General features: G+C 72.6%; 56 protein-coding genes and 1 tRNA gene. 34 read left to right on the forward strand and 23 right to left on the reverse strand.

Annotation, left to right across the window (positions count from 1 at the left end):
• Positions 1-123 precede the first annotated feature (123 nt).
• The 5 genes from OTB16_RS30455 (at position 124) to OTB16_RS30475 (ending at position 5446) form a co-directional block, all read left to right on the forward strand.
• On the forward strand, positions 124-732 hold the full coding sequence (locus tag OTB16_RS30455) for a LysE family translocator (RefSeq protein WP_267724368.1): 609 nt from the start codon (positions 124-126) through the stop codon (positions 730-732).
• A gap of 52 nt (positions 733-784) precedes the next feature.
• A complete protein-coding gene (locus OTB16_RS30460) occupies positions 785-1594 on the forward strand; it encodes a thioesterase family protein (RefSeq protein ID WP_267724370.1) in 810 nt (269 codons plus the stop codon).
• A gap of 1326 nt (positions 1595-2920) precedes the next feature.
• Positions 2921-3301 (forward strand): hypothetical protein, encoded by a 381-nt coding sequence (locus OTB16_RS30465; RefSeq protein ID WP_267724372.1) that lies wholly within the window; start codon positions 2921-2923, stop codon positions 3299-3301.
• Positions 3302-3493: 192 nt separating this feature from the next.
• On the forward strand, positions 3494-4513 hold the full coding sequence (locus OTB16_RS30470; RefSeq protein ID WP_267724584.1) for a C40 family peptidase: 1020 nt from the start codon (positions 3494-3496) through the stop codon (positions 4511-4513).
• 192 nt (positions 4514-4705) lie between these two features.
• Positions 4706-5446: a phosphatase PAP2 family protein gene (locus OTB16_RS30475; protein ID WP_267724375.1), complete on the forward strand. Its 741-nt coding sequence runs from the start codon at positions 4706-4708 to the stop codon at positions 5444-5446.
• 174 nt (positions 5447-5620) lie between these two features.
• Here OTB16_RS30475 and OTB16_RS30480 read toward each other — a convergent pair whose 3' ends face one another.
• Positions 5621-5860 (reverse strand): hypothetical protein, encoded by a 240-nt coding sequence (locus OTB16_RS30480; protein ID WP_267724376.1) that lies wholly within the window; start codon positions 5858-5860, stop codon positions 5621-5623.
• A gap of 70 nt (positions 5861-5930) precedes the next feature.
• Positions 5931-6185 carry a hypothetical protein gene (locus OTB16_RS30485; RefSeq protein ID WP_267724378.1) on the reverse strand — a complete coding sequence of 85 codons (255 nt, stop codon included), beginning with the start codon at positions 6183-6185 and terminating at the stop codon, positions 5931-5933.
• 133 nt (positions 6186-6318) lie between these two features.
• Here OTB16_RS30485 and OTB16_RS30490 point away from each other — a divergent pair, with 133 nt between their 5' ends.
• Together OTB16_RS30490 and OTB16_RS30495 are read left to right on the forward strand one after the other, a co-directional pair.
• The gene (locus OTB16_RS30490; protein ID WP_267724379.1) at positions 6319-7155 is read left to right on the forward strand and encodes an SCO4651 family lipoprotein; all 837 of its coding nucleotides are present in this window, start codon (positions 6319-6321) and stop codon (positions 7153-7155) included.
• 257 nt (positions 7156-7412) lie between these two features.
• On the forward strand, positions 7413-7598 hold the full coding sequence (locus tag OTB16_RS30495; RefSeq protein WP_267724381.1) for a hypothetical protein: 186 nt from the start codon (positions 7413-7415) through the stop codon (positions 7596-7598).
• Positions 7599-8023: 425 nt separating this feature from the next.
• On the opposite strand, the gene OTB16_RS30500 is transcribed toward OTB16_RS30495, so the two are convergent.
• The gene (locus OTB16_RS30500) at positions 8024-8401 is read right to left on the reverse strand and encodes a metal-sensitive transcriptional regulator (RefSeq protein ID WP_267724383.1); all 378 of its coding nucleotides are present in this window, start codon (positions 8399-8401) and stop codon (positions 8024-8026) included.
• A gap of 197 nt (positions 8402-8598) precedes the next feature.
• Between OTB16_RS30500 and OTB16_RS30505 the strand changes: the two genes are divergently transcribed.
• Both OTB16_RS30505 and OTB16_RS30510 read left to right on the forward strand, forming a co-directional pair.
• Positions 8599-9219 (forward strand): DUF47 domain-containing protein, encoded by a 621-nt coding sequence (locus tag OTB16_RS30505; RefSeq protein ID WP_267724386.1) that lies wholly within the window; start codon positions 8599-8601, stop codon positions 9217-9219.
• A 5-nt stretch (positions 9220-9224) separates the two neighbouring features.
• A complete protein-coding gene (locus OTB16_RS30510; protein WP_267724387.1) occupies positions 9225-10226 on the forward strand; it encodes an inorganic phosphate transporter in 1002 nt (333 codons plus the stop codon).
• 161 nt (positions 10227-10387) lie between these two features.
• On the opposite strand, the gene pstB is transcribed toward OTB16_RS30510, so the two are convergent.
• From pstB to mshD, 7 genes are all read right to left on the reverse strand, one after another.
• Positions 10388-11164 (reverse strand): phosphate ABC transporter ATP-binding protein PstB, encoded by a 777-nt coding sequence (gene pstB / locus OTB16_RS30515; RefSeq protein ID WP_267724389.1) that lies wholly within the window; start codon positions 11162-11164, stop codon positions 10388-10390.
• Between the two features lie 30 nt (positions 11165-11194).
• On the reverse strand, positions 11195-12277 hold the full coding sequence (gene pstA, locus OTB16_RS30520) for a phosphate ABC transporter permease PstA (protein ID WP_267724391.1): 1083 nt from the start codon (positions 12275-12277) through the stop codon (positions 11195-11197).
• Positions 12277-13266, reverse strand: a complete 990-nt coding sequence (gene pstC / locus OTB16_RS30525) for a phosphate ABC transporter permease subunit PstC (protein WP_267724393.1) — start codon at positions 13264-13266, stop codon at positions 12277-12279. Before pstC ends, pstA begins: the two co-directional genes overlap by 1 nt.
• 130 nt (positions 13267-13396) lie before the next feature.
• Positions 13397-14536, reverse strand: a complete 1140-nt coding sequence (gene pstS / locus OTB16_RS30530) for a phosphate ABC transporter substrate-binding protein PstS (RefSeq protein ID WP_267724395.1) — start codon at positions 14534-14536, stop codon at positions 13397-13399.
• A 247-nt stretch (positions 14537-14783) separates the two neighbouring features.
• Positions 14784-15746 carry a CHAD domain-containing protein gene (locus tag OTB16_RS30535; RefSeq protein ID WP_420717832.1) on the reverse strand — a complete coding sequence of 321 codons (963 nt, stop codon included), beginning with the start codon at positions 15744-15746 and terminating at the stop codon, positions 14784-14786.
• A complete protein-coding gene (locus OTB16_RS30540; RefSeq protein ID WP_267724399.1) occupies positions 15727-17994 on the reverse strand; it encodes an RNA degradosome polyphosphate kinase in 2268 nt (755 codons plus the stop codon). The genes OTB16_RS30535 and OTB16_RS30540 overlap by 20 nt, the downstream gene beginning before the upstream one ends.
• Before the next feature lie 372 nt (positions 17995-18366).
• Positions 18367-19296 carry a mycothiol synthase gene (gene mshD, locus OTB16_RS30545; RefSeq protein WP_267724401.1) on the reverse strand — a complete coding sequence of 310 codons (930 nt, stop codon included), beginning with the start codon at positions 19294-19296 and terminating at the stop codon, positions 18367-18369.
• 169 nt (positions 19297-19465) lie between these two features.
• Here mshD and OTB16_RS30550 point away from each other — a divergent pair, with 169 nt between their 5' ends.
• Positions 19466-21283, forward strand: coding sequence for a bifunctional metallophosphatase/5'-nucleotidase (locus OTB16_RS30550; protein ID WP_267724403.1), 1818 nt, complete (start codon positions 19466-19468; stop codon positions 21281-21283).
• Between the two features lie 120 nt (positions 21284-21403).
• Here OTB16_RS30550 and OTB16_RS30555 read toward each other — a convergent pair whose 3' ends face one another.
• Entirely contained in the window at positions 21404-22189 is a 786-nt protein-coding gene (locus OTB16_RS30555; RefSeq protein ID WP_267724405.1) for an alpha/beta fold hydrolase, read from the reverse strand.
• Between the two features lie 116 nt (positions 22190-22305).
• Here OTB16_RS30555 and OTB16_RS30560 point away from each other — a divergent pair, with 116 nt between their 5' ends.
• Positions 22306-22929, forward strand: a complete 624-nt coding sequence (locus OTB16_RS30560; RefSeq protein WP_267724407.1) for a TetR/AcrR family transcriptional regulator — start codon at positions 22306-22308, stop codon at positions 22927-22929.
• Between the two features lie 49 nt (positions 22930-22978).
• Positions 22979-23854 carry a phosphatidylinositol-specific phospholipase C gene (locus tag OTB16_RS30565; protein ID WP_267724409.1) on the forward strand — a complete coding sequence of 292 codons (876 nt, stop codon included), beginning with the start codon at positions 22979-22981 and terminating at the stop codon, positions 23852-23854.
• Here the strand turns inward: OTB16_RS30565 and OTB16_RS30570 are convergent.
• The 5 genes from OTB16_RS30570 to OTB16_RS30590 form a co-directional block, all read right to left on the reverse strand.
• Positions 23834-25267: a sensor histidine kinase gene (locus tag OTB16_RS30570; protein ID WP_267724411.1), complete on the reverse strand. Its 1434-nt coding sequence runs from the start codon at positions 25265-25267 to the stop codon at positions 23834-23836. The two genes, OTB16_RS30565 and OTB16_RS30570, sit on opposite strands and share 21 nt — an antisense overlap.
• Positions 25264-25998: a response regulator transcription factor gene (locus OTB16_RS30575; RefSeq protein ID WP_267724413.1), complete on the reverse strand. Its 735-nt coding sequence runs from the start codon at positions 25996-25998 to the stop codon at positions 25264-25266. The genes OTB16_RS30570 and OTB16_RS30575 overlap by 4 nt, the downstream gene beginning before the upstream one ends.
• 127 nt (positions 25999-26125) lie before the next feature.
• Positions 26126-27370 carry a S1C family serine protease gene (locus tag OTB16_RS30580; RefSeq protein WP_267724415.1) on the reverse strand — a complete coding sequence of 415 codons (1245 nt, stop codon included), beginning with the start codon at positions 27368-27370 and terminating at the stop codon, positions 26126-26128.
• A 401-nt stretch (positions 27371-27771) separates the two neighbouring features.
• Positions 27772-28794 (reverse strand): LacI family DNA-binding transcriptional regulator, encoded by a 1023-nt coding sequence (locus tag OTB16_RS30585; RefSeq protein WP_267724417.1) that lies wholly within the window; start codon positions 28792-28794, stop codon positions 27772-27774.
• 24 nt (positions 28795-28818) lie between these two features.
• On the reverse strand, positions 28819-29703 hold the full coding sequence (locus OTB16_RS30590) for a response regulator transcription factor (protein ID WP_267724418.1): 885 nt from the start codon (positions 29701-29703) through the stop codon (positions 28819-28821).
• Positions 29704-30168: 465 nt separating this feature from the next.
• Between OTB16_RS30590 and OTB16_RS30595 the strand changes: the two genes are divergently transcribed.
• From OTB16_RS30595 to ygfZ, 13 genes are all read left to right on the forward strand, one after another.
• Positions 30169-30423 (forward strand): MoaD/ThiS family protein, encoded by a 255-nt coding sequence (locus OTB16_RS30595; protein WP_267724420.1) that lies wholly within the window; start codon positions 30169-30171, stop codon positions 30421-30423.
• Between the two features lie 955 nt (positions 30424-31378).
• The gene (locus tag OTB16_RS30600) at positions 31379-32650 is read left to right on the forward strand and encodes a hypothetical protein (RefSeq protein WP_267724586.1); all 1272 of its coding nucleotides are present in this window, start codon (positions 31379-31381) and stop codon (positions 32648-32650) included.
• A 69-nt stretch (positions 32651-32719) separates the two neighbouring features.
• Positions 32720-33436, forward strand: a complete 717-nt coding sequence (locus OTB16_RS30605) for an LmeA family phospholipid-binding protein (protein ID WP_267724422.1) — start codon at positions 32720-32722, stop codon at positions 33434-33436.
• A gap of 161 nt (positions 33437-33597) precedes the next feature.
• Positions 33598-33681, forward strand: coding sequence for a putative leader peptide (locus tag OTB16_RS39715; RefSeq protein WP_384414659.1), 84 nt, complete (start codon positions 33598-33600; stop codon positions 33679-33681).
• 173 nt (positions 33682-33854) lie between these two features.
• The gene (locus tag OTB16_RS30610) at positions 33855-34700 is read left to right on the forward strand and encodes a sulfurtransferase (RefSeq protein WP_267724424.1); all 846 of its coding nucleotides are present in this window, start codon (positions 33855-33857) and stop codon (positions 34698-34700) included.
• Between the two features lie 97 nt (positions 34701-34797).
• Positions 34798-35088, forward strand: coding sequence for a DUF1416 domain-containing protein (locus OTB16_RS30615; RefSeq protein WP_267724425.1), 291 nt, complete (start codon positions 34798-34800; stop codon positions 35086-35088).
• 178 nt (positions 35089-35266) lie between these two features.
• A complete protein-coding gene (locus OTB16_RS30620; RefSeq protein ID WP_267724427.1) occupies positions 35267-35527 on the forward strand; it encodes a DUF3099 domain-containing protein in 261 nt (86 codons plus the stop codon).
• Positions 35528-35642: 115 nt separating this feature from the next.
• A complete protein-coding gene (locus tag OTB16_RS30625; RefSeq protein WP_267724429.1) occupies positions 35643-36530 on the forward strand; it encodes a hypothetical protein in 888 nt (295 codons plus the stop codon).
• The gene (locus tag OTB16_RS30630; protein ID WP_267724431.1) at positions 36527-37414 is read left to right on the forward strand and encodes a hypothetical protein; all 888 of its coding nucleotides are present in this window, start codon (positions 36527-36529) and stop codon (positions 37412-37414) included. The genes OTB16_RS30625 and OTB16_RS30630 overlap by 4 nt, the downstream gene beginning before the upstream one ends.
• Positions 37411-38337 (forward strand): hypothetical protein, encoded by a 927-nt coding sequence (locus OTB16_RS30635; RefSeq protein ID WP_267724433.1) that lies wholly within the window; start codon positions 37411-37413, stop codon positions 38335-38337. Before OTB16_RS30630 ends, OTB16_RS30635 begins: the two co-directional genes overlap by 4 nt.
• Positions 38338-38608: 271 nt before the next feature.
• Positions 38609-39181 carry a heme-binding beta-barrel domain-containing protein gene (locus tag OTB16_RS30640; RefSeq protein ID WP_215139645.1) on the forward strand — a complete coding sequence of 191 codons (573 nt, stop codon included), beginning with the start codon at positions 38609-38611 and terminating at the stop codon, positions 39179-39181.
• 76 nt (positions 39182-39257) lie between these two features.
• Positions 39258-39731, forward strand: a complete 474-nt coding sequence (locus OTB16_RS30645) for a Fur family transcriptional regulator (protein ID WP_267724437.1) — start codon at positions 39258-39260, stop codon at positions 39729-39731.
• 21 nt (positions 39732-39752) lie between these two features.
• A complete protein-coding gene (gene ygfZ / locus OTB16_RS30650; protein WP_267724439.1) occupies positions 39753-40721 on the forward strand; it encodes a CAF17-like 4Fe-4S cluster assembly/insertion protein YgfZ in 969 nt (322 codons plus the stop codon).
• Positions 40722-40757: 36 nt separating this feature from the next.
• On the opposite strand, the gene dtd is transcribed toward ygfZ, so the two are convergent.
• On the reverse strand, positions 40758-41183 hold the full coding sequence (dtd, locus tag OTB16_RS30655; RefSeq protein WP_267724441.1) for a D-aminoacyl-tRNA deacylase: 426 nt from the start codon (positions 41181-41183) through the stop codon (positions 40758-40760).
• Between the two features lie 136 nt (positions 41184-41319).
• On the opposite strand from dtd, the gene OTB16_RS30660 reads away from it, so the two are divergent.
• The 6 genes from OTB16_RS30660 to OTB16_RS30685 all read left to right on the forward strand — a co-directional run bounded on the left by OTB16_RS30660 (position 41320) and on the right by OTB16_RS30685 (position 45757).
• Complete coding sequence (locus OTB16_RS30660) at positions 41320-41910, forward strand: RsiG family protein (RefSeq protein ID WP_267724443.1); 591 nt, start codon at positions 41320-41322, stop codon at positions 41908-41910.
• A gap of 145 nt (positions 41911-42055) precedes the next feature.
• The gene (locus OTB16_RS30665) at positions 42056-43300 is read left to right on the forward strand and encodes a GNAT family N-acetyltransferase (RefSeq protein WP_267724445.1); all 1245 of its coding nucleotides are present in this window, start codon (positions 42056-42058) and stop codon (positions 43298-43300) included.
• Between the two features lie 57 nt (positions 43301-43357).
• Positions 43358-44143 (forward strand): putative protein N(5)-glutamine methyltransferase, encoded by a 786-nt coding sequence (locus OTB16_RS30670; RefSeq protein ID WP_267724447.1) that lies wholly within the window; start codon positions 43358-43360, stop codon positions 44141-44143.
• Between the two features lie 52 nt (positions 44144-44195).
• A complete protein-coding gene (locus tag OTB16_RS30675; RefSeq protein ID WP_267724449.1) occupies positions 44196-44597 on the forward strand; it encodes a helix-turn-helix domain-containing protein in 402 nt (133 codons plus the stop codon).
• Between the two features lie 64 nt (positions 44598-44661).
• Positions 44662-45282, forward strand: coding sequence for a hypothetical protein (locus OTB16_RS30680; protein ID WP_267724452.1), 621 nt, complete (start codon positions 44662-44664; stop codon positions 45280-45282).
• A 133-nt stretch (positions 45283-45415) separates the two neighbouring features.
• On the forward strand, positions 45416-45757 hold the full coding sequence (locus OTB16_RS30685; protein WP_267724588.1) for a DUF2516 family protein: 342 nt from the start codon (positions 45416-45418) through the stop codon (positions 45755-45757).
• Positions 45758-45923: 166 nt separating this feature from the next.
• On the opposite strand, the gene OTB16_RS30690 is transcribed toward OTB16_RS30685, so the two are convergent.
• The 3 genes from OTB16_RS30690 to OTB16_RS30700 all read right to left on the reverse strand — a co-directional run bounded on the left by OTB16_RS30690 (position 45924) and on the right by OTB16_RS30700 (position 49925).
• Complete coding sequence (locus tag OTB16_RS30690; RefSeq protein ID WP_267724454.1) at positions 45924-47243, reverse strand: PP2C family protein-serine/threonine phosphatase; 1320 nt, start codon at positions 47241-47243, stop codon at positions 45924-45926.
• Positions 47244-47693: 450 nt separating this feature from the next.
• Positions 47694-48713 carry a C40 family peptidase gene (locus OTB16_RS30695; protein ID WP_267724456.1) on the reverse strand — a complete coding sequence of 340 codons (1020 nt, stop codon included), beginning with the start codon at positions 48711-48713 and terminating at the stop codon, positions 47694-47696.
• Between the two features lie 369 nt (positions 48714-49082).
• Positions 49083-49925, reverse strand: a complete 843-nt coding sequence (locus OTB16_RS30700) for a class I SAM-dependent methyltransferase (RefSeq protein WP_420717833.1) — start codon at positions 49923-49925, stop codon at positions 49083-49085.
• 264 nt (positions 49926-50189) lie between these two features.
• Between OTB16_RS30700 and mshA the strand changes: the two genes are divergently transcribed.
• Positions 50190-51572, forward strand: coding sequence for a D-inositol-3-phosphate glycosyltransferase (gene mshA / locus OTB16_RS30705; RefSeq protein ID WP_420717834.1), 1383 nt, complete (start codon positions 50190-50192; stop codon positions 51570-51572).
• The gene (locus tag OTB16_RS30710; RefSeq protein ID WP_267724458.1) at positions 51565-52053 is read left to right on the forward strand and encodes a type III secretion system chaperone family protein; all 489 of its coding nucleotides are present in this window, start codon (positions 51565-51567) and stop codon (positions 52051-52053) included. The genes mshA and OTB16_RS30710 overlap by 8 nt, the downstream gene beginning before the upstream one ends.
• A gap of 36 nt (positions 52054-52089) precedes the next feature.
• Here OTB16_RS30710 and OTB16_RS30715 read toward each other — a convergent pair whose 3' ends face one another.
• Positions 52090-53478: an MDR family MFS transporter gene (locus tag OTB16_RS30715; RefSeq protein ID WP_267724461.1), complete on the reverse strand. Its 1389-nt coding sequence runs from the start codon at positions 53476-53478 to the stop codon at positions 52090-52092.
• A 151-nt stretch (positions 53479-53629) separates the two neighbouring features.
• Between OTB16_RS30715 and OTB16_RS30720 the strand changes: the two genes are divergently transcribed.
• Positions 53630-54391, forward strand: a complete 762-nt coding sequence (locus OTB16_RS30720) for a phosphoglyceromutase (RefSeq protein WP_267724463.1) — start codon at positions 53630-53632, stop codon at positions 54389-54391.
• Between the two features lie 78 nt (positions 54392-54469).
• On the opposite strand, the gene OTB16_RS30725 is transcribed toward OTB16_RS30720, so the two are convergent.
• Together OTB16_RS30725 and OTB16_RS30730 are read right to left on the reverse strand one after the other, a co-directional pair.
• Positions 54470-55033 (reverse strand): dihydrofolate reductase family protein, encoded by a 564-nt coding sequence (locus OTB16_RS30725; RefSeq protein ID WP_267724465.1) that lies wholly within the window; start codon positions 55031-55033, stop codon positions 54470-54472.
• Between the two features lie 83 nt (positions 55034-55116).
• Positions 55117-55191, reverse strand: a tRNA-Trp gene (locus OTB16_RS30730).
• Positions 55192-55220: the final 29 nt, after the last annotated feature.

Raw genomic sequence — 55220 nt, forward strand, 5'->3', positions numbered from 1 at the left:
GATTGGTGGGGGCGGGTTGGTGGGGGCGGCCGGGTCGATCGGGTTGGTGAGGTCATCGCGCAAGTATCCGGGGAGGGGGCGGGCGGGGTTGATCGTCGGAGGGGGGACGGTGAGCATCCCTCCATGACTGAAGTGATCGCAGTAGCCGTCATCACCCTGCTCGCGGTGATCAGTCCCGGGGCGGATTTCGCCATGGTGGTCCGCAACAGCTGTCTCTACGGGCGGCCCACGGGCCTGTTCGCGGCCGCCGGGGTGGCGGCCGGGGTGCTGGTGCACGTCTCGTACACGATGCTCGGTGTCGGTCTGCTGATCGCCTCCTCCACCGCGCTGTTCACCGCGATCAAGCTGGCGGGCGCGGCCTATCTGGTGTGGATCGGGATCCGGACCTTCCGGGCGCCTGCCGAGCTGACCGTCGATCTGGAGTCGGAGCCGGGGCTGACGCGGGCCGGGGCGCTGTGGTCGGGGTTCCTGACCAACGTGCTCAACCCGAAGACCACGCTGTTCGTGGTGTCGACGTTCACGCAGGTCGTCGGCCCGGATACCCCTGTGTGGCAGCAGGCGGGCTACGGGCTGTTCATGTCGGCGGCGCACCTGGGCTGGTTCGGGGCGGTGGCGCTGTTCTTCTCGGACTCCCGGCTGCGCGACCGGATGCTGAGGGCGCAGAAGGCGCTGAACCGGGCGATCGGGTCGGTGCTGGTGGGGCTGGGGGTGGGCCTGGGGTTCGCCCGCTGAGCCGGGGTGCGGGGGCTGGTGCCCGGAGTTACCTGTCGGTAGCGTGCGCGGCATGAGTGCTGATCGCATGAGTGCCGCCGAGGGGTTCTACGAGCGGGTCGACGCGGGCCGCTTCCTGGCCGCGGAGTACACGCGCGGTCCGTGGGACCCGGGCGCGCAGCACGCCGGGCCGCCCGCCGCGCTGCTGGGGCGCGCCGTCGAGGAGCGGCCGGGTGCCCGCGAGGACATGCGGATCGCCAGGATCACGTACGAGATCCTGCGGCCGGTGCCGATCGGTGCGCTGGAGGTGACCACGAGCGTGCTGCGGGCGGGCCGGAGCACGGAGGTGGTGGAGGCGGCGCTCGTCCCGGAGGGCGCGGCGCGGCCGGTGATGCTGGCGCGGGCGCTGCGGATCAGGGTGGCGCCGGAGTCGGTGCCGGCGGTGGTCCCGGGGCCGGAGCTGCCGCCGCCGGGGGAGGCGGCGGTGACACCGTTCTTCCCCGTGCCGTGGGAGACGGGCTACCACTCGGCGATGGAGACCCGGTTCACCGAGGGCGCGTTCGTCGCACGCGGCCCGGGGACCTGCTGGATGCGGATGCGGGTGCCGCTCGTCGCGGGGGAGGACGCCAGGCCGCTGGACCGGGTGCTGGTCGCCGCGGACTCGGGCAACGGCATCAGCGCGGAGCTGGACTTCGCGCGGTACGTCTTCGTCAACGGGGACCTGACGGTCCACCTGCACCGGCACCCGGTGGGCGAGTGGGCGTGCGTGGAGGCCCGTACGAGTGTGGACGCGGCCGGGATCGGGCTCGCGGACGCGCGGCTGCACGACGAGAAGGGCCCGATCGGGCGCAGCGCGCAGAGCCTGTTCGTCGCGCCGAGGTAGCCCTCAACACCCTTGCCGGGTACGGGAGATCGTACGCATGGCAGGCTCGGGCAGATGGAGCCGCTGACGGGCCGATCCCGGGTGGATCGGGGCGTACGTACGGGCGCCCCGGCCGGCGGGGTGACCAGGTCCTGGGCGGTGCCGCCGGTGCCGCCGGTGCCGCCGGGGCTCCCGGGCGGCGGGACGACCGTGCCGGCGGGGACCGGGTCCGGCGGGTCCGGGTGGCGGGGGGCTTCGGCCGGCGCGGCGACCAGAGCCTGGCCGGAGGACGCGCCGCCGCCCGGGGCCGCGGGGCGGTCGCCCCACGGGCCGCGGGACACGGGTGGCGGACGACCGGGCGCGCCCGCCGGGGTTGCGGCGGGGGCCGTGTCGCGGGAGCCGGGCGCCCGGCGCGAATCGGGCGCCGGGACAACGGCCGAGGCGTCGGCGTACGGGGAAGTGCCGCGGGAGCGCGGAACGCCCGTCCGGGCGTCGGCGGCACACGAGTCTGGCAGGGCGTTGGCGGCACATGAGGTGGCCGCCCGAGCGCGGGGTGTTCGTCCGGGCTTCGGAGCCGGGGCGGGGAACGCCCGACACGGCGCCGGAGCTGGAGCGTGAGGCGGGCGGTGGCGGGGTGTCGGCGGCGCGAGGGGTGGCCGCCGGAGTGCCGGAGCGGGAGCGCGGGACTGCCGACACGGCGCCGAGCTGGAGCGTGAGGCGGGCGGTGGCGGGGTGTCGGCGGCGCGCGAGGCGGCCGCCGGGGCGTCGGAGCGGGAGCGTGAGGGCGGCGGGGTGGCGGTCGCGGGGGGTGCGGCCGGGGGAGTGGAGGCGTACGGGGGGCGGGCCGCCGCGCCGCCACGGGCCGGGCCGGCCCCCGGGCGGTGGGCGCGGCGGGCGGTTGGGGCGGCGGGCGGTTGGGGCGGTGCTGCTCGTCGGGGTGGGAGCCGGAGGGGTCTGGGCTGTAGGGCGGGCGGACGAGTGGGCGCACGGCGCCCGGGCGTCCGATACCGGTGCCCCGGGGTCCGGTGCCCCCGGGGCCGGCGCGACCGGCACAGGCCCGTCCGGCACGGCCCCGTCCGGAGCGAGTGCGTCCGGAGCGAGTGCGCCCGGAGCGAGTGCGGCCGGAGCGAGTACGGCCGGAGCGAGTGCGAGTGCTCCCGCCGTGGCCGGTGCCACGCCCGGCAAGGGCAAGGGCGGCAGCGGGCGGAAGGCCGTCGACTTGCGCTGGAAGCTGTCCTCCGACCCCCTCATGGTGCAGTACGGCGCGGGGGACTGTACGGGGCCCGCGGAGGGCACGGCACCCGGGGCGGGATCGAGACGCAGACCGAGACCTCCCGCAGGAGCGGGGTGTCCAGTGCCACGGCCAAGGTGCGGATGCGGCCCAAGCCGGCGGCCAACGTGGCCAACGCGGCCAACGCGGACGGCAAGGCCGGTGGGGCCGGTGGGGGTGCGCGGCCCGCGTCGTATCCGGTCAGGGTCGCCGTGCGGCCGCCCAGTGCCCAACCGTCCGCCGACGGGGGCCCGACGGGGTTCCTGAGTGCTCCCGTGGACCTGTACGGCGGCCGGGACCCCGGTGACTACGTGGAGTTGACCTACCCGGACGACTTCCCGGGAGCGGTTCCGCTCGCCGCGAACCGGGGGGACTGGACGGTGGTCTTCTATCGCGTCGAGGATGGGGCGGGGACGTACGAGGGCATCTCCTGCACGGGATTCAACGTGGCCCGGTGAGTGCCGGGCGGTCGGCGCCGGCCGCGTGGAGCACGCCGGACGAGCGGAGTGTGCCGGGTGAGGGGGGCGTGTCGGGTGGGCGGGGTGTGGGGGAGGCGTGGTTCCAAGTGGGCTAGTCCGATAGGCGACACGGTCAAATCGCGTCGGAAAGCGGCATCGATGGGGGAGGGTTGACGGGTGCGCAGATTCTGGATGGCGAGTGGGATCGGGCTGGGGCTCTGTCTGAGCTTCGTCGTGCTGCTCGTCGTGGGGACGTATTCGGCCGCGGCCGGCCTCGCGGGTTCCGGCGCGGGCGGCCGTGCGGTGGGGCTCGTGAAGGGGGCCGTGCCCGGCAAGTACCAGGCGCTGGTGGAGAAGTGGGGCAACCTCTGCCCGGCCATCAACCCGGCCCTCCTCGCCGCGCAGCTCTATTCCGAGAGCGGCTGGAACCCGAGCGCCGTGAGCCCGGCGGACGCGCGCGGCATCGCGCAGTTCATCCCGGGCACCTGGGCGGGCCACGGCATCGACGGGGACGGGGACGGGGACCGCGACATCTGGGACCCGAGCGACGCGATCCCGTCGGCGGCCTCGTACGACTGCGAACTCGCCAAGGACGTGGCGAGCGTGCCGGGTGACGCGACGTCCAACATGCTGGCCGCCTACAACGCGGGCGCGTACGCGGTCATCAAGTACGGCGGGGTGCCGCCGTACCGGGAGACGCAGGGCTACGTGAAGACGATCACGACCCTCGCCAAGAGTTTCGCCCGTCCCGTCGGGCGGGTCGCGCCCTCCCAACAGGCCGCCGGTGCCATCTACTTCGCGCAGAAGCAGCTCGGTACGCCGTACCTGTGGGGTGGCAACGGGACGCCCGACCAGAACGGCCGCTTCGACTGTTCGGGGCTGACGAAGGCCGCGTACGAGACGGTGGGGATCGAGCTGCCGCGCGTGGCGAACGACCAGTACAACGCCGGACCGCACCCCTCGCGGGCCGAACTGCTCCCCGGGGACCTGGTGTTCTTCTCCGATGATCTGACGAATTCCCGGGAGATCCGGCACGTCGGGCTCTATGTGGGCGGCGGCTACATGATCAACGCCCCGTTCACCGGGGCGGTGATCCGGTTCGACAAGATCGACACCCCCGACTACTTCGGTGCGACGCGCGTGACGAAGGACGGTGCGCAGGCCCTTCCGGAGCGCGCCGCGGCGAGCGGGGCGCCCGGCAACTCTCCGTGAAGTCCAGGCCCTGAGCTGCGACGATGAGTCACTCTTCGATAACGTTGGGGTGATCATTCGGTGGAGAGTGGAACGTAGTCGTCAGAACGGGCGTTCCATGGGCACGGGGGCTGATCAACCGGGGGGCGAACGGGTGCGCACAGGGGCGCGCCCACAGGGGAACCCACCGCAACAGCAAGGGGCCGCATCGCCATGGCTGGACTCACGACCGGTGGGCCGAATGTGGATGTCAGCCTGCTGTACGAGATCAACTCCCTGGCCCGGCAGGCCCCGGGCTGGTGCGACCGGGCCGTGAGCCTGACCGGGGAGTACGGGATCCCGCTGGCCCTGGTGCTCTTGGTCCTGTGGTGCTGGCGCGGCGCGCGCCGGCAGGACGAGGCCGCGGCGGCCGAGTCGTTCGCCGCGCTCGTGTGGGCCCCGCTGGCCGCCGGGCTGGCGCTCCTCGTGAACGCCCCGCTGCGCGAATTCGTCGGGCGGCCGCGGCCGTTCCGGCAGCACGAGGGGCTCCAAGTCCTCGACCCCGGTCCCGGGACGGGGCTGATGACGGGGCTGGCCAGGACGGACTTCTCCTTCGTCAGCGACCACGCCACCCTCGCCATGGCCCTGGGCGTCGGGCTGTTCGTGGCCAACCGGAGGATCGGGCTCGTCGGGATCGGGCTCGCCCTCGTCGAGGGCTTCTGCCGCGTGTACGCCGGCGTCCACTACCCGACCGACGTCATCGGCGGGTTCGCGCTCGGCACCGCCGTCGTCCTGGTGCTCGCGCCGCCGGCCTTGGCGCTGCTGACCCCGGTGGTGGGTGCGGTGAACCGGTCCGCGCGCGCCGGATGGCTCGTACGGTCCAAGGTGCGGGCGGTGCCCCTCGCCGTGGACCTGACGCAGGCCCAGACTCCGCCCGCGGGGCAGCGTACGCACGAGAGCGACCTCGCCGCTTGAGGGCCCCGTACCGCCCGGGCGGTACGGGGTAGGCGGTAGGCGGTAGGCGTTACGCGGCCGTACGGGATCAGGCGGGGGCGAACGTGTCCCACGCGGTCAGCAGCCCGGCCGCCAGCAGGCACAGCGCGGCCGCGCCGAAGCACACGCGCACCGCCGTGGGCCGCAGCCGGGGCGTCACGGGTCGCCGTCCTCTGCGCCCGCCCCGGAAGCGTCCTCGTCGCGGCGGTAGCGGTAGCGGGAGCGCAGCCACAGCCCGGTGGCGGCCGCAGCGGCGATGGTGAGCCCGATCGCCAGGGCCACGTCGCCGGGGCCGTCCGCCGTGCCCACGGGCCGGGCCCAGGCCGTGGCGGCGGGCGCGGAGGCGATGAGCAGGGCCCAGAGGAGGGCCGCGAGGCGGGCTGCGGGACCTGGCATGAGTCAAGGGCATACGGTTCGGCCCGGCTGGCCGCGGGCGGTGGGGCGCGCGGCCCGGCGCCGCCCCGTCCTACGGCGTCGTGTGGCGGGTGGCGTCCTTGCGGGCCAGGTCGCGGGAGCGCCGGGCGGGCCCGGTCCAGCCACAGGTGCAGACGGCCAGGCAGAACGATCCGCGTTCGGTGGTGGAGGCGGTGTGGCCGGCGGCCGGATCCGGCGACCGGGGGTGCTGCGGGGACCCTGCGGCCGCCGAAGGCGCCGACTGGGCCCGGGGGATGGGCACGGAGGCAAGCGGAGGGACCGGGGTCGCTTCGGTGTGCGGTTCCACGCCTCCACGGTACCCGCGGCGGGCAGGGGCCGGGGACGCGAGCGGGCCGTGACGGGAAACCCCGGACCTCGTTAACCGGAACGGGTGGGGGCCTCGGGCAAAAAAGCGGTCATGCGTTGGGGGTTGGCAGGCGATGGTGGTGCACCAGCACAGGCGGCGGCGCGGTCGCGCGGGTGAGACGTTGCTCGCCGCCGGCGTCTCGCTGGCGGTCTTGGCGATGGGCGGGTGCGGGGGTCCCGCCCGCGGCAGCGACGACGGGCCGCCCCCGGACCCGGAGGCCGTGGTCCGCGGAGCCGCCGACGTGCTGACGAGGACGGGCAGCGCCCGGGCCCGTACGGCCATGGAGATGGCCACCGGCGGCACCCGGGTCACGATCCGCGGCGAGGGCGGGGTCGACTTCAAGAACCGGATGGGCCAGCTGCTGGTGATGCTCCCGGCCGACGTGAAGGGCAAGGCGGAGCACCGGCCGATCACCGAGCTGCTGCTGCCGGGCGCGCTCTACATGAAGAACCGGGGCGCGGGCGTGCCCGCCGACAAGTGGGTACGGGTCGACACGACCACCCTCGCCGACGGGAATCTGGTGACCGGCGGGGCCACCGATCCGCTGGTGGCGGCGGAGCTGCTGCGGGGGGCGCGGGAGGTCACGTACGTCGGGGAGACCGAGGTGGCGGGCACCAGGGTGCGGCACTACCGGGGGACCACGGACATCGCGCGGGCGGCGCGGAGCGCGTCGGAGGGCGTGAGGGGGGCTCTGGAGGCGGCGGCGAAAGGGTTCAGCAAGGACGCGGTGCCGTTCGACGCGTATCTGGACGCGGAGGGGCGCTTGCGGAAGGTTCGCCACCGGTTCACCTATGTCAACAATGGCGTGATCGATGTCTCCTCTACGACGCTCCTGGACGGGTTCGGGACGCCGGTGACCGTCGTATTGCCCCCGAGCGGGGACATTTACGCCGGGAAGATCGCCGAGTAGCCGGGCGGGCGGGGTGGCGGCGGTGCGACCGGGCCATGACGGATATCCGGAAATGGTCCATCCGTGTCATGCGGGGGGAGGCGGGGCCTCCCTAGGCTGAGGGGGCGGCCGCCGGCGGGTTCGGTCGGGGACCGCCGGGCGGTGCGGGTGCGTCTGTGGGTGGGTTTGTGGGTTTGTGGGTGTCTGCGTGGGCGTGAGGCGGGGTGAGAGGTGAGACCCGGGCGACGAGCGGCGGCGGCGAGCGAGACCGATGACCGATGTCCGTATGGCGGAAGATCGAGGTGACATGCGTGACTCCCGCAGGCTGTAAGACGGTGCAGGACCACGTGGCGCTCGCCGAGATCGAGCTGTGCGGTGAGCTGATCATCGCGGCGTCGGCCGCTGTCGAGGACCGGTTGAGCCAGGACCGCATCGATGAGGTGCTGATGGGGGTCGGGCTCTAGCCGGTCGGCTGGTCGGGCCGGGGCCCGTTTCCCGTTCTCCCCGCGCCGGGCGGCGCCGTCGCGCGAGCGGCCCCGGGCTGCGCCCGGTCCATCTCCGGGGCTCCGCCCCGGACCCCGCGCCTCAAACGCCGGCGAGGCTGGATGTGCCCCGGGCTGCCTTGGGAATCTCAGGCTTGGGACGAGGCCCGGTCGGGGGGACGCGCCGTGCCTGCCTTGGGCGCCGCGAGGCTGGATGGCTGGATGTGACCCCGGCTGCCTTGGGAATCTCAGGCTTGGGATGACGTCCGGTCGGGGGGACGCGCCGTGTCTGTCTTGGGAGCGCTTCGGCCTCGGGGCGTTCGGTCAGGGGGACCTGCCGTGCCTGCCTTGGCCGGCGAGGCTTGCGGTGTCCCGGCTGGTTTGGCGTTTGATTCGTGCGGCGTGGGTCAGGTGCGGAGGAGGCGGGCGATGGCCTTGGTGGCCTCTTCGACCTTGGCGTCGATCTCCGCGCCGCCCTTGACCGCCGCGTCGGCGACGCAGTGGCGCAGGTGCTCCTCCAGCAGCTGGAGCGCGAAGGACTGCAGGGCCTTCGTGCTCGCGGAGACCTGGGTGAGTATGTCGATGCAGTAGACGTCCTCGTCGACGAGGCGCTGGAGGCCGCGGATCTGGCCCTCGATCCGGCGCAGGCGCTTGAGGTGCTCGTCCTTCTGGTGGTGGTAGCCGTGGACGGCCCCGCCGTCGTGGGGCGTGGCGGCGGGAGCGGCGGTCGCGGATCCGGTGGTGCCGGATTCGGCTCCCGGGCCCGCCGTCTCGATGGTCGTCATGCCTGCCTCCCGTGGTCCTGACCTGAGGGGACACATACCCCTCATGGGTATAACGTACCGGGCCTCCGCCGTGGAAACAGGGGTCCGTGGTCCTCACTCTGCCTGATGGAGGACACTGGGGAACGGCCGGTTAGCCGTGGCCGGGGGATGCGCCTAGCATCAGCCTGACCGAATCCAATGCACCCCGAGGACCTCACGTGCGATTTCGTCTGACCCCCAGGGAGACGAGCTTCTACGACATGTTCGCCGCATCCGCGGACAACATCGTCACGGGCTCGAAGCTCCTGATGGAACTGCTCGGAGCGGACTCATCCGCCCGGGTCGAGATCGCGGAGCGGATGCGGGCTGCGGAGCACGCGGGGGACGATGCCACCCACGCGATCTTCCACCAGCTGAACTCCTCCTTCATCACGCCGTTCGACCGCGAGGACATCTACAACCTCGCCTCGTGCCTCGACGACATCATGGACTTCATGGAGGAGGCGGTCGACCTGGTCGTCCTCTACAACGTGGAGGAACTGCCCAAGGGCGTCGAGCAGCAGATCGAGGTACTGGCGCGCGCGGCGGAGCTCACCGCCGAGGCCATGCCGCACCTGCGGACGATGGACAACCTGACCGAGTACTGGATCGAGGTCAACCGCCTCGAGAACCAGGCCGACCAGATCCACCGCAAGCTGCTCGCCCAGCTCTTCAACGGCAAGTACGACGCCATGGAGGTGCTGAAGCTCAAGCAGATCGTCGACGTGCTCGAAGAGGCCGCCGACGCGTTCGAGCACGTTGCGAACACGGTGGAGACCATCGCGGTCAAGGAGTCCTGAACCTCGTGGACACCTTCGCCCTGATCGTGACCATCGGTGTCGCGCTCGGTTTCACGTACACCAACGGTTTCCACGACTCCGCGAACGCGATCGCCACGTCGGTTTCGACCCGGGCGCTGACGCCGCGGGCCGCGCTCGCGATGGCCGCCGTGATGAACCTCGCCGGCGCCTTCATGGGCAGCGGGGTCGCCAAGACGGTCAGCGAAGGCCTGATCGAGACGCCCCAGGGGAACCGGGGCATGTGGATCCTGTTCGCGGCCCTGGTCGGCGCGATCGTGTGGAACCTGATCACCTGGTACTTCGGCCTTCCCTCGTCCTCCTCGCACGCGCTGTTCGGCGGCATGGTCGGTGCGGCCCTCGCGGGCGGCACGGAGGTCATCTGGTCCGGTGTGGTCGACAAGGTCGTCATCCCGATGTTCGTCTCACCGGTGGTCGGCCTGGTCGTCGGCTACCTGGTGATGGTGGCCATCCTGTGGATGTTCCGCCGCTCCAACCCGCACAAGGCCAAGCGCGGCTTCCGTATCGCGCAGACCGTCTCCGCGGCCGGCATGGCGCTGGGCCACGGTCTCCAGGACGCGCAGAAGACCATGGGCATCGTGATGATGGCCCTGGTCATCGCCGACGTGCAGGGAGCCGGCGACGAGATCCCGATCTGGGTCAAGATCGCGTGCGCCGTGATGCTGTCGCTGGGTACGTACGCCGGCGGCTGGCGCATCATGCGCACCCTCGGCCGCAAGATCATCGAGCTGGACCCGCCGCAGGGCTTCGCGGCGGAGACCACCGGCGCCTCGATCATGTTCGGCTCGGCGTTCCTCTTCCACGCGCCGATCTCCACGACCCACGTGATCACCTCGGCGATCATGGGTGTCGGCGCGACCAAGCGGATCAACGCGGTCCGCTGGGGCGTCGCGAAGAACATCATCCTGGGCTGGTTCATCACCATGCCGGCGGCCGCCCTGGTCGCCGCGGTCAGCTTCTGGATCGTGAACCTGGCCTTCGTCTCCTAGGACGTCTAGGACGTCTAGGACGTCCGCAAGGACGCCCGGCCGGAGCGCCCGATCCACGAAAGTGGGCCGGCTCCCCCCACCCAGGGGGAGCCGGCCCTTTTCCTTTCGCCTTGCGGTGGCACCGCCATGCAGCACCGCAAGACGTTCACGCCCAACCCGGTCTAGCCGAAGCGGCCCGAGATGTAGTCCTCGGTCGCCTGCACGGACGGGTTGGAGAAGATGCGGTCGGTGTCGTCGAGCTCGATGAGCTTCCCGGGCTGGCCGACCGCCGAGAGGTTGAAGAAGGCGGTGCGGTCCGAGACGCGGGCCGCCTGCTGCATGTTGTGCGTCACGATGACGATCGTGAAGCGCTCCTTGAGCTCGCCGATCAGGTCCTCGATGGCGAGGGTGGATATCGGGTCGAGGGCCGAGCAGGGCTCGTCCATCAGCAGGACCTGGGGCTCGACCGCGATGGCACGGGCGATGCACAGGCGCTGCTGCTGACCGCCGGAGAGGCCGGAGCCCGGCTTGTTCAGGCGGTCCTTGACCTCGTTCCAGAGGTTGGCGCCCTTGAGGGACTTCTCGACGATGTCGGCCAGCTCGGCCTTCTTGAAGCTGCCGTTCAGGCGCAGGCCCGCCGCCACGTTGTCGAAGATCGACATGGTGGGGAAGGGGTTCGGGCGCTGGAAGACCATGCCGACCGTGCGGCGGACGGCGACCGGGTCGACGCCGGCACCGTACAGGTTCTCGTCGTCCAGGAGGACCTTGCCCTCCACGCGGCCGCCGGGGGTGACCTCGTGCATGCGGTTGAGGGTGCGCAGGAAGGTGGACTTGCCGCAGCCGGAGGGGCCGATGAAGGCGGTCACGGAGCGGGGTTCCACGGTCATCGAGATGTCGTCGATGGCCTTGTGGGTGCCGTAGAAGGCGGACAGTCCGCTGACGTCGATTCGCTTGGCCATGAGGGGTCACTTCGCTTTCGGAGAGTCGCGTCAGCGACCGGTCTTCGGGGCCTTCCAGCGGGCGATGCCGCGAGCCACCAGATTGAGGATCATGACGAAGGCGATCAGGACGAGCGCCGCGGCCCATGCCCGGTCGTAGGAGGCTTCACTGCCGACCTTGTACTGCTCCCAGATGTACAGCGGGAGCGAGGACTGGGCGCCTTCGAAGGGGTTGCCGTTGATGAGCTGCGTGCCGAAGACCAGCAGCATGATCGGCGCGGTCTCGCCGGCGATGCGGGCGACGGCCAGCATCACACCGGTGGCGATGCCGCCGATGGCCGTGGGGAGCACGACCTTGAGGATCATGCGCCACTTCGGTACGCCGAGGGCGAGGGCGGCCTCGCGCAGCTCGTTCGGGACGAGCTTGAGCATCTCCTCGGTGGAGCGCACCACGACCGGCATCATCAGGATCGACAGGGCCATCGCGCCGGCGAAGCCGGAGGGGCCGAAGCCGAGCATCAGGTTCCAGGTCGTCAGGATGAACAGGCCCGCGACGATCGAGGGGATGCCCGTCATGACGTCGACGAAGAAGGTGACGGCCTTGGCGAGTCCTCCCCGGCCGTACTCGACCAGGTAGACGGCGGTCAGCAGGCCGATCGGCGCGGCGATCAGCGTCGCGAGGGCGACCTGTTCCAGGGTGCCGAGGAGGGCGTGGTAGACGCCGCCGCCCTCTTCGAAGCTGGTCACGCCGTTCATGGAGTGGCCGAGGAAGTCTCCGTCGAGCACCTTGACGCCGCGGCTGATGGTGGTCCACATCAGGGAGAGCAGCGGGATGACGGCGAGGACGAAGCAGACCCACACGAGGGAGGTCGCGACGCGGTCCTTGGCCTGGCGGCGGTTCTCGACGACCGCGCTGGCGGTGTACGTGATCGCGACGAACAGCAGGGCGGCGAGCAGGCCCCACTGGATCTTGCTGTGGAGGCCGAAGACGAGGCCGGCGCCGCAGCCGAGGGCGACCGAGACGACGGCGATGCCGGTCGGGGCCCAGCGCGGCAGGCCGCCCCGGGTGAGGCTGGCGGGGGCGGGGGACTTCGGGGCCCGGACGGGCCGCTGGTCCTGCAGTGCGTGGCTCATCAGGCGTTCGCCCCCGAGAATTCCTTGCGACGGGCGATGATCAGGCGCGCCGCGCCGTTGACCAGCAGGGTGAGCAGGAAGAGGACCAGGCCGGAGGCGATCAGCGCGTCGCGGCCGAACTCGTTGGCCTCGTCGAACTTCGCGGCGATGTTCTGCGCGAAGGTGCCGCCGCCCGGGTTCAGGACGTGGAACGAGATCAGGAAGCTCGGGGAGAGGACGGTCGCCACGGCCATGGTCTCGCCGAGCGCGCGGCCGAGGCCGAGCATCGAGGCGGAGATGACGCCGGAGCGGCCGAAGGGCAGCACCGACATCCGGATGACCTCCCAGCGGGTCGCGCCGAGGGCCAGGGCGGCTTCCTCGTTCATGCGCGGGACCTGGAGGAAGACCTCGCGGCTGACGCTGGTCACGATCGGCAGGATCATGATCGCGAGCAGGATGCCGACGGTGAAGAGCGAGCGGGCCACGCCGATCTGGGTCTTCTCGAAGACGTACGTCCAGCCCAGGTACTGGTCGAGCCAGAGGTTCAGGCCCGCGAGCTGCGGGACGAGGAAGAGGGCGCCCCAGATGCCGTAGACGATCGACGGCACGGCGGCCAGCAGGTCGACGACGTAGGCGAGGGGGGCGGCCAGCTTGCGCGGCGCGTAGTGCGAGATGAACAGGGCGATGCCGACGGCGATCGGAACCGCGATGACCATCGCGATGATCGAGCTGACGACGGTGCCGAAGAGCAGGACGGCGATGCCGAAGACGGGCGGGTTGGCCGACGCGTTCCAGTCGAAGGTGGTGAGGAAGTTGCCCTCGTTCTTCGACAGGGCGATGACCGCGCGGTAGGTGAGGAAGGCGGCGATCGACGCCATGAGCACCAGGAGCAGGATGCCGGAGCCCTTGGAGAGGCCGGCGAAGATCTTGTCACCGGCGCGGCCGGTGGACCTCTCGCTCCTGGAGACAGGCGGAGCCGTGTCTGTCTGGGTGGGTGTGGTGGAAGCCATGGTCTTTCCGGTCTGTGGGAGGGCTGGGCCCCCTGGCGGCGGTGCACCGGATTCCCCCGGGTGGAGGGGAAGGTCCCGGGGCCGGTCCGCTGTCCCGGACGGGGGAAGCGGACCGGCCTCGGGGTCTTGATCAGGCGAGCGAGGCGATGATTTCGCGGACCTTGGCGTTGATCTCGGCGGGGATCGGCGCGTAGCCGTTCTCGGTGAGGACCTTCTGGCCCGCGTCCGAGGCGGTGTAGTTCAGGAAGGACTTCACCGTGGACAGGGTCTCGGGCTTGTTGCCCTTGTCGCAGACGACCTCGTACGTGACCAGGACGATCGGGTACGCGCCCTCGGCCTTGGTGGCGTAGTCGAGCTTGAGCGCCAGGTCGGAACCCGTGCCGGAGATCTTGGCGGCGGCGATGGCCTTGGAGGCGTTCTCGCCGGTGGCCTTGACCGGGGCGGAGGCGCCGGTGTTCACGTCGACCGTCTTGATGCTCTGCGAGCTGGCGTAGGAGAGCTCGAAGTAGCCGATCGCGCCGTCGACGGACTTGACCTGCGAGGCGACACCGGAGGAGTTGGACGCGGCCTGGCCACCGGGGGCCGGCCACTTCTTCGAGGCCTCGTAGGTCCAGGCGTCGGGGGCGGCGGCCTTGAGGTACTTGCCGAGGTTCTCGGTGGTGCCGGAGTCCTCGGAGCGGTGGAAGGCCTGGATGGCGGTGGCGGGAAGCGTGACGCCGGGGTTCAGCTTCTTGATCGCCTCGTCGTCCCACTTCTTGATCTTGTCGTTGAAGATGTTGGCGAGCGTCGGGGCGTCGAGGGTCAGCTTGTCGACGCCGGCGACGTTGAAGCCGATCGCGATCGGGCCGCCGACCATCGGCAGGTCGATGCCCTGGCCGCCGGTGCAGATCTTCTTGGACTCCTCGACCTGCTCCGGCTTCAGCGCCGAGTCGGAGCCGGCGAAACCGACGGTGCCCTGGTTGAAGGCGACGATGCCCTCACCGGAGGAGGAGGACTTGTAGTTCACCTCGACGCCGGAGCAGGCGGCCATGTAGTTCTTCACCCACAGGTCGACCGCGTTCTTCTGCGCGGACGAGCCCGAGGCCAGGAGCTTGCCCTTGGCGCCGTCACACTTGATGTCACCCGCGGCGGCGGCCGACGGCTTGGCGCTGGCGGAGCCGCTGTCCTTGGTGTTGTCGTCCGAGCCGCACGCCGTGAGGACCAGGGCGCCGGACACGACGAGCGCGCCGAGGGCGGAGGCACGAAGCCGGTTCTTGCGCTGAAGCTTCACTTTCGGGTGTTCCTTCCAGAAGCCGCCGACCGCTTTCTGCGTCGGGGCGGCGTGCGAAGAGGACTGCTACGTCGGTGTGCCCGGCCGGACCGCCTGACCTGCGGGCGCTCTCACCGTGCACCACCGAATTTAGGCCGGAGAGGTGAAGCGGTCGACCGGTGCGAGTGAACGGACGGTGAACCGTGGCGGACGACCCGGTGCGTTCCGGCCGGGCCGCACTCCGGCGTAAGCATCCGTTATCCGTCCGTTACCTCGGCGGTGTGATCGCAGGCTCCGGCAGCCAGACGTGCCGGAAGGCGGTGCGGGCCGCCTCGGCCGCGTGGCGCTGGTCCGCGTGCAGCACCCCCAGGGCGTACGCCGTGGCCGGGGCTATGCGCGGGGTACGGGCCGCCGTGGCCGAGGCGGCGGCGGCCTCGGCGGCGTCGCGGTGGCGGTCCAGGGCCTCGCCCGCGGCCGCCGCCCGGGCCACGTCCTCGCCCAGCGCCTCGCGGGCGTACCGGTGGACCCGGAGCAGGCGGCGCACCTCGTGCCACAGCCCGTCGTGGTCCGCGTCGTACGGGTGCCCGCCGTCGACCGGGGGCAGCGCCGCGACCGCCGCCGACAGGCGGGTTTCGGCCACCGCCGCGAGCGGGAGCAGGACCTCGTCCACCCGCCCCCGGGCCGCGACGGGGTTCAGCGGGACCTCCGAGGCCAGCACCGCCACCGCGTCCGCCACGGCGTGGAAGCGGGCGGAGCCGAGCGCCTGGAGGGTCGCCGAGTGGGCGCGCGTACGGGCGAGCGTCAGCTGGCGCTCCAGGAGCGCGCCGGCGCGGGCGGAACCGACCGTGAGCGCTCCGGCCGAGGCGCCGCGCGGGGCCGGGACCTCCGGGGAGCCCGACAGCCGGTGCAGGGCGTCCATCAGCCGGGCCAGCCGGGCGGCGTACGCGTGCTCGTGCGCCAGGGTCGAGGACAGCCACACCAGCTCGGTGCGCAGCCCGTCCGCCCAGGCGGACTCGGTCACCACCCGGAAGGTGGCCAGGGAGCCGCTGATGCGGCGCGCGGCCCCCCGGAGGCCGCGCGCCGCCTCGAAGCGGCCGGTGGAGTCGGCGCCGCTCGCCGGGCTCTCGTCGTGCAGGCGCAGTCCGCGCAGGAAGGCGGTGGCCTGGGAGCGCAGGAACGCGGCGAGCACGTCACCCGCGCCCGCCATCGGGTCATGGTTTGGCTGAGCCACGCCGGCGCCTCCGGGCGTCAATGAGCATCTCCTGTACGTGCCGCAGCGGCTGGCCCTCGGAGTCCGTGCTGTGCCGGGTCCACTCGCCGTCCGGGCCCAGGTGCCAGGAGGAGGTGGTGTCGGACATGCCGGTCTCCAGCATCCGGTCCAGTGCCGCGCGGTGGGCCGGGTCGGCGACCCTGACCAGTGCCTCGATGCGGCGGTCGAGGTTGCGGTGCATCATGTCGGCGCTGCCGATCCACACCTCGGGCTCGCCGCCGTTGCCAAAGGCGAAGACCCGGGAGTGCTCCAGGAAGCGGCCGAGGATCGAGCGGACCCGGATGTTCTCCGAGAGCCCCGGGACTCCGGGCCGCACCGCGCAGATGCCGCGGACCCAGATGTCGACGGGGACGCCCGCCTGGGCGGCCCGGTACAGCGAGTCGATGAGGGCCTCGTCGACGATCGAGTTCATCTTCAGGCGCACGTACGCGGGGCGGCCGGCCCGGTGGTGGGCGGCCTCCTTGTCGATCCGCGCGATCAGCCCGTCGCGCAGCGAGCGCGGGGCGACCATCAGCCGGCGGTAGGTCTCGCGGCGCGAGTAGCCGGAGAGCCGGTTGAAGAGGTCGGAGAGGTCCGCGCCGACCTGCGGGTCGGCGGTGAGCAGGCCGAGGTCCTCGTAGAGCCGGGCGGTCTTGGGGTGGTAGTTGCCGGTGCCGACGTGGGAGTAGCGGCGCAGCTGGTCGCCCTCCTGGCGGACGACGAGCGACAGCTTGCAGTGCGTCTTGAGGCCGACCAGCCCGTACACGACGTGGCAGCCGGACTCCTCCAGCTTGCGCGCCCACTTGATGTTGGCCCGCTCGTCGAAGCGGGCCTTGATCTCGACGAGTACGAGGACCTGCTTGCCGGCCTCGGCGGCGTCGATCAGGGCGTCCACGATCGGGGAGTCGCCGGAGGTGCGGTACAGCGTCTGCTTGATCGCGAGGACGTCCGGGTCGGCGGCGGCCTGCTCCAGGAAGGCCTGCACCGAGGTGGAGAACGAGTCGTACGGGTGGTGCAGCAGCACGTCCCGCTCGCGCAGCGCCGCGAAGATGTCGGGAGCGGACGCGGACTCGACCTCGGCGAGGTCCCGGTGGGTGCCGGCGATGAACTTCGGGTACTTCAGCTCCGGCCGGTCCAGCGAGGCGATCCCGAAGAGGGCGGTCAGGTCGAGGGGGCCGGGCAGCGGGTAGACCTCGGAGGAGTTGACGTTCAGCTCCTGCACGAGGAGGTCCAGTACGCCCGGGTCGATGGACTCCTCGACCTCCAGGCGGACGGGCGGCCCGAAGCGGCGCCGCATGAGCTCCTTCTCCAGGGCCTGGAGGAGGTTCTCGGCGTCGTCCTCCTCGACCTCCAGGTCCTCGTTGCGGGTCACGCGGAACATGTGGTGCGCGAGCACCTCCATGCCGGGGAACAGCTCCTCCAGGTGCGCGGCGATGACGTCCTCCAGCGGGACGTAGCGGTGCGGGGAGGCCTCCAGGAAGCGGGAGAGGAGCGGCGGGACCTTGACCCGGGCGAAGTGGCGGTGGCCGCTGACGGGGTTGCGCACGACGACGGCCAGGTTCAGGGACAGGCCGGAGATGTACGGGAACGGGTGCGCGGGGTCCACGGCCAGCGGGGTCAGCACCGGGAAGATCTGGTTCCGGAACAGCGTGAAGAGGCGGGCCTGCTCCTTCTCGGTGAGGTCGGGCCAGCGGATGAGGTGGACGCCCTCCTCGGCCAGGGCCGGGGAGATGTCCTGCTGGAAGCAGGCGGCGTGGCGGGCCATGAGCTCGCGCGAGCGCGTCCAGATCAGGTCCAGCACCTCGCGGGGCTGCAGGCCGGAGGCCGAACGGGTGGCGACACCGGTCGCGATACGCCGTTTGAGGCCGGCGACGCGGACCATGAAGAACTCGTCGAGGTTGCTCGCGAAGATCGCCAGGAAGTTCGCGCGCTCCAGGAGGGGCGTCGCCGGATCCTCGGCGAGCTCCAGCACCCGTTCGTTGAAGGCCAGCCAGCTGCGCTCGCGGTCGAGGAAGCGGCCCGGTGGCAGCTCACCGCCGTCCTTGTCGTCGTAGGCGTCCAGGTCCGCGTCGAGATCGGGTTCGAGGTCGACGTTCGGGCGGTGCGCGGAGATGGAACCTATCCGCGCGTGCGCGCCGGTGACGGACGCGGGGGGCGCGGGGGGCGCGGGCGTGTGAGAGGGGTGCTGGGCGGGGACCTCGGCGGGGCCCGCGCTGGGCTGGTGGCTCATGACTCCATTCTTCCGCCCACGCGGCAGGACGGGCGCGTCGGACGTGTCGGCCGTCAGTCGGAGTCGGGGCTGCATGCCGGGAGGGTCGCAAGCGCGTCTTAATGCCCGGTGAATGGCGTGTGGCTTCCCGGGTCCGGCTGGCGCACGAGTCGCTTCCGCGGGGGTGGGCGGGGTCCCGTGCGGGGTCCCTTGCGGGGCTTGGGGGGGTACGGGGGCCGTGCCGGGGCCCGTGCGGGGCTGCGGGGTCCCATGCGGGGCCGTTGCCGGGGCTCCGCCCCGGACCCCGCGCCTCAAACGCCGGCGGGGCTGATTTTGGCGCGGGGTCCCGCCCGGGGTCGGGTTCCGGTGGGCGGGGCCCCGGGCCGGGCGGGGTCAGCTTTCGGTGCGGTACATCAGGTCCACCTCGTGGGTGGTGAAGCCGAGGCCCTCGTACACGGCGAGGGCCGCCGGGTTGTCGGCGTCCACGTACAGCATCGCCGTGGGCAGGCCCCGGGCCGCCAGGTGGCGCAGGCCGATCGCCGTGAGGGCCTTGCCGAGGCCGCCGCCCTGGGCGCCGGGGAGGACGCCGACCACGTACACCTCGCCGAGCCCGTCCGCCGCGTGGACCTTCGTCCAGTGGAATCCGACGAGCTTCCCTTCGCGTTCCGCGAGGAAGAACCCCTCCGGGTCGAACCACGGCTGCGCCATCCGGTCGTTCAGGTCGCGCTGCGTCAGCGAGCCCTGCTCGGGGTGGTGGGCGAAGGCGGCCGCGTTCGCCGCGAGCCAGGCCGCGTCGTCCGCGCCGGGGACGAAGGCGCGCACCGTCACCCCGGCCGGCAGCGTCGGGTCGGGCAGCGGGGCCGCGTCCGCGCCGAGCGGGCGGCGCAGCTGGCGCAGCTCGCGGAACAGGGTCAGGCCGAGGACCTGCGCGAGGTGCCGGGCGGCGGACTTGCCGCCGTGCGCCCACACCCGCAGCCGCTTGCCGGAGCCGGCGAGCAGGGCCGAGCCCAGGGCCCGCCCGTGCCCGCGTCCGCGCAGCGCGGGGTGGACGAGGAGTTCGGCGGCCGGGGCCTCGACCGGGTCGGTGTCCTCCAGTTGCCCGTACCCCGCGAGCCGGCCGTCCGCGGTGAGCAGGAAGTGCCGGATGCCCTCGCGCGGGCCGCCGCGCAGCTGGAGCCGGCCCTGTTCGGAGACGGCGTGGGTGCCGTCGGTGCGTGCCGCGTCCTCGATCAGGGCGAGTACGGCGTCGGCCTGGTCCTCCGTCAGTTCGTCGAGGGTCTCAATCTGCCGTCCCGGCTCCAGGGCCGCTGCTGCGTCAGTCATGGCACGAGCCTACGACCGCGGCGGTCCGGCGGTGGAGCGCGGCCCGGGCGGCGGTCCGTCTTCTGCGCGTAACCACCTCGATACCCGTTCCCCCCTGTCGCGCTACGCGCGTTGACCATAGGCTGCGGCGGACCTCCCAAGCTGTCTCGCTGTCCACAAAGGGGAATAAATGTCAGCGACGCCACAACGGCTCCGCCGCTCCCGCCGGTTGACCGTCACCGCCCTCGCCGTCGCGGTCGGGGCCGGGGCGATGGTCGCCGCCGCACTGCCGGCCGGTGCCGCGAGTGGTGGCGGTGCGGCCAAGAGCCGGACCGTCGATGTGCAGATGCTCTCGTTCAACGATTTCCACGGCACCCTGGAGCCTCCGCAGGGCTCCTCCGGCAACGTGACCGAACGTCAGGCCGACGGCACCACCAAAGCCATACCCGCGGGCGGGGTCGAGTACCTCGCGACCAGCCTGCGCGAGGCCCGCAAGGGCCGCGAGTACTCCGTCACCGCCGCAGCCGGTGACATGATCGGCGGCAGCCCGATGCTGTCCGGGCTCTTCCACGACGAGCCGAGCATCGAGGCGCTGAACAAGCTCGACCTGGACGTGTCCGGCGTCGGCAACCACGAGTTCGACGAGGGCAAGACCGAGCTGCGCCGCATGGCGTACGGCGGCTGCCACCCCGTCGAGGGCTGTTACGAGTACGGCAAGACCTTCACGGGCGCCGAGTTCAAGTACCTCGCCGCGAACGTGACGGACGAGAAGACGAAGCGTCCGCTGATGTCGCCCACCTTCGTCTGGAAGAAGGGGGACGTGAAGATCGGCTTCATCGGCGTCACCCTGGAGGGCACTCCGGACATCGTGACCGCCGAGGGCGTCAAGGGCCTGAAGTTCGGCGACGAGATCGAGTCGATCAACAAGTACGCCGCCGAGCTGAACAAGCAGGGCGTGAAGTCGATCGTCGCGCTGATCCACGAGGGCGGTCTGCCCGCGAACGGCGCGTACAACTACGACTGCGACGCCCCGGGCGCGGGCGCCGGCATCTCCGGTGCGATCGTCGACATCGCCAAGAACGTGGACCCGAAGGTCGACGCGCTGGTGACCGGCCACACGCACCAGGCGTACGCCTGCAACATCCCCGACCCGGCGGGCAACCCGCGTACGGTCACCTCGGCCGCCTCCATCGGCCGCCTGTACACGGACACCACGCTGACGTATGACCGGCAGACCAAGGACATCGTCCGTACGCCGGTCACCTCGCCGAAGCCGGTGAACAAGGTCGTCACCCGCGAGCAGCCCAAGGCCGCGGACATGACCGAGCTGATCCAGCGCTGGAACGAGCTGGCGGCCCCGGTCGCCAACCGCCCGCAGGGCTTCATCGCGGCGGACATCCCGGGCCGCGGCTCGCCGGAGTTCGAGAAGCCGCTGGGCGACCTGATCGCCGACGCGCAGCTCGAGGCGCTGGCCCCGGCCGACAAGGGCGGCGCGCAGCTGGCGCTCATGAACCCGGGCGGCATCCGCTCGGACCTCGCCTACAAGGCCTCGGGCCAGGAGGGCGACGGCGTTGTCACCTACGGCGAGTCCTTCACGGTCCAGCCGTTCACGAACATGATGAACGTCGTGGACCTGACCGGCGCCCAGCTGATCACCACGCTCCAGCAGCAGGTCAGCGGTCCGGTCAACGGGCCGAGCCCGAAGATCCTCCAGGTGTCGAAGGGCTTCGCGTACACCCTGGACACCACGAAGGCCGGTGCGGACCGCATCGTCGTGGACTCGGTGCGGCTGAACGGCGCGCCGATCGACCCGGCCAAGACCTACCGCGTCGCGATGAACGAGTTCCTCGCGGGCGGCGGTGACGGGTTCACCGTCCTGAAGGAGCACAAGAACAAGCTGGTGGGCGCGTCCGACCTGGACTGCTTCAACGCCTACCTGACGAACAACTCCTCCGCGGCCTCCCCGATCGCCCCGCCGGCGGCGAACCGGATCACGGTCGTCAAGTAGTCACTCCCGTACCGCTGGTTCGACGCGCTCCGGCGCGTCCCTCACGCGGATCGCGCGCCCGAAGGGGCGGTGGGCCGTTCGGGCCCGCCGCCCCTTCGGCGTTCCCCGCAGGGGAGGGGCTCAGAGGCCGGCCAGGAACGTACGGACCGCCTTGGTGAAGCCCTCCGGGTCCTGGAACGGGACGTAGTGCTCCGTGTCGAGGCCGACGTACGCCGTCCCAGGGCGCCGCGCGACCATCGCGTCCGCCTGGGCCTGGGGGAGGGCCGTGCTGCGCAGGCCGTGGACGAGCAGGGCCGGGCAGTCGCTCGCGAGCCAGGTGTCCCAGTGGGATCCGTACCCCTGTTCCACGGTCGCCAAGGTGTCCTGCGGGTGGAACGGCAGCCGCCAGCCGGAGCCGTCGGGCAGGGGCCGCAGGAAGGGCGCGACGCCCTCGCCGAGCGGGCCGCAGGCCGTGACGAGTTCCTCGCGGGTCGCCGCGGTGTACGGGAGGTCGGGCAGGAAGCCGAGGAAGCCGTGGCCGAGGGGGCTCGGGATCTCCACGGGGGCGTCGACGTTGACGAGCGCGGAGACGAGGTCGGGGCGGTCGGCGGCCAGCCGGTAGGCGTTGAGCCCGCCGAGGGAGAAGCCGAGGACGGCCACCGGGGCGGCGGTCAGGCCGAGGTGCTCCAGCAGGGCGATGGCGTCGGCGACGTATCCGGCGCGGTCGTACGCGTCCGCGCGGTCGGAGTCGCCGTGGCCGCGCTGGTCGGGGGCGATGACCCGCCAGTCGTCGCCGAGGGCGGCGGCCAGGCCGGCGAAGTGGGCGCCCTCGGACAGGCCGCCGTGCAGGGCCAGGAGCGGGCGGCCGGGCCCGCCGAAGTCCAGGTAGGAAAGGGTGCGGTCGTCGATCGTGAGGTCGTGGCGCATGCGGTCTCCCCGTTCTGTCCGTTTCTCGGTGGCCCCAGCCTGACAGGACTTGGGCACATGCGCAATACACCCGTGTAGCGCATTTGCCCAAAATGGCCCGCGGCTACGATCCCGCCATGGGAAATCGCGAGGACCTCCTGGCCGGAGCGCGCCGCTGCCTGGAGGAGAAGGGCTATCTGCGCACGACCGTGCGCGACATCGCCGCGGCCTCGCAGGTGAGCATGGCGGCGATCGGCTACCACTTCGGCTCGCGCGAGGCGCTGCTGAACCAGGCGCTCTTCGCGGCGATCGACGAGTGGAGCGACGCCGTCGGCGGGCTCGCCGGGGAGGGCGAGAGCGCCGAGGAGCGGTTCGCCGACATGTGGGACCGCAAGGTGCGCAACTTCGGCGAGCTGCGCTGGCTGTGGATCGCCAACGTCGAGGCCTTCGTGCACGCGCAGTCCTCGCCGGAGCTCCTCGCCGCGCTGGCCGCCGGCCAGCGCGCCGCCCGCCCGCACGTGGCCGCGCTGCTGCGGGGGGTGCCGGAGTCGGAGGTGGCCGAGGCCGACGCCCGGAGCCTGGGGTCGGTGCAGATCGCGCTGATGACCGGGGTGATGGTGCAGACCCTGACCGACCCGGAGCAGGCCCCGACCGGCCGGGAGCTCGCGGCGGGGCTGCGCGGGCTGGCCGCGCTGCTGGACGAGGGGGGCGGGCCCGGTGCGGCGCCCGGATCCGGCACTACCGGTGGGTGGAAGTCTTGAGGTGTCCACGCCATAATCCGCCCATCACTGGGTCGGCGAAGGGGCGGACATGGGACTGGACCGGCGGGCATTTCTGGTCGGAGCACTGGCGGCGGGGACCGGCGCGGCGATCGGACTGGGGGCGGCGGCACCGGCCTCCGCCAGGGCGCTCGGCACCCAGGACTGGATGGCGGGCCTCGGCGACGCGACTGCGCTCCAGCGGATGACCATCCCCGGCACCCACGACTCCGGCGCCCGCAAGGGCGGTCTCTACGTCGCCTGCCAGAACACCTCGATCGCCCAGCAGCTCGACTCCGGCATCCGCTTCCTCGACGTGCGCTGCCGGGTCACCGGCGGGTCGTTCGCCATCCACCACGGGTCCTTCTTCCAGGACCTGATGTTCGGCGACGTCCTGGTGGCCTGCTGGAACTTCCTCGCCGCCCACCCCTCCGAGACCGTCCTCATGCGGGTCAAGCAGGAGTACTCCGGCGACAGCGACGCGACCTTCCGCGCGGTCTTCGACGACTACCTCGACAACCGGGGCTGGCGCCCGCTCTTCCGCATCGCCGACACCCTGCCCACCCTCGGCCAGACCCGCGGCAAGGTCGTCCTGCTCGCCGACAACGGCGGCCTGCCCGGCCTGCGCTACGGCGACGGCAACGTCTTCGACATCCAGGACGACTACAACGCCGAGCCCTTCGCCAAGCGCGGCAAGATCGAGAACCACTTCCGCCGGGCCGTCCAGCAGCCCGGCAAGCTCTTCGTCAACTACGCCAGCACCTCCGCCTACATGCCGCCCCGCTGGAACTCCGACCGGCTGAACCCCCAGGTCCACGGCTTCGTCGACGGCGGCGAGATGGCCGGCCGCACGGGCCTCGGCATCGTCCCGATGGACTTCCCCAACACCCGGGGCGGCCTGGTCGCCTCACTGATCCGGCACAACTGACGGCGGCGGGGCCGGCGTGCCCGGGATGCGGAGCACCGCCTCCGCGCCCGGGCCGCCGTCCCGGGCCGCGCGCAGCCGCGCCGTGCCGCCCGCGCGCTGCACCGTACGGGCCACGATCGACAGGCCCAGCCCGCTGCCGGGCAGGGCGCGCGCCGACGGGGAGCGCCAGAACCGCTCGAAGACGTGCGGGAGGTCCTCGGCCGGGATGCCCGGGCCGTGGTCCCGTACGGTCAGCTCGCCCGCCCGCAGCGTCACCTCGACCTTGCCGCCCGGCGGGCTGAACTTCACCGCGTTGTCCAGGACGTTGACCACCGCCCGCTCCAGCGCGGGCGCCTCGCCCCGTACGTACCAGGGCTCCAGGACGGAGCTGAAGTCCAGCTCCGGACCGCGCAGCCGGGCCCGGGACAGCGCGGTCCCGGCGACCTCGTGCAGGGCCACCACCCCGAGGGGGCCGGGGGAGACCGCGTCCGGCCGCGACAGCTCCTGGAGGTCCCCGATCAGCGCGGCCAGCTCCGTCATCTGCGCCTTCACCGAGGCCAGCAGCTCCCTGCGGTCCTCTGGCGGGATGGCCCGCCCGGTGTCCTCGCTGCGCGCCAGCAGCTCGATGTTCGTACGGAGCGAGGTGAGCGGGGTGCGCAGCTCGTGCCCGGCGTCCGCGATCAGCCGGGCCTGGCGCGTCTGGGAGGAGGCGAGCGCGGCCGTCATGGAGTTGAAGGACCGCGACAGCCGCGCGATCTCGTCGTCGCCGTCGTCGGGGATCCGTACGGTCAGGTCCTCGGTCCGGGCGATGTGCTCGACGGCGTCGGTCAGCTCGTCGACCGGCCGCAGCCCCGTACGGGCCACCCACAGCCCGGCCGCGCCCGCGCCGACCACGCCGACGCCGGACACGAACAGCAGCACCCAGGCCAGGGTGGACAGCGGCTTGTCGATGTCGGCGAGCGGCTTGGCGATGGAGATGCCGAACACGGGCCCGCCGGACACCACCTGCGCGGGCGTCGTGTAGACGCGCATGTCGACGCCGTCGGAGGTCGTCACGTCCTGCAGGGCGGCCCGCCGCTTGCCGGCCGCGATCTCCTTGTCGACGGCGGTCACGGGCAGGGTCGCCGGCCCGCTCACCCAGCAGTGCCCGCCCTGGGCGGTGACGATCTGGACCGTGGCGTTGAGGTTCCCGGCGATGTCCTGCTGCGTGTCGGCGGGGCGGGTCACACAGCGCCCCCCGTCCAGCACGCGCCCCACCTGGGGGTTCGGGTTGGTCGCCATCAGCGAGCGGTCCAGCTGGTCCCGCAGCTGCGTGCGCACCATCACCCAGGACACCGCGGCGACCCCGGCCACCGCGACCGCCACCGCGACCGCGACCAGCAGCGCCAGCCGGGAGCGCAGCGGCAGCCCGCGGAACCTGGCCGCCGGGCTCACTCGGGCCCGCTCTCGCCGGCCCGCAGGACGTAGCCCACCCCGCGCACCGTGTGCACCACGCGGGGCTCGCCGCCCGCCTCGGTCTTGCGGCGCAGGTACATCACGTACACGTCGAGGGAGTTGGAGCTGGGCTCGAAGTCGAAGCCCCACACGGTCTTGAGGATCTGCTCCCGGGTCAGGACCTGGCGCGGGTGCGCGAGGAACATCTCCAGCAGCGTGAACTCGGTACGGGTCAGCTCCACCGGGCGCCCGGCCCGGGTGACCTCGCGGGTGGCGAGGTCCATGCGCAGGTCGCCGAAGACCAGCGCGTCCTCGTGCTCCCCGCCGCCGGTCCGCGGGGCGGCGTACGAGCTGCGGCGCAGCAGGGCGCGGACCCGGGCGAACAGCTCGTCGAGCTCGAACGGCTTGACGAGGTAGTCGTCGGCGCCCGCGTCGAGTCCGGTGACGCGGTCGCCGACGGTGTCGCGGGCGGTGAGCATCAGGACCGGGGTGACGCCCCCGGCGGCGCGCAGCCGGCGGGCCGCGGTCAGGCCGTCCATCCGGGGCATCTGGATGTCCAGCACGATCAGGTCGGGGGCGTACGAGGCCGCCTTGTCGAGGGCGTCGATCCCGTCGACCGCGGTCTGTACGGCGTAGCCCTCGAAGGCGAGACTGCGGCGCAGGGCCTCGCGCACGGCCGGCTCGTCGTCGACGACGAGGATGCGCTGCTGGTCGCCTTCGGCGGCGTTCATGGATGCTCCCCCAGGGGTGTGCGGTCGGTGCGCGGCGGCGCCTTCCAGCCTCGCACGGGCGGGCTAGGGGGTGCCGTCGCACTCGCTCCTGCCCTCCGGGCGTACGGAACGACTGTGACGGCACCCCCTAGTAGGAGGTGCCGAAGCCGTTCGTGGCGGAGCCGCCGCCGGTGCCGTCGTCGCTGCTGCCCTGGCCGGCGCCGCCGGGGCCGCCCTTGCGGAGGGAGTCGAGGTCGGCCTTGACGGTGTTGACCGGGATGGCGAAGCCGAGGCCGACGCTGCCGGCGCCGGCGCTGTCGCTGGAGGGGGAGTAGATCGCGGACGGCATGCCCACGATCTCGCCGTTCATGTTGACGAGGGCGCCGCCGGAGTTGCCGGGGTTGAGGGAGGCGTCCGTCTGGATGGCCTTGTACGAGGTGGTCTCCGAGCCGGTGTCCCCGTTGAACTGCCGGCCGCCGTAGGAGAACGGGAAGCCGCCGCCCTGCTGCTGCTGCTGCTGCCTGCTCTGCGGGGACTGCTGCTCCGACTTCGGCACGTTCACCTCGCGCTCCAGTGCGGAGACGATGCCGCTGGTGACGGTGCCGGTGAGGCGGTCGGGGGAGCCGATGGCGACGACCTGGTCGCCGACCTTCAGACCGCCGGAGTCGCCGAGCTTGGCGGGCTTGAGGCCTCCCCCAGAGCCTTCGGCCTGGGAGGTACCCCCTGCCCCCTCGAGCTTGATCAGGGCGAGGTCCTTGTCGGGATCGGTGCCGACGGTCTTCGCGCTGTACTTCTTGCCGTCGCTCATCGTCACCTGGATCTCCGAGGCGCCGCTGATCACGTGGTTGTTGGTGACGATCTCGCCGTCGGCGGTGATCACGATGCCGGAGCCGGTTCCCTGGCCGGAGCCGGTACGGGTGTCGATGCGCACGACGGAGGGGCTGACCTGCTCGGCGACGCCGGAGACGGTGCCGATGCTGGACCGCGAGACGTTGGAGCCGCTGACCCCGCCGCCGGAGCCGGTGGCCGAGTGCCCGACGAACTGCTGGACGGCGGCCGCGGTGCCGCCGCCGACGAGGGCCGCGGCGAGCGCCACGGCGGCCAGCAGCGCGGCCGGCTTCCTGGCGCGGGGGGCGGGCGCCGCGTGGGCGGGGCCGCTCCAGGCGGCGGCCGCCGGGGGCACCGTCTCGCCCTGGATGACCGGGGGCTGGTGCGCCTCGTGCCAGCCGGGCGCGGGGGCGGGCGGATACGCGGGCGGCGGCGGGTAGGAGGCCCCCGCCGCGTCCTGGGCCAGCCGGTCACGCCCCCGCTGCCAGTCCTCGCCGAAGGGCGGGTGCTGGACCGGGCGGCTCTCCTGCGGGTACTCGCCTTCGCGGCGGAAGCTGTCGGTCATGGCTCGACTCTGTCCGCGGATCATGAGAGCTTCCTGAGCCTGGCCTGAGAAGCCCGACAGAACCGCGTATGCCCGATATAAGGACCGACGGGAGGCCGCAAGCCGTCCCCCTGACGCTCCGAGCCCCACCGCACCCCGCCTCAAACCCCGCCGCCCCTTAAAAAGCACCGGGCCGGCACGTCCGAGTCGGCCGCGCCCACATCCAGCCCCGCGGGCAAGCCGGTACCTCCGAGCCGCGGCAGCGCCCACATCCAGCCCCGCCGGCGTTTGAGGCGCGGGGTTCGGGGCGGAGCCCCGAGAAGCCGGGCCGCAGGCAGGAAACGCGCGGGACAGCGGCCCAGGAGGCCGCAGAGGCACAGGCCCCGGCCCAGCCGGAGCACACCCCCACCGCCCGCCGGAGGCTAGCGGCAGCCGCAGGACCGCCGGATCACCAGCGCCGAAGGGAACTGCTTCAGCCGCTCCCGCCGCGACCCCGCGACCCGCAGCCCGTCGTCCAGCACCAGGTCCACCGCGGCCCGCGCCATCGCCGGGCGGTCGGAGGCGATCGTCGTCAGCGGCGGGTCCGTCAGGGCCGCCTCCTTGACGTCGTCGAACCCGGCCACGGCCAGCTCGCCCGGCACGTCGATGCGCAGCTCGCGGGCGGCCCGCAGCACGCCGATCGCCTGGTCGTCCGTCGCGCAGAAGATCGCCGGCGGGCGGTCCGGCCCGGAGAGGACCTCCAAGGCCACCTTGTACGCGTCGTAGCGGTTGTACGGGGCCTGGAACAGCCGGCCCTCCACCGAGCGGCCGGACTCCAGCATGGCCCGGCGCCAGCCCTCGACGTGGTCGGCCACCGGGTCACCGACCTCGGGGGTGTTCTCCACGCCGCCGAGGCAGGCCACGTACGGGTGCCCGTGCTCCAGCAGGTGGCGGGTGGCGAGCTGGGCGCCGCCGATGTCGTCCGTGACGACGGCGACGTCGTCGATCGCCTCGGGGCGCTCGTGCAGCAGCACGATCCGCGCGTCCCAGGCCTCGATCTCCGAGGCCGCGCGCTCGCTCATGCCCTGGCTGACCAGGATCAGGCCCGAGACCCGCATGCCGAGGAACGCCCGGAGGTAATGGACCTCGCGCTCGTCGCGGTAGTCGGAGTTCCCGACCAGGACCATCTTTCCGCGCTCGGCGGCGGCCTGCTCGACCGCGTGCGCCATCTCCGCAAAGAAGGGCTGCCGGGCGTCCGGGACGATCATGCCTATGAGGTCGGTGCGCCGCGAGGCCATCGCCTGGGCGACCCGGTCCGGGCGGTAGCCCAGCTCCTTGATCGCGGCGAGGACACGCTCGCGCGTGGCCGGGGCAACCGGCCGGGGTCCGTTGTTGATGACGTAGCTCACGACGGCGGTAGAGGTACCCGCAAGTCGCGCCACGTCATCCCGCGTCACCTTGGCCACGCGCGGCAGTCTACGCGGGGTGACCTACCTCTGGGCAGGGCGTCCTGCGGAGTGGATGCCCACGGGGTCTTCGGCCGCCCGGGTGACGGCCGGAGCGTCCTGGGCGGAGCCGTGACCGGAACCCTGCGCGGTGCTCCGCACGGCCGCCTGGGACGCGGCGGACGAGGCGTGCGCCGCCAGCTGCGCCGCCGCCTGGGCCGCCGCCTGTGCCGCGGCCTCCGCCTGCGCCCGCTCGACCTTCTCGGGGGTGACGAAGCGATAGCCGACGTTGCGGACCGTGCCGATCAGCGACTCGTGCTCGGGACCCAGCTTCGCGCGCAGCCGCCGTACGTGGACGTCCACCGTCCGGGTGCCGCCGAAGTAGTCGTAGCCCCAGACCTCCTGGAGCAGCTGGGCGCGGGTGAAGACCCGGCCCGGGTGCTGGGCGAGGTACTTCAGCAGCTCGAACTCCTTGAAGGTCAGGTCCAGGACCCGCCCCTTCAGCTTGGCGGAGTACGTGGCCTCGTCGACCGACAGGTCGCCGTTGCGGATCTCCATCGGGGAGTCGTCCGAGCCCAGCTGCTGGCGGCCGGTGGCCAGCCGCAGCCGCGCCTCGACCTCCGCGGGGCCCGCGGTGTCCAGGAGTACGTCGTCGATGCCCCAGTCGGCGGTGACGGCCGCGAGGCCGCCCTCGGTGACGACGAGGAGCAGCGGGCAGCCCGGCCCGGTGGAGCGGAGCAGCTGGCACAGCGACCGCACCTGCGGCAGGTCGCGGCGGCCGTCGACGAGGATCACGTCGGCTCCGGGGGTGTCCACCAGGGCAGGGCCCTCGGCGGGTGCGACCCGGACGTTGTGCAGCAGAAGACCGAGGGCGGGCAGCACCTCGGTCGACGGCTGCAGGGCGTTGGTCAGCAGCAGGAGAGAGCTCATGCCCGACCACCTGCCCGGGTCGGGCGGTCGAACACGGTTCGCTGGTCCATCACGTCGGTTCCTCCTCGGTCCCGTCGAGGACGTGCGCGGTACGGCTTCGTACGTGGTGCGTGGTGCGCGGTGCCTCGTGTGCGGTGTCCCGGCCGGCCCCGCGCCCTGAGGCCCGGAGGGACACCACCGTTCTCGTTCTGTTCAACGCGCTGAAAGCACAAAAGGACCCGGGGGCAACATTGCCCGGATCCTCTTCGCAGCAGAATAGCCCACCGCCCCTTTCGTGGCCGAGGCTTCTACCGGTTCTGTGGTCCCCGCCACGCCTCTGTCCAGCGTATGCCCCGGTTTCACCGGATCGGCGGCCTCCCGGTGGACCGTCCGGGCGCACACGGGGCGCGTGGGTGCACGTCGGAGCGGGGGGTAGGAGGGGTCATCATGGAGGCCGACGGTAGAGAGCCGACGATAGGAGCAGCAGTGGCAACCGGAACCATCCGCTACTGGGCGGCGGCCAAGTCCGCGGCCAAGACGGCGGAGGAGCCGTACTCGGCGCGCACCCTGGCCGAGGCGCTCGACGCCGTGCGGGAACGCCACCCCGGGGAACTGACCCGGGTCCTGCTGCGCTGCTCCTTCCTCGTGAACGAAGAGCCTGTGGGCAAGCGCCCGCACGATTCCGTCCAGCTGACCGAGGGGGGCACCGTCGAGGTGCTCCCCCCGTTCGCGGGCGGGTGAGCGGGAGCCGATGAGCACGCCCGAAGAACAGCAGCAACAGCAACAACAGCAGCAGCAACAGCAACAGCAGCGGGCCCAGGGCCAGGCTCCGGCGGAGCAGCAGCAGTACGCGCAGCCGCAGGACCCGTACGGCACCCAGACCTGGCAGTCCGACACCTGGGACACCAGCTACCAGCCGGTGCACCCGCCGCTCGGCGCGGCCCCCGACCGGCCGGTGGCGCCCGAGGGGTGGTTCCGCGACGAGGCCGCCGCCCAGGGCGCCGACGGGGCGGGCACGCCCCCGGACGCCGGGTCGTACGGACAGTCGTACGGGCAGCCGTACCCGGCCCAGGCCGACCCGGGGCAGCAGGCCCAGCAGGCGTACGGGCAGCACCCCGAACAGGCGTACGCGCCGCAGCCCCAGCAGGCGTACGCGCAGCCCCCGGAGCAGGCCGACCCGCAGGCGGCCGCCCAGCCCCAGCAGGGGTACTCGCAGCAGCCCCAGCAGCCCCAGCAGCCCCAGCAGCCCCAGCAGCAGGCGTACCCGCAGGCGGTCGCACCCGACGGCTGGTTCCGCGACGAGGCGCCCGCCGTACAGGACCAGCCGGCGCAGGCCCAGGCCGCGCAGGCCGCCGCCGCACAGGCCGCGCCCGCCGCCGGCTGGCCGCAGGACGGCGGCACGGCGGCCCCGGCCGCCGCCGAGACGGCCTATCTCCCGCCCTACCAGGAGGCTCCCGCCGAGGCCCCCGCGGAGGCGACGGCGTACCTGCCGCCCTACCGGGAGGCTCCCGCGGAGGCGACGGCGTACCTGCCGCCCTACCGGGAGACTCCCGCGGAGGCGACGGCGTACCTGCCGCCCTACCGGGAGGCTCCCGCGGAGGCGACGGCGTACCTGCCGCCGTACCAGGAGGCTCCCGCCGAGGCGACGGCGTACCTGCCGCCGTACCAGGAGGCCCCCGCCGAGGCGACGGCGTACCTGCCGCCCTACCGGGAGACTCCCGCCGAGGCGACGGCGTACCTCCCGCCCTACCAGGGCGAGGCCCAGGCCCAGGCCGCCCAGGCGCCGGAGCAGGCCCCCGCGGCGCCCGAGGGGTGGTTCCGCGATGAGGTCCCGGCCCCGCAGGCCCACGCCCCGCAGGCGCCCGTCCAGGACTGGTCCCGGGGCGGCGCCGCCGGCTCCGGCTGGCCGGAGGCCTCCGCCGCCGAGCAGACGGCGTACCTGCCGCCCCAGGCCGCCGAACCGGCGCCCGAGCGGTCCGTGCCCGCGGGCCCGGCCGCCGCCGAGCAGCCCGCGGGCCCGGCCGCCGAGCAGACGGCCTACCTGCCGCCCTACCCCGGTCCCGGTCCCGGTCCCGGTCCCGGGGCCGGGGCCGGTTCCGATGCCGGGGCCGCCCCGGCCCGAGGTCCGGCCCACGCCGCGCCCGCTGCTCCGGAGGCGGCCGGCGAGGAGCCCGCGTACTCCCCGCCGACCCTCGCCGGGAACACCCTGCGGGCCGTCGACCCCGCCCAGGCCCGCGCCGAGGGCCGGTCGCCGATCATCGACCCCGGCCCGCAGCCCGCGCTGCTGACCGCCGCGCTCGGGGTACTGCTCGCCGCGGCCGCCGTCTTCGGGCAGTACGCCCTGCTCGTACCGCTGGTCGCCCTCCAGGGGCTCACCGCGGCCGGCTGGTTCCGCCTCAACGGCATGTGGCCGGCCCGCCAGGGCATCGCCCTAGCCTTCGCCGGAGCCCTGGTCGCCGACGCGGCCGTGCTCGCGGTGGACGACACGTACGGCCCCGGCGCGATCGTCGGCACCCTCGGCGCCTGGGTGCTGCTGACCCTCGTGCTCCAGCTGCGCAGCCACGCCGACCCCGACGAGCGGATGTACGGGCTGATGGCCTCGGTGGCCTCCGCCGCCCTCGCCATCGTCTGCGCCGGCTACCTGGCCGCGGACTCCGCGGCCGTCACCGTCGGCGCGGCCGCCGTCGCGGTCGCCGTCTTCGCCCGCGCCCTGCCGCTGCCCACCGCGCCCTCGGTCGGCGTCTCGCTGGCGGCCGCCGCCGGCGCCGGCATCGCCGTCGGCGGGCTGACCTCCCTCGGGGCGGGCGGGGCCCTGGTCGGCCTCGTCGCCGGGGTGTGCGCGCTGATCGGGCTGCGCGTGGCGGCGTACGACTACCCGTCGAAGTTCGTCCACATGACGGCCGGGGTCGCGCTGCCGCTGGCGGCCGCCGCGCCCGCCGTGTACCTGATCGGGCGGGTGGTGGGCTGATCCCTGCCCGACAACGGGCATGGTCCACTAGGCGCACGTACCGACAAGTAGCAGCAGGGGGAGGGGCACGTGCGCTTTCTACGTGTGGTCGTGATCATCGGTGTGGTCCTGGGGGCGCTCTTCGTCGGCGCGGACCGCTGGGCGGCCGGATACGCCGAGAACCAGCTCGCGGACCGCATCCAGTCCCGCCAGGGCCTGGCGGGCACCGCGGAGGTGGAGATACACGGCTTCCCGTTCCTGACCCAGGCGGCCAGCCGGGACCTGGAGCGGGTCGACTTGAAGCTGCGCGGCGTCGAGGCGATGGCGGACGGCCGCAAGACCCGCCTCGCGGAGCTCGACGCGAGCTTCCGCGGGGTGTCGCTGAACGGGGACTACACGCGCGGCACCGCCCGGCGCGCCGAGGGCAGCGCCCTCATCACGTACGCCGACCTGACCGCGGCCTCGCAGACCGGCGCGACCCTCGCCTACGGCGGCGCGCCGGGCAAGGTGAAGGTCACCGCGGGGATCGAGGCGCTCGGCAAGTCCCTGACGCGCAGCGTGGTGTCGACCGTCAGCCTGGAGGACGCGAAGGACGGCAAGGGCGGCAAGGTCGTCCGCGTGCGCGCCGAGGAGGTGCCCGGCGAGGGCATCCCCGGGATCGAGGGCCTGGTCCGCAAGAAGACCGACTTCGACCGCCGGCTCGACGGCGGACTGCCCGCCGGCCTGCAGCTGTCGGCCCTGACCTCCGACGAGGCCGGCGTGCACCTGGTGCTGACCGGCTCGAACGTGGTGCTGGCCGGATCGTGAGACGGTGCGGTCCGATCCGCAGATGGACGGGCCGCGGTAAGGGCTCCGGGGGCGGCGCGGCAGCCCTCCGGAGCCCTCGTATCCCACGATCCGGACGATCCTGTCTCGGTATATGACACGCCGGTGACAGAGCGGTCGATTCGTCCCTACGATCCATGCCTATGAAGCATCAGCAGGCGGACCTCACGAAGCGGCGGGCAATAGACCTGTGTCGCGTCGCCGCCATGCTCTGTCGATCCATGTGACCCGTGGAGCGCATCCGCTCCACCAGCCGGACGACGACTTTCCCGCGTGACCGCACCTGCCTCCCGATCCCCCTGACGCCTCCCCGCGCAGGACCGGGCGAGCGCATCCGGAACGCACGCACCTCGCAGCACCCGCAGCACGGCCCGCCGCACACTGCCCGGAGGAGAACACCATGAGCCGCAGCGACGTCCTCGTAGACGCCGACTGGGTCGAGGCCCACCTGAACGACGGAAACGTCGTCATCGTCGAGGTGGACGAGGACACGTCCGCCTACGACAAGAACCACATCACCAACGCCGTCCGGATCGACTGGAAGAGCGACCTCCAGGACCCGGTCCGCCGTGACTTCGTGGACCAGGAGGGCTTCGAGAAGCTCCTCTCCGCCAAGGGCATCTCCAACGACGACACCGTCGTCCTCTACGGCGGCAACAACAACTGGTTCGCGTCCTACGCCTACTGGTACTTCAAGCTCTACGGCCACCAGGACGTCAAGCTCCTCGACGGCGGCCGCAAGAAGTGGGAGCTCGACTCCCGCGACCTGGTCGACGGCAAGGAGGTCCCGAACCGCCCGGCCACCGACTACAAGGCCAAGCCGCAGGACAAGTCCATCCGCGCCTTCCGTGACGACGTCACGGCCGCGATCGGCTCCCTGAACCTGGTCGACGTCCGCTCGCCCGACGAGTTCTCCGGCAAGCTGCTCGCCCCGGCGCACCTCCCGCAGGAGCAGTCGCAGCGCCCCGGCCACGTGCCGACCGCCCGCAACATCCCGTGGTCGAAGAACGCCAACGACGACGGCACCTTCAAGTCGGACGACGAGCTGACCGCCCTCTACGAGGCCGAGCAGGTCGACCTGGCGAAGGACACCATCGCCTACTGCCGCATCGGTGAGCGCTCCGCGCTCACGTGGTTCGTGCTGCACGAGCTCCTGGGCCAGGAGAACGTCAGGAACTACGACGGCTCGTGGACCGAGTACGGCTCGCTGGTCGGCGTGCCGATCGAGCTCGGCCCCGCCAAGTAACCGCACGGGGTAACCGCACGGGCAAGCCAGCAGTCGACCCTGCCGGGCACGCAGGGCCCGTAGTCACGTACGACCTCTCTAGGACAGGACAGAGAACATGTGTGGAGCACAGATCGGCGGGCCCGACCTCGCGACGCTGAAGCCCGGCGAGACCGCCATCCAGGGCCAGATCACCCAGGGCGGCGAGCCGGTGTCCGGCTACGTCCGCCTGCTGGACTCGACCGGTGAGTTCACCGCCGAGGTCCCGACCTCGGCGACCGGCCAGTTCCGCTTCTACGCGGCGACCGGCTCCTGGACGCTGCGGGCGCTCGTCCCGGGCGGCACCGCCGACCGCAGCGTCGTGGTCGCCGACGCCGGCGGCGTGACGGACGTGGCGATCGCGGTCTGACCACCGCTCCGCGCACCACCGCTGCCAGCACCCCCGCGTAACCGCGGGACGTATCACCGCAGAGCCGGCCGAAGGGCCGCACCCCCGGGGGTTGGACGCCACTGGATCGGGGTGCGGCCCTTCGTGCCGTCCGGGTCCGCGCGCTTGTCGGCGCGGCGTCCCGCTCTACGCTGGAGGTATGTACGCCCGGCGCCGACGCGTCTACTTCCTGCTCATGGGCGGATGCCTGTTCCTCTTCGTCTCCGCCTGGTCCTTCGTGCGCCTGTGGTCGGTGGAGGCGGCGGTGGCCCTGTGCGTGGTCGCCATGGTCATCCCGCCGGTCGCCGCGATGATCGCGAACCGGCGCGGCCCGGACGACCGCTGGTGGGACGACCCCTCGGGCGACCCGAAGTCGGACGAGTGGTGGGACGAACTGGACGGAAAACGGCGTCGCGAGTGATCACGTGCAGTGAGACAAGAATGTAATAGACATCCTTACAACTGCTTCCCCACGGAACGGGTCATGGGTACGCGCGGGTAACCAGCCGGCGCGTCCAGCCCTGTGGGGGACATCCTTGGAACACGAACAGACCATCCCCGAGCTGCGGAAAGCGGACGAATCCGCTCCGGAGCCGGATGGTTCGGACCCGACCGCCGCACCGGCTGCCGGCACATCCCCGGCCGCCGCCGATGCCGCCACCGCCGATGCCGCCACCGCTGACGGAGCCGCCGCCGCCGCGGCCCCGCGCCGCCGCCGGGGCCGTACGACCCCCCTGATCGCGGCCGCGGCCGTACTCGGCGTCCTCGCCGGAACCGTCGCCGGCTACGCGGTCCAGTACCACCGCGCGCCCACCCCGCTGCCACCGCTGGCCCAGCAGAACCTCGTGACCCCGAAGGCAGTCGCGCCGGACGACAGCACGACGATCAAGACGATCAACGCCAACCGCTGGCACAAGAACGACGACGACCTCGGCAAGCTGCTGATCGAGGCGCCCGACGGAACCAAGTCCGAGGGGAAGGGCTACGACAGCCTCGACGTCTTCGCGGCGGACTTCGAGAAGCCGGACCTGGCCGTGAGCGAATTCGCGTCCGAGGGCCTCCGGCGCGTCGCCTCGACGCACTGGTCACGCGCTGACCGAGTCTTCGTCCAGGTCCAGCTGGTCCAGTTCACCGACTACGCCGGCGCGGAGAACTACCAGAAGAACCAGGCATCTTTCATGCCGCTGAAGGAGAACGCGGGCTACGCCGGCGTGGCCATCCCCGGAATCTCCTGGGACCTCGGGCGTGTGTGGGTGGACTCGAAGGCCAGGGAGCAGCCGGGCTACGAGCCGACCCGCGGCGCCACGGCCATCGCCCGCCGCGGCGACATCGTGATGACGATCTACTACTACGACAACCGCGGCGGGAAGATCGCCGAGAGCGACATCATCCGCCTGGCCGAGCGACAGCTGGAGCGACTGTGACCGAGCCGCAGAACGAGAACCCCCCGGCCGGGGCACCCGAGCCCGCGGCCCCGCTCCCGACGTCCCCGGCCGCTGAGGCCCCGGCCGCGCAGCCCGAGGCTCCGCTTCCCGCGGCCCCGCCCTCCGAGGCCGCGCCTGCTGGGCCGGTGACCCCGCGCCTCCGTAAGACGGCCGTCCTCGTCGCCGCGGGTCTGGCCGTCGCCGTGCTCGCGGGCGGCGGAGTCTGGGCGGTCTCCGCCGTCGCGGACGCCGACCGGACCGCGCCCACCGCCTACTGGGTCCCCATCGGGGAGAAGGTCCAGAAGGCCGAGGAGCCCGCGCCGGTGCCGGCGAACGCCCTCTCGGGCAAGCTGCTCCCGGTTCCGAGCGGCTTCACGCCGGGTCCCGACCTCGCGGGCGACGGGAACAACTTCTTCGTCTCAGGAGAGAAGGCCGTCGAGGGCTTCAAGGAGGCCAGGGACGGCCTGTCCAGCACCGAGCGCAAGAAGCGCGACGACATGCTGGCCGGCCTCAAGCTCAAGGGCCTGGCCGGGCGCAGCTACACCAAGGGCTCGGGCTACCTGGTCGCGGAGGTCCGCCTCATGCAGGCCGACCCGCAGGCCGTGGGCGGTTTCTCGGAGGTCACCAAGAAGCTCATGGAGCTCAGCGGCGCCGACCGCGGCGCGCCGAAGGTCGACGGCCACCCGGACGCCAAGTGCTGGGTGCTGCCGGTCGGTGAGGAGAAGAAGGAGAAGATCGACTCCCTCTACTGCGTGGCGGTCGAGGGTGACGTGATGGTCAACTTCCGCGCCTTCGGGCCCAAGCCCGAGTTCTCGGCGACCGAAGCCGTCGGGTTCCTCAAGAACCAACTGAACCACCTGAAGTCCCCCGGGGAGTCCGCGTGACCGAGCATCCCACCATCGCAGCCGGGCCCGCCCCGGAGGACGCCGCCGCGGCCCCGCGAGCCGCGGCCCCGCCCGCTCCGGAAGCCGCGGCCCCGCCCGCCCCGGAAATCCAGCCCGTGCCGGAATCCGGCGCCGAGGTCCTGGCCCCGGCAGCGCTGCCCGATGACCGCCGCAAGCTGTTCGCGTTCCTGCGCTGGACGGCCGCCTTCCTGGTCTTCGGCGCCGCCGGCACGGGGGTCGCGTACGGGATCTCCCAGCCCGAGCGCACCGACATCCCCGGGCTGTCCACCGAGTCCGACGGCCGCTGGACCTACCCGGAGCTGGCCAAGCCGGCACTGCCCCCGGGCGCGGCCCTGCCCTTCGCCCCGGACAACGAGGACGGCATCCACTACGCCGGCCTCACGCAACTGCTCCTGCCGGCGCCCCTCGGGTCCACCCCAGACCCCGCGCTGAAGGTGGAGAAGGACGGCGTGGTGGCCGTCGACACCTTCCTGGAGGAGTACGGGGCTTCCGGGCGCGCGAAGATGAAGCAGGAGTTCGCCGACGACGGCCTGCGCCAGATCGTCGGCCGCGGCTGGACCACCCCGGACGGCATCCGGACCCGCCTCTACCTGCTGCGCTTCCACGCCTCGGGCTTCACGGACGCCTTCGACGGCTGCGGCCCCGACATGAGCCTGAGCGGCGTGAACCGGATCGAGACGGACGGGGTCTGGGGCAAGGCGAGGATCGACCAGTCGGTTCCGGACGGGACCGGCCTCTCGGTCCACGAGGAGTCCATCCCGGTGGGCGACGAGAAGGTCAGGATCGGATGCATCCAGTCCGGTGACGTCCAGGCGGTGATCCTCCAGAGCCGCAAGGGCGAGGTGCTGCCCGCCGTCCCCCTCCACCAGATGGTGGTCCTTCAGCACCAGCTGCTGAGCTGACCGCGGACCGGAGCCACCGGTACGGCGGACCTCGCAGAGTGCGCCGGTCCCCGGGCCAGTAGGCTTGGGGACCGGCCCGTACACCGCACCGAAACCTCCGAGGAGCACCCCGTGCTTGAGGCAGTCTTCACCTCCCTGCTGGTCCTGGTCTGCGTCGGCGTCATGGCCTTTACCGGCCTGGCCGTCAAGAAGCTGTACCAGGGTCAGCGCTGAGCGTCCGCGCAGCTGACCGCCCCGGAACCCCTCCGACAGATCGCCTGAGCAGCCATTCATGATCCAGATCCCGTCCGACCTGAACCCGGGCCTCGTCCCGCTCGCCTTCCTCCTCGGCAACTGGGAGGGCGCGGGAGTCTTCGACTTCCCTGGTGAGGAGAAGTGCAACTTCGGCCAGGAGGTCGTCTTCAGCCACGACGGCCGGGACTTCCTGGAGTACACCTCCCACACCTGGGTCCTCGACGCCGAGGGTAAGAAGGTGCGGCCGCTGGAGTCCGAGTCGGGCTACTGGCGCATAGACAAGGACCGCAAGGTCGAGATCGTCATGGTCCGCGACCAGGGCGTCGTCGAGGTCTGGTACGGCGAGCTCGCCGACCAGAAGCCGCAGATCGACCTGGCCACCGACGCGGTCGCCCGCACCGCGGCCTCCGGTCCGTACAGCGGCGGCAAGCGGCTCTACGGGTACGTGAAGAGCGACCTGATGTGGGTCGGCGAGAAGGCCACCCCCGATGTCGAGCTGCGCCCGTACATGTCGGCCCAGCTGAAGAAGGTCGTCACGCCCGAGGAGGTCGCCGAGATGGCGCGCAACCTCCCGGACATGCCGGACGACGGTATCGCCTTCTTCCGCTGACCCGTATCCGCAAGGCTGTGCGACGAGGGGACCGCGGGACCGCCCGCGGTCGCCTCCCCGCGCTTACACTGGCCGGGTGGTGAGGACCGAGCACGCCAAAGGCACCGAAGGCACCGAGGGCACCGACTGGAAGACCGACCTGCGCCAGCGCGGGTACCGGCTCACTCCCCAGCGCCAGCTCGTGCTGGAGGCCGTCGACCACCTGGAGCACGCCACCCCGGACGAGATCCTCGTCCAGGTGCGCAAGACGGCGTCCGGGATCAACATCTCCACCGTGTACCGGACGCTGGAGCTGCTGGAGGAGCTCGCGCTCGTCTCGCACGCCCACCTCGGCCACGGCGCCCCCACCTACCACCTGGCCGACCGGCACCACCACATCCACCTGGTCTGCCGGGACTGCGCCGACGTGATCGAGGCCGACGTGGACATCGCGGCCGAGTTCACCGCGAAGCTCCGCACCACCTTCGGGTTCGAGACCGACATGAAGCACTTCGCGATCTTCGGCCTCTGTGAGAAGTGCGCGGCCAAGCACCGTGCCGCGCAGGCGTAGCCGAGTCGTACGCTTGGTCCCATGACCAGCAGCCCTTTGCTCCACCTCCCCGGCGCCGTGCAGGCCGAAGGCCGCGACGAGGGCGTCGCCGCCCACTACGGCGAGCTCTACGGCGAACAGCGGACCCTCGCCGGCGGCCGCGGCTTCGTCGACCTCTCCCACCGCGGCGTGGTCACCGTGACCGGGGCCGAGCGCCTCAGCTGGCTGCACCTGCTGCTCACCCAGCACCTCACCGAGCTGCCGGCCGGCCAGGCCACCGAGGCCCTGATCCTCTCCGCCAACGGTCACATCGAGCACGCGCTCTACCTCGTCGACGACGGCGAGACCACGTGGGCGCACGTGGAGCCCGGCACCCAGGCGGAGCTGATCGCCTACCTGGAGTCCATGAAGTTCTTCTACCGGGTGGAAGTCGCCGACCGCACCGAGGAGTTCGCGGTCGTGCACCTGCCCGCCGGCTCCATCGCCGAGGTCGCCAAGGAGCACGCCGTACGCGAGACCGCCCACGGCCGCGACGTCTTCCTGCCCCGCGCCGAGCTGGAGTCCTTCGCCGCCGCCCACGGCCCGGCCGCCGGACTCCTCGCCTACGAGGCCCTGCGCGTCGAGGCGCACCGGCCGCGCCTCGGCCTGGAGACCGACCACCGCACCATCCCGCACGAGCTGGGCTGGATCGGCACGGCCGTCCACCTCCAGAAGGGCTGCTACCGCGGCCAGGAGACGGTCGCCCGCGTCCACAACCTGGGCAAGCCCCCGCGCCGCCTGGTCTTCCTGCACCTGGACGGCTCCGAAGTGCTGCTCCCGGCGCACGGCGCCCCGGTCCGGCTCGCCGCCGACGGCGAGGAGGGCCGCCAGCTCGGCTTCGTGACGACCTCGGTACGCCACCACGAGCTCGGCCCGATCGCCCTCGCGCTGGTCAAGCGGAACGTGCCGGTGGACGCGCCGCTGCTGGTGGACGGCACGGCGGCCGCGCAGGAGGTCGTCGTAGCGCCGTAGCCGGCCATGGCTCCGTAGCCGGCCGTAGCGCCGTGGCTAGATGTCGATGACGATGGTGAACGGGCCGTGGTTGGTGAGCGAGACCCGCATGTCCGCGCCGAAGCGGCCCGTCTCCACCGTCGCGCCCAGCGCCCGCAGCTGCGCCACCACCTCGTCCACGAGGGGCTCGGCGACCGGGCCGGGCGCGGCCGCGTTCCAGGTGGGGCGGCGGCCCTTGCGGGCGTCCCCGTAGAGCGTGAACTGGGAGATCACCAGCAGCGGCGCGTTCACGTCGCTGCACGACTTCTCCGCATCCAGGATCCGTACGGACCAGAGCTTGCGCGCCAGCAGCGCGGCCTTCTCCGGCGTGTCGTCGTGGGTCACCCCCACCAGCACGCACAGTCCCTCGCCGACGATCTCACCGACGGTCTCGCCGGCCACGACGACGCTCGCGCCGTCCACCCTCTGCACCACAGCTCGCATACCACCTGTGTACCAGGCGTGCACCCGTCCGGGGCCGATCGGGTGCAGTGGGACTGCACCGGGGCCACGGAGAGTGGCACGATGCACGCAGGCGGTGCGGGTGCGCCGCACCGGTCGAGGGGACGGACTCGTTCGTATGAATACTTCTGGTACCTCCGTACCTGCTTCACCCGCTTCCATCTCCGCTGCCGCGGTACGACCGCCCGCGCAGCGCACCGCCGAGAGCCCGGTCCCGGCGGCGGCGACCACGGCGGCGGCGACCACGGCCCTCGGGCTGCCGGAGCTGCGCGGGCTGCGCCGCGACGCGCAGCGCGACGAGGCCGATCTGAGCTACGTACGGCGGCTGTTGCAGGGCCGCATCGACATCCTGCGGGCCGAACTCGCCCGGCGCACCGACCCCGAGGCGCCGGTGGTGGACCGGCTCTCGGAGATCCTCGCCGACGCCCCCTCCAGCCGCAGCGCCTCCGCCCGGCACGTCACGCTCGGCACTCCGCACAGCGAGGAGTACCGGGTGCTGGCGGCGGAGATGCTGTCCGACGTGGAGCTGTCCGACCTGGGCGCCCGTACCGACGGCGAACTCCACGACGGGCTGGGCCGGCTGGTCCGGTACGAGCAGCAGGTCTCGCGGCGCCGGCAGCAGCTCCAGCGCACGGCGGACGACTGCAGCGCCGAGATCACCCGCAGATACCGGGAGGGCGAGGCACAGGTGGACGACCTGCTGGCGTGAGCGCCCGGCCCGGGCACGCTGTCCCTCCCGTCCCTCCCGTCCCTCCCGTCCCTCCCGTCCCTCCCGTCCCTCCCGGGCACTCCGGGCACCCCTGCCCCGGATATTCGGGGGACGCGGGCCGGCGGGCCGATTAGCGTGGTCCGCCATGAGCGCTGATGTCCGGCCGATCGCCGAATCCGAACTCCCCGACTGGCTGCGGACCGTGAACACCGGCTTCCTGGAAACCGCCGGGGTGACCGACTCCGACGTCGCCCAGCGTGCCCGGCACGGCGACCTCGCCCGCACCCAGGGAGCGTTCGACCCCGGCACGGGCGGCTGCGTGGCCACCTTCCGCTCGTTCCCGCAGGAGCTGACCGTGCCCGGCGGCGCGGCCGTCCGCTCCAGCGCGGTCACCAACGTCACCGTGCTCCCCACGCACCGCCGCCGCGGCCTGCTGACCCGCATGATGACGGCCGAGCTGACCGCCGCCCGGGACCGCGGGGACGTGCTGTCGACGCTGATCGCCGCCGAGTACCCGATCTACGGGCGGTACGGGTACGGGCCCGCCGCGTCCGTCTCGGAATGGGAGATCGACGTACCGCGGACCGGACTGGACCCCCGCTGGTCGGCGCCCGCCGACGGCGGCCGCATCGACCTGGTGGACGCCGCCGAAGCCCGCCGGATCGGCCCCGGGCTGCACGAGCGGCTGCGGGCGGCCATCCACGGTGCGGTGGACCGCGACGCGCGCTGGTGGAGCCTGGCGACGGGCGCGGAGGAGATCTCGTACCGCCCGTACAAGGAGCGGTTCCACGCCGTGTACCGGACGGCCGCGGGCGAGGTGGCCGGCCTGGCCGTCTACACCGCCGACGGGCACTGGACGGACGCGAAGCTCCCGAAGAACACCGTGCAGGTCAAGCAGCTGCTCGCGGTCACCGCGGACGCGGAGCGCGCGCTGTGGCACTTCCTGTGTTCCATCGACTGGGTGGCCAGGGTCCGCACCGGTTTCCGGGCGCCCGACGACCTCGTCGCGCAGCTGCTCCCCGACCCGCGCGCGGCCGCGCTGGTGACCACGGCCGACTTCCTGTGGGTGCGGGTGCTGGACGTCGTACGGGCCCTGCGCGCGCGGACGTACGCCGTACCGGGGGTGCTGGTCCTGGAGGTGACGGACGCGGCGGGCCTCGCGGACGGCCGCTACCGGCTGGACGCGGCCAAGGGCGCGTGCGAGCGCACCGCGGATCCGGCGGACCTGCGGCTGGAGGTGTCGGCACTCGGCTCCCTCTACCTCGGCGACGAGTCCGCGGTGCGCCTGGCCCAGCTCGGGCGGATCGCGGAGGAGCGCCCGGGGGCGGTCGCGCTGGCGGACGCGGTGTTCCGCACCGCGCGGCGGCCGTGGTGCCCGGACGTCTTCTGAGCGGCCGCGGGGTACGGGCCGGACACAGCCGACGCAGGACCGGAGGAGACCGGGCACATGACGCATACGCATGCGGGGTCACTGGTGGAACGGCTGCGCGCCGCGGGCTGCGTCTTCGCCGAGGAGGAGGCGGACCTGCTGGTCTCGGCCGCCCGGGACGACGGCCACCTGGCGGGACTGCTGGCCCGCCGGGTCGCGGGTGAGCCGCTCGAGCACGTGGTCGGCTGGGCGGAGTTCGGCGGACTGCGCGTGGAGGTGGGCGAGGGGGCCTTCGTACCGCGCCGGCGCACCGAGTTCCTGGTGCGGGAGGCGGTGGCGCTGGCCCGGACCGGCGCCGTGGTGCTGGACCTGTGCTGCGGGGTCGGCGCGCTGGGCGCGGCGGTCGCGGCGCGGGTGCCGGGCGGGGTGGAGCTGCACGCGGCGGACATCGACCCGGTGGCGCTGGCGTACGCGCGGCGCAACCTGGCCCCGTACGGCGGCGCGGTGTGGGAGGGCGACCTGTACGGGCCGCTGCCCGCGTCGCTGCGGAGCCGCGTGGACGTACTGGTGGTGAACGCCCCGTACGTCCCGACGGACGAGGTCGCGCTGATGCCGGCGGAGGCCCGGGACCACGAGCCGCGGGTCTCCCTGGACGGCGGCGCGGACGGCCTGGACGTCCACCGCCGGGTCGCGGCGGGGGCGCTGCCCTGGCTGGCCCCGGGCGGGCACCTGCTGATCGAGACGAGCGCCCGCCAGTCCGCGCGGACGGCCTCGGCCCTGTCCTCGGCCGGCCTGGCGGTCCGTACGGCCGTGTCGGAGGAGCTGTACGCGACGGTGGCGATCGCCACCGCCCCGGGGTGCTAGATGTTGCAAGCGGCTGCTTGCAATAGTTAGCAAGCTCGGGCAGGATCGGGGCATGGCATCGCTCAACGTCGGAAACCTCGGCGAATACCTTCGCGAGCAGCGTCGGCAGGCCCAGCTCTCGCTGCGGCAGCTGTCCGAGGCCGCAGGGGTGTCGAATCCGTACCTGAGCCAGATCGAGCGCGGCCTGCGCAAGCCGAGTGCGGACATCCTGCAGCAGCTGGCCAAGGCGCTGCGGATCTCCGCGGAGACGCTGTACGTGCAGGCCGGGATCCTGGACGAACGGGACCGGGACGAGGTGGAGACGCGGGCCGTCATCCTCGCCGACCCGTCCATCAACGAGCGGCAGAAGCAGGTGCTGCTCCAGATCTACGAGTCCTTCCGCAAGGAGAACGCGCTCGACACGGCCGGCACGGCCGCTGCGGACGGGGCGCCCGACGCGTCCGCGGCCGACTAGATGCCGTAGAAGACGACGAGATGCCGCAGCAGACGAACTGACTTGGATCCGGGAGGACCCGCACATGGCCATCGCCGATGACCTGAAGAAGACCCTCACCGACCCCACCCCGCTCTACTTCGCCGCCGGCACCGCCGACCTGGCCGTGCAGCAGGCCAAGAAGGTGCCGGGGCTCATCGAGCAGCTGCGCGCCGAGGCCCCCGCGCGCATCGAGGCGGTCAAGAACACCGACCCGAAGGTCGTGCAGGAGAAGGCCCGGGGCGCGGCCAGGGAGGCGCAGGAGGCGGTCTCCGCGAAGGTCGCCGAGGTGTTCGGCGCGATCGACCCGAAGAAGTTCGGCGAGACCGCCCAGGACCTGGCGCTGCGCGGCGTCGGCGTGGCCGCCGAGTACGCGGTGCGCGCCAAGGAGACGTACGACAAGGTCGCCGAGCACGGCGAGCAGGCCGTCCGGACCTGGCGCGGCGAGGTCTCCGACGAGATCGTCGACATCGCCGTGGCCGTCGAGCCCGCGCCGCAGGCCGCGTCCGGGACCGTCGTCACCGAGCCGGTCGCTTCCGAGCCGGTGGCTTCCGAGCCGGTCGCCGCCGAGGCGGCCGCCGGTGCGGAGAAGCCCGCCGCGAAGAAGCCCGCGGCGCGCAAGAGCACGGCGAAGAAGAGCGCTGCCGTGCAGGGCGACGCGAGCTGAACCGCATGACACGTGGCGGGCCGGGCACCTTGACGGGTGTCCGGCCCGTTGTGCTCTCCGTTGAGGAACCACTGCCGGTAGCGTGGAGTCAGACGTCGTCCGGCGTGCGGAGCGGGAGAAAGCGGTCATCGCGATGTGGTTGATGGACGGGTTCGATCGAGGTGTGGTCCCGTTGCTGGGACTGGCCATGCTGGTGCTCGCCGTCGTGGCCTTCGTCATGGCGCTGGTGGCCCGTGAGGACGCCTACCGCGCCGCGGAGAAGCAGAGCAAGACCTTCTGGATGGTCCTCCTCGGCATCACCGTGCTCGTGGACTTCTTCCTGGGGATGCTGTTCCTCCAGATCGCCGGGCTGGTCGCGACGATCGTCTTCTTCGTGGACGTGCGCCCGGCCCTCAAGCAGGTCTCGGGCGGCGGCCGGCGCCGGCGCGGAAGCAGCAGCGACGGGCCGTACGGGCCCTACAACGGCGGCCGGTGACGCGAGCCGGCCCCGCGGGCCGGTGACCGCGACCGCCGCCGTCGTCGTCGTCCGGGACGGGTGCCGTTGACCGGCATCCCGTGACCGGCGCCGTGGCTGTCTTTGTGGCTGTTGCCGTTGCCGCGGCAGCCGTACGGGTTCCCGCCCGGGTGGGAACCCGTACGGCTCAGCCGCCCGCGCGGGACAGCAGGACCACGGCCACGTCGTCGGTCAGTTCGCCGCCGTTGAGGCGGCGGGCCTCGGTGACGGAGGCCTCCAGCAGGGCGTCCCCGGTCAGCCCGCGGTCCAGGTGCCGGTTGATCATCTCGACCATGCCGTCCTGCCCGAGGCGTTCCCTGCCCTCGCCGATCCGGCCCTCGATCAGGCCGTCGGTGTACAGCATCAGGCTCCACGCGCCGCCGAGCTCGACCTGGCGGCGCGGCCAGCGGGCCCGGGGCAGCAGGCCGAGCGCCGGGCCGCTGTTCTCGTACGGGAGCAGCCGGGCGGGGCGGCCCGGCCTGGATATCAGCGGCGCCGGGTGGCCGGCGAGGCACAGGCCCGCGCGGCGGCCGTCCGGGGCGATGTCCACCGTGCACAGGGTCGCGAAGATCTCGTCGCAGGGGCGCTCGACCTCCAGGACCTCCTGGAGGGTGGCCAGCAGGTCGTCGCCGCACAGGCCGGCCAGGGTCAGCGCCCGCCAGGCGATCCGCAGCTCGACGCCGAGGGCGGCTTCGTCGGGGCCGTGGCCGCAGACGTCGCCGATCATGGCGTGGACGGTGCCGTCGGGCGTGCGGACGGTGTCGTAGAAGTCGCCGCCGAGGAGCGCCCGGCTGCGGCCGGGGCGGTAGCGGGCGGCGAAGCGGAGGTCGGAGCCCTCCAGGAGGGGGTTGGGGAGCAGCCCGCGCTCCAGGCGGGCGTTCTCCTGGGCGCGCAGTTTCGATTCCGCGAGCTTGTACTGGGCGATGTCGGCCCGTTTTCTCTCCACGGCGTACCGGATGGCGCGGCTCAGCAGCCGGCCGTCCAGCTCGTCCCGGAAGAGGAAGTCCTGGGCGCCGACGCGTACGGCCTCGGCCGCCCGCTCGGCGTCGGTCTCGGAGGTGAGGACGATGACGGCGTGGTGCGGCGCGAGCCCGAGGACCTGGCGGAGCGCGGCCAGGTCGTCGTCGGGGGAGGCCGGGGCGGGCAGCGACAGGTCCAGCAGGATGCAGTGCACGTCCGGCGTGAGCAGGCGCGCGGCCTCGGTGAGGTTGCGGGCGGTGCGGAGCCGGATGCGGTGGCCGTCTGCGTCGAGGACCTCGGGGACGGTGAGGCCGCCCGCGGGGTCGTCCTGGATGACCAGGAGGGTCAGCGGGGTGGCCGGCGGCGCCGTCTGCGGGCCCCGCCGCGGGACCGCCGGTGCGGCGACCGGCGTGGTGGGTGCGGCTGCAGGCGGTGCCGCGGTGTGCAGAACGGCCTGACCGCTCTCCGCGGCCGGGGTGTCCCTCTGCCGCGGTACGGGTACGGGCATCGTCTCCGGTTCCTTCCCTCCCCCCGGGGGTGCGCTCGTCGGGAGACCCTAGCGGTCCCGGACCGGGGAGCGGAATGCCGTTCCCGGCCGGGACCTCCGTCATATGCCGTTATCGCGGGGGAAAATCGGCCTCACCGGATGACCAATGTCACGGAGGCCCGGGGTCCGTCCCGTGGAGCGAGACGTCGTGGGCGGCGGGTTGGTTGCCTCCGCGGGCGATCCCACCTCCCCGTATGCCCGTTCCCGCGGCCGAGCCGCCGCATCCGGGCGGGCCGGCCGCCCCCGGCGGGGAGGGCTCGGCTGCCGGGAGCGGGGCTGTGTCCTTCGCCACGGGTGCCGGGCGGGCCGGGGCGTCCGTTCCGGATCATGCCGGGCCCGGTGCGGACTCGGCCGGCGAGGTCCGAAAAGGACGCGAGGCCCGAAAGGGATGCGAGATCCGAAAGGGATGCCCTACGCGTCGGGGCGGACGACCGCCTTGATCGGCATGGAGCCCGCCCCCGCCATCGTCACGTGCCGGCCCGGCCGCGGGGCGTGGACCATCGCGCCGTCGCCGACGTACATCCCGACGTGGCTGGCGTCGTCGAAGTAGATGATCAGGTCGCCCGGCCGCATGTCCTTGACCGCGACCTTCGGCAGCCTCAGCTGTTCCTGCGAGGTGCGCGGGATGCCCTTGCCCGCCGCCAGCCACGCCTTGGAGGTCAGGCCGGAGCAGTCGAAGGAGTCCGGGCCGACCGCGCCCCACACGTACGGCTTGCCGATCTGCGCGGTGGCGAACTGGACGGCCCGCTTCCCGGCGTCCGTCGCCGTGCCCTTGACGTCCTTCATCGCGCCCGTGGACAGCCACGCGGTCTGCGCCTTGTACTGGGCTTCCTGCTCCAGCTGGATCAGCCGGGCCTTCTCCTCGGCCTCCAGCTTGTTCTCCAGCTCCTCCGCGGCCTTGATCTTCTCCTCGACCTGCTTCTTCGCGGTCTCCTGCTTCACGCGGTTGGCTTCCAGCGTCTGCCAGTGCGCCGCCGCGTCCGTCGCGTACCGGCGCAAGTCGGCCTGCGTACGGTCGAGTTCGGACAGGAGGTCGGAGGCGGCCTTCTCGCCCTGCCGCAGCCGGCCCGCGCCGTCGAGGAACCGGTCCGGATCCTCGCTCAGTGCCAGCTCCGCGCCCGCCGGCAGGCCGCCCGAGCGGTACTGGGCGCGGGCGGCGGCGCCCGCGCGGCTCTTCAGGGCGGTGATGCGGTTCTGGCCTGCGACGACGAGGCCGGCGATCTCGACGATCTTCTCGGACTGGGCCTTGGTCTCGGACTCGGCGAGGTTGAAGGCGTCCGTTGCGCTGCCGGCCTGGCGGTAGAGCCCCTCTATTTCCTTGCGGACCTGCTCCAGCGACTTGGCGCCGGGCTGGGGGGTCGGCGCCGCCGGGGCCGCAGGCGCCGCGTGCGCCACGCCCGCCGCGAGGCCCGGGGCCGTCATTGTCGCCATCGCGCAGAGCAGTACGAGCGTGCTTGCGCCGCGCCGTCGCCTTACGGCCACCATGGTCCCCCCAGGCACCCGAGTCGGATCCCGTATCAGATCTGACTATTCATCAGTAACTTTTCACTGCCTTCGGGATGGTGCCACGAGACGGTGCATTCCAACACCCTTGTGGATAACCGCCGGATCCCGCCCGCCCCACCGGAACGCCATCGCGATGCCACCGTGCGGTACTTGACCCCTGCCCGGCCCCCGAGAAGCCCCGAGGAAGCTCCGGGAACCCCCGAGGAACTCCGACGAACCCGGAAAAGGCCCCGGTGACACCGCCCCTGACGACTCAACGGGCCGTCCCGGCTCCCGGTTCCCCGTACGCCCCGTTCAGCCCAGGGGGCGCAACGCCTCCCAGCGCACCGTCAGTTCCCCCTGCCGCCAGCGCCCCGGCCCGTCCGCCAGCGGCCAGTCCGCCGTCAGTGCCCGCGCCGTCCGGATCCAGCGCTGCCGCGCCCCGTACGAGGCGTACGGGGAGGCCGCCGCCCACGCCCGGTCGAAGTCGCGGAGGAACGCGTGCACCGGCTCGCCCGGCACGTTCCGGTGGATCAGCGCCTTCGGCAGCCGTTCCGCCAGGTCCGAGGGGCGGTCCAGGGAGCCCAGCCGGGTCGCGAACGTCACCGTGCGCGGCCCCTCCGGACCCAGCGCGACCCACACGTGCCGTCGCCCGATCTCGTCGCAGGTCCCCTCCACCAGCAGCCCGTCCGGCGCCAGCCGCCCGCACAGCCGCTCCCAGACCCGCGCGACCTGGTCCTCGTCGTACTGGCGCAGTACGTTCGCCGCGCGGATCAGCGCGGGGCGCTCCCCGCCGTCCAGCGGCACCTCGAAGCCGCCGTGCCGGAAGCCGAGGCCCTCGCGCTCGTACGGCTTCGCCGCCGCGACCCGCGCCGGTTCGATCTCGATGCCGACCACGCGCACGCGCGGCGCGGCCTTCCGCAGCCGCGCCATCAGCTCGACCGCCGTCCAGGGTGCGGCCCCGTACCCGAGGTCCACGGCGACCGGCGACCCTGCGCGCCGCAGCGCGGCCCCGTGCGTCGCGGCGATCCAGCGGTCCATCCGGCGCAACCGGTTCGGGTTGGTCGTCCCGCGCGTCACCGCGCCCACGGGGCGGCCCGGGCGGTCGGGGCGGTCGGATCGGCCCGGGGAAGGGGGCGGGGTGGTGCGGGAGGCCATGGGCCGAGCGTAAGCGGAGCGCGCGCGGAGGATAAAAATCCGGCAAACCGACAAGGAAAGTCCCCGCTCCCCGGAATGCGGGGGACGGCCGTTCGGGTTGCACTCGGTGCAGGGCGCCGACCGCGCTCCTGCCGTCATGCCGTCCCAGCCCTGCCGTCATGCCGTCCAGCGTCGACACAGCGTGGTGCCAACGCCGAGAGCGCCCCGGGGCCGTCCCGCCGCGCCGTCCGTCCGAGCATCGTCAGAGCGAGAGGAACTGCTCCCTTGAGCCAGTACGTGTCCCGTCTCGGCGGCAGCATCAGCGGCCGCCTCGCCGCCGCGCGCGCCACCCGCCACGAGCCCCCGCGGCTGCGCCTGCCGGCGGTCGGCCACCACCGCAAGCCCCGCCGCGTGGCCATGCTCAGCGTGCACACCTCGCCGCTGCACCAGCCCGGCACCGGCGACGCCGGCGGGATGAACGTGTACATCGTCGAGCTGGCCAAACGCCTCGCCGCGATCAACATAGAGGTGGAGATCTTCACCCGGGCCACCACCGGCGGCCTCCCGCCCGTCGTCGACCTCGCGCCCGGCGTCCTGGTGCGTCACGTCGACGCGGGACCGTACGAGGGCCTCGCCAAGGAGGAGCTCCCGGCCCAGCTGTGCGCCTTCACCCACGGCGTCATGCAGGCCTGGGCCGGGCACCGCCCCGGCTACTACGACCTCGTCCACTCCCACTACTGGCTGTCCGGTCACGTCGGCTGGCTCGCCGCCGAGCGCTGGGGCGTCCCGCTCGTCCATGCCATGCACACCATGGCCAAGGTCAAGAACGCGTCGCTGGCCCAGGACGACACGCCCGAGCCCGCCGCCCGCGTCATCGGCGAGACCCAGATCGTGGCCGCCGCCGACCGCCTCATCGCGAACACCGCCGAGGAAGCGGACGAGCTCGTCCGCCACTACGAGGCGGACCCCGGCAAGGTGGCCGTCGTCCACCCCGGCGTGAACCTCGACCGGTTCACCGTCGGCGACGGCCGCGCCGCCGCCCGCGCCCGCCTCGGGCTGCCGCAGGACGCCGTCATCCCCCTGTTCGCCGGCCGCATCCAGCCGCTGAAGGCCCCCGACATCCTGCTGCGGGCCGTCGCCGAGCTGGTCGACCGGGACCCCTCGCTCCGCCGCCGCCTGCACGTCCCCGTCGTGGGCGGGCCCAGCGGCAGCGGCCTCGCCAAGCCGGAGGGGCTGCAGAAACTCGCCGCCAGGCTGGGCATCGCCGACCTGGTCCACTTCCACCCGCCGGTCGGGCAGGACCGGCTCGCCGACTGGTTCCGGGCCGCGTCCGTGCTGGTCATGCCCTCGTACAGCGAGTCCTTCGGGCTCGTCGCCATCGAGGCCCAGGCCGCCGGCACGCCGGTCCTGGCCGCCGCGGTCGGCGGGCTGCCCGTCGCCGTCAACGACGGGGTCACGGGCATCCTCGTACCCGGGCACGACCCGGTGGACTACGCGCGGCAGCTGCGCCGCTTCGTGGACGAGCCCGGGCTCGCCGACCGGATGGGCGCGCAGGCCGCGCGGCACGCGCAGTTCTTCGGCTGGGACACGGCCGCGAGCGGCACGGCGGACGTCTACACCGCTGCCATACATGATCATCGCCGTCGCGTACGCTCCCACCATGGCTGACACCGCCGCGATCATCGAGAGCACGCTGACCGGGGCCGGACTGTCGTGGGAGAGCCCGTCACCCGGCTCGTACGTCGTCCAGCTGCCCGGCACCCGCAAGCTGAGCACCACCTGCTCGCTCCGCCTCGGCCGGCACTCGCTGTCGGTCAACGCCTTCGTGATCCGCCACCCCGACGAGAACGAGCCGGCCGTCCACCGCTGGCTGCTGGAGCGCAACCTCAAGCTGTACGGGCTCGGCTACGCCGTGGACCGTCTCGGCGACATCTACCTGACGGGCCGCCTCCCCCTCGCCGTGGTCACCCCGGAGGAGCTGGACCGGCTGCTGGGCACGGTCCTGGAGGCGGCGGACGGCGCCTTCAACACCCTGCTGGAGCTGGGTTTCGCGGGCGCGATCCGGCGCGAGTACGACTGGCGCGTCTCGCGCGGCGAGCCGACCCACAACCTCGACGCGTTCAAGCACCTGACGCGCCCGTCCACCTGACGCGCCCGTCGTAGCCCCCCGGCCCGGGCCCCCTCGTTACGCGGAGGAGGGCGCGGGCGTCACGGCCGGCCCCGGAAGCGGCAGCCCGGCGGGTCCGCGGCCGGAGCCGGAAGCGGATCCCGGCTCGGAGCCGGATCCGGAACCCGGCTCGGAACCGGAACCGGAGTCGGGCTCGGGCTCGGCATCCGCCCCCGCCGACAGGTCCGCCGGCTCCACCGGCTCCACCGCGGGCAGGTTCCGCATCAGCAGCCAGTACCCGAGCCCCGCGACGGTCCCGAGGACCGCCGTCGCACCCCACAGCCACTCCGCGCCGAACCGGTCGATGACCCAGCCCGCCAGCAGCGGCGCGACCAGCGAGGCCACCGCCCAGGACATCGTGTACATGCCCTGGTAGCGGCCGCGCCCGTGCAGCGGGGAGAGCCGTACGACCAGGCCCATCTGCGTCGGCGAGTTGATGATCTCGGCCAGCGTCCAGACGCAGACGGTCAGCGCGATCACCCCGAGGGAACCGCCGAAGGCGGTGAGCCCGAACCCGTACCCCGCGAGCAGCGCCGAGAGCACCAGCAGCTTCTGCGGGTCGCGGTGCTCGATGAAGCGGGTGACCGGGATCTGCAACAGCACGATCAGCACGCCGTTCACGGCGATGACCAAGCCGTAGTCACCGGAGGAGAAGCCCGCCGTGCCCATGGCCAGCGGCAGCCCGAACGACCCCTGCATGAAGATCAGCGAGATCAGGAACGACAGCCCGACGACCCCCATGAAGCGCCCGTCGCGCAGCACCGTGCCCAGCCCGACCTCCGCGTCCGCGGCCGCCGCGGCGGCGCCCTTGTCGGGCCGGGACTCGGGGAGCTTGATGTACACGAGCACCGCGCACACCATCGTCAGCGCCGCCTCGCCCAGGAAGCCGGCGAGGTAGCTGTACTCGGCGACGAAGCCGGCCGCCGTCGCGGAGACGGCGAAACCGAGGTTGATCGCCCAGTAGTTGAGCGCGAAGGCACGCACCCGGTCCTCGGGCCGCACGATGTCGGCCATCATCGCCTGCACGGCCGGCCGCGAGGCGTTCGAGGTCATGCCGACCAGCAGTGCCACGGCCGCGATCGCCGCCGGGTGCTCCATGAAGCCGAGCAGCGCCACCGACAGGGCCGTCGACGCCTGCGCCGCCATCAGCGTGGGCCGCCGCCCCAGCCGGTCCGTCATCACTCCCGCGATCAGCGAGGAGATGACGCCTCCGAGGCCGTGGAGGGCGACGACGAGTCCCGCGAAGGACGCCGAGTAGCCCCGGTCCATCGTCAGGTACAAGGTCATGAATGTGGCGACGAAGGCCCCGAGCCTGTTCACCAGGGTGCTCGTCCACAGCCACCAGAACTCGCGCGGCAGCCCCGACACGCTCTCCCGGGCGGCCCGTCTCAGACTGGCAACGGACATAAGGAATCCCCCCGGTGATGTAAGCGTCTCTTCTGCTCTGGGCACGTTACGAGCGGGGGCCGTCCGGCGCCAGCGAATTGACGCGCAACGTCAATCGGCGGGGGTGCGCACCGCGCGCGAGCGCCCCGGCGCGTCCATTAGGCTCGTACGCATGGCCGACGCACCGTACAAGCTGATCCTCCTCCGTCACGGCGAGAGCGAGTGGAACGCGAAGAACCTGTTCACCGGCTGGGTGGACGTCAATCTCAACGAGAAGGGCGAGAAGGAGGCGGTCCGCGGCGGTGAGCTGCTCAAGGACGCCGGCCTGCTCCCCGACGTCGTGCACACCTCGCTCCAGAAGCGCGCGATCCGCACCGCGCAGATGGCGCTCGAGGCAGCCGACCGCCACTGGATCCCGGTCCACCGCTCCTGGCGCCTGAACGAGCGTCACTACGGCGCCCTCCAGGGCAAGGACAAGGCCCAGACCCTCGCCGAGTTCGGCGAGGAGCAGTTCATGCTGTGGCGCCGCTCGTACGACACCCCGCCGCCGGCCCTCGAGGACGGCACGGAGTACTCGCAGTCCGAGGACCCGCGCTACGCGACGATCCCGCCGGAGCTGCGCCCCAAGACGGAGTGCCTGAAGGACGTCGTCGTCCGCATGCTCCCGTACTGGTACGACGGCATCGTCCCGGACCTGCTCACCGGCCGCACGGTCCTGGTCGCCGCGCACGGCAACTCCCTGCGCGCGCTGGTCAAGCACCTGGACGGCGTCTCCGACGAGGACATCGCCGGCCTGAACATCCCGACCGGCATCCCGCTCGCGTACGAGCTGGACGCGGAGTTCAAGCCCCTCAAGCCGGGCGGCACCTACCTCGACCCGGCCGCGGCAGCGGCGGCGATCGAGGCGGTCAAGAACCAGGGCAAGAAGAAGTAACCAGAGCGGTCATGCCCCTGACCTGCGCGTACGGCGCAGGTCGGGGGCTTTCGTCTGCCCCGGGCCCACGGTGGGCGCTCAGCGCCTCGTCTCGTACCTGGTCAGGATCACGCCGCAGGGAAGCGTCCGCGTCTCCACCAGGTCGAGGTTCACCCAGTTGTCCAGCGCGGTGAAGAACGGCGTGCCGCCGCCCACCAGGACCGGCGCGGTGGCCAGCACGTACTCGTCGATCAGCCCGGCCCGCATGGCCGCCCCGGCGAGCGTCGCGCCGCCGATGTCCATCGGGCCGCCGTCCTCGGCCTTGAGCCGGGTGATCTCGGCGACCGCGTCGCCGGTGGCCAGGCGGGTGTTCCAGTCGACCTTGTCGATCGTCGAGGAGAACACCACCTTCGACATGTCCCGCCAGCGGCGCGCGAACTCGATCTCCGCCGGGGTGGCGTCGGGCAGCTGGTCGCCGGTCGGCCAGTAGGAGCTCATCGTCTGCCACAGCTTGCGCCCGTACAGCGTCAGGTCGGTCGCCTGCAACTGGTCGGACCAGAACTGGAACAGCTCGTCGCTCGGCACGCTCCAGCCGATGTCGTCGCCGGGCGCGGCGATGTAGCCGTCCAGGGACACGTTCATGCCGTAGATCAGTTTCCGCATGGCGCCAGCCTTCCGTGAATCGGTCTCACGCGTACAGACCGACGCGGCACGGAAAACTCATCGAGGACGGAAGGGGAGAAGGGCGGGGCCGGCCGGAGTCGAACCGGCGTCCTCGCGGTTTTGGAGACCGCGCGCGACCACCTCTGCGCTACGGCCCCGCCCCCACCGCATCCTAGGGGGACGCGCA

It is taken from the genome of Streptomyces antarcticus, from assembly GCF_026627255.1.
GTDB classification, from domain to species: Bacteria; Actinomycetota; Actinomycetes; order Streptomycetales; family Streptomycetaceae; genus Streptomyces; species Streptomyces antarcticus.

Bases quoted from the DNA above. Each gene is read 5' to 3' on its own strand.
- OTB16_RS30575 (WP_267724413.1), bottom strand. From the start codon at position 25,998: ATGAACGCCGCCGAAGGCGACCAGCAGCGCATCCTCGTCGTCGACGAC.
- OTB16_RS30480 (WP_267724376.1), bottom strand. From the start codon at position 5,860: ATGCCAGGTCCCGCAGCCCGCCTCGCGGCCCTCCTCTGGGCCCTGCTC.
- OTB16_RS30460 (WP_267724370.1), top strand. From the start codon at position 785: ATGAGTGCTGATCGCATGAGTGCCGCCGAGGGGTTCTACGAGCGGGTC.
- OTB16_RS30665 (WP_267724445.1), top strand. From the start codon at position 42,056: ATGAGCGCTGATGTCCGGCCGATCGCCGAATCCGAACTCCCCGACTGG.
- OTB16_RS30580 (WP_267724415.1), bottom strand. From the start codon at position 27,370: ATGACCGACAGCTTCCGCCGCGAAGGCGAGTACCCGCAGGAGAGCCGC.
- OTB16_RS30455 (WP_267724368.1), top strand. From the start codon at position 124: ATGACTGAAGTGATCGCAGTAGCCGTCATCACCCTGCTCGCGGTGATC.
- OTB16_RS30715 (WP_267724461.1), bottom strand. From the start codon at position 53,478: ATGTCCGTTGCCAGTCTGAGACGGGCCGCCCGGGAGAGCGTGTCGGGG.
- pstA (WP_267724391.1), bottom strand. From the start codon at position 12,277: ATGAGCCACGCACTGCAGGACCAGCGGCCCGTCCGGGCCCCGAAGTCC.
- pstB (WP_267724389.1), bottom strand. From the start codon at position 11,164: ATGGCCAAGCGAATCGACGTCAGCGGACTGTCCGCCTTCTACGGCACC.
- OTB16_RS30490 (WP_267724379.1), top strand. From the start codon at position 6,319: ATGGTGGTGCACCAGCACAGGCGGCGGCGCGGTCGCGCGGGTGAGACG.
- OTB16_RS30615 (WP_267724425.1), top strand. From the start codon at position 34,798: ATGTGTGGAGCACAGATCGGCGGGCCCGACCTCGCGACGCTGAAGCCC.
- OTB16_RS30565 (WP_267724409.1), top strand. From the start codon at position 22,979: ATGGGACTGGACCGGCGGGCATTTCTGGTCGGAGCACTGGCGGCGGGG.
- OTB16_RS30620 (WP_267724427.1), top strand. From the start codon at position 35,267: ATGTACGCCCGGCGCCGACGCGTCTACTTCCTGCTCATGGGCGGATGC.
- OTB16_RS30550 (WP_267724403.1), top strand. From the start codon at position 19,466: ATGTCAGCGACGCCACAACGGCTCCGCCGCTCCCGCCGGTTGACCGTC.
- OTB16_RS30680 (WP_267724452.1), top strand. From the start codon at position 44,662: ATGGCCATCGCCGATGACCTGAAGAAGACCCTCACCGACCCCACCCCG.
- pstC (WP_267724393.1), bottom strand. From the start codon at position 13,266: ATGGCTTCCACCACACCCACCCAGACAGACACGGCTCCGCCTGTCTCC.
- ygfZ (WP_267724439.1), top strand. From the start codon at position 39,753: ATGACCAGCAGCCCTTTGCTCCACCTCCCCGGCGCCGTGCAGGCCGAA.
- OTB16_RS30700 (WP_420717833.1), bottom strand. From the start codon at position 49,925: ATGGCCTCCCGCACCACCCCGCCCCCTTCCCCGGGCCGATCCGACCGC.
- OTB16_RS30495 (WP_267724381.1), top strand. From the start codon at position 7,413: ATGTCCGTATGGCGGAAGATCGAGGTGACATGCGTGACTCCCGCAGGC.
- OTB16_RS30555 (WP_267724405.1), bottom strand. From the start codon at position 22,189: ATGCGCCACGACCTCACGATCGACGACCGCACCCTTTCCTACCTGGAC.
- OTB16_RS30695 (WP_267724456.1), bottom strand. From the start codon at position 48,713: ATGGCGACAATGACGGCCCCGGGCCTCGCGGCGGGCGTGGCGCACGCG.
- OTB16_RS30710 (WP_267724458.1), top strand. From the start codon at position 51,565: ATGGCTGACACCGCCGCGATCATCGAGAGCACGCTGACCGGGGCCGGA.
- OTB16_RS30640 (WP_215139645.1), top strand. From the start codon at position 38,609: ATGATCCAGATCCCGTCCGACCTGAACCCGGGCCTCGTCCCGCTCGCC.
- OTB16_RS30560 (WP_267724407.1), top strand. From the start codon at position 22,306: ATGGGAAATCGCGAGGACCTCCTGGCCGGAGCGCGCCGCTGCCTGGAG.
- OTB16_RS30610 (WP_267724424.1), top strand. From the start codon at position 33,855: ATGAGCCGCAGCGACGTCCTCGTAGACGCCGACTGGGTCGAGGCCCAC.
- OTB16_RS30670 (WP_267724447.1), top strand. From the start codon at position 43,358: ATGACGCATACGCATGCGGGGTCACTGGTGGAACGGCTGCGCGCCGCG.
- dtd (WP_267724441.1), bottom strand. From the start codon at position 41,183: ATGCGAGCTGTGGTGCAGAGGGTGGACGGCGCGAGCGTCGTCGTGGCC.
- OTB16_RS30720 (WP_267724463.1), top strand. From the start codon at position 53,630: ATGGCCGACGCACCGTACAAGCTGATCCTCCTCCGTCACGGCGAGAGC.
- OTB16_RS30685 (WP_267724588.1), top strand. From the start codon at position 45,416: ATGTGGTTGATGGACGGGTTCGATCGAGGTGTGGTCCCGTTGCTGGGA.
- OTB16_RS30690 (WP_267724454.1), bottom strand. From the start codon at position 47,243: ATGCCCGTACCCGTACCGCGGCAGAGGGACACCCCGGCCGCGGAGAGC.
- OTB16_RS30470 (WP_267724584.1), top strand. From the start codon at position 3,494: ATGGCGAGTGGGATCGGGCTGGGGCTCTGTCTGAGCTTCGTCGTGCTG.
- OTB16_RS30725 (WP_267724465.1), bottom strand. From the start codon at position 55,033: ATGCGGAAACTGATCTACGGCATGAACGTGTCCCTGGACGGCTACATC.
- mshD (WP_267724401.1), bottom strand. From the start codon at position 19,296: ATGACTGACGCAGCAGCGGCCCTGGAGCCGGGACGGCAGATTGAGACC.
- OTB16_RS39715 (WP_384414659.1), top strand. From the start codon at position 33,598: ATGAAGCATCAGCAGGCGGACCTCACGAAGCGGCGGGCAATAGACCTG.
- OTB16_RS30500 (WP_267724383.1), bottom strand. From the start codon at position 8,401: ATGACGACCATCGAGACGGCGGGCCCGGGAGCCGAATCCGGCACCACC.
- OTB16_RS30675 (WP_267724449.1), top strand. From the start codon at position 44,196: ATGGCATCGCTCAACGTCGGAAACCTCGGCGAATACCTTCGCGAGCAG.
- OTB16_RS30475 (WP_267724375.1), top strand. From the start codon at position 4,706: ATGGCTGGACTCACGACCGGTGGGCCGAATGTGGATGTCAGCCTGCTG.
- OTB16_RS30660 (WP_267724443.1), top strand. From the start codon at position 41,320: ATGAATACTTCTGGTACCTCCGTACCTGCTTCACCCGCTTCCATCTCC.
- OTB16_RS30590 (WP_267724418.1), bottom strand. From the start codon at position 29,703: ATGAGCTCTCTCCTGCTGCTGACCAACGCCCTGCAGCCGTCGACCGAG.
- OTB16_RS30540 (WP_267724399.1), bottom strand. From the start codon at position 17,994: ATGAGCCACCAGCCCAGCGCGGGCCCCGCCGAGGTCCCCGCCCAGCAC.